The organism is Pseudomonas sp. D4-21 (genome assembly GCF_051132125.1).
GTDB lineage: Bacteria > Pseudomonadota > Gammaproteobacteria > Pseudomonadales > Pseudomonadaceae > Aquipseudomonas.
Window position 1 is genome coordinate 2,563,385 of record NZ_CP071664.1, and the last position, 57,671, is coordinate 2,621,055.

A 57,671-nucleotide genomic window follows, 5' to 3' on the forward strand; every position below is an offset into this window, starting at 1 on the left:
CCAGGGGACGGATCCGTTGCGCGCCAGCTTGGCTCGTCAATTGCCGGATTACATGCTGCCCAGCGGAATCTTTGCGTTGAAGGCCATGCCTCTGAACAGCAACGGCAAGCTCGATCGTAAGCACCTGCTCGAACGGGCCCGGCAGCGATTGCAGAATACGCGGGTGAAGCCGGAGGGGGAGCTGGAGACGGTGGTCCTTGCGATCTGGTGTGACGTGCTGGGGGTCGATGACCTCGGCGTAACGGACAATTTCTTCAACGTTGGCGGGCATTCGCTGGCGGCGATCAAAGTGGTGTCGCTGATCCGTGAACGGTTGGGCCTCAACCTGCCGACCAATCTGTTGTTCGAGCGGCATACGGTGCGTGATCTGGTGCAGGACCTGGATGATATCGGCAGCGGCCCCTTTAAGATCTTGAGCGACGCCGATCCGCACGCACCGGCCTTGCTGGCGGTGCATGGTGCGCAAGGGCACCTGCAGGCTTACCAGCCGCTGGTGGAAAACCTGCGCGGCGAAGTGGCCGTCTTTGGCCTGGCCGCCCTTGAAAATGACTGGGCCCACGGTGATATGGATGCGCTGTTGCAGCAATACGTGGCGAGTATCCCGGTCCAGCTCAAACAGCGACCGATGGTGTTGTTGGGCTGGAGCCTGGCCGCGCGCCTGGCCTTGTTGCTGGTGCCGCATCTGCAAGCCAGCGGCTTCAGCGTCGAAGGCCTGGTGTTGCTCGATCACGATGCTCAGCGCAGCCTGGCCGGCGAGGGCGACGAAGCGGGCCAGTTGATTGCCGATTTCGCGTTTTATTGCCGCAGCCACGGCCAGCCGATCGGCGAGTCGCTACGGGAACGGTTGACGGGCCTGTTGGCCGGCCTCGACTATGCCGAGGGTGTCGCCCGGCTGCTCGACGATGAACAGGTGCGCGGGCACCTGCAATGGAAAGCGGCGGATGGTGAACTGCTGGCGCTGATGGCGCGATATCGCGCCATCAAGACCCGTTTGTACGAGCAGGCCTTGCCAACCGTTGACGTGCCAGTCTGGTTGTGGCGCGGCAATGCCCACGGCGACTTGCGCGCACAATGGCAAGTCCACGCGCGCCAACCGGTTAGCCAGTGGACGCTGGACGTGGGGCATCATGAGATGCTCGGCGAGCCGCGACTGGTCGAAAACCTGCTGCCTTTACTGTTGCAAACCTCTGCCAAGGTGGTGTCGGTCCCATGATGTTATTGAGAGAATTGCTGCACAACGCGCGATGGCGCATTTTCCTAGCGGTGCTGAGCAGTGCCCTGAGCGCGGCCACCAGTATCGGCCTGATCGGCTACATCAACCGCTGCCTGGAACAAGGTCTCAATGACCTCGGCCAGGGCTTGCTGCTGTTCGGTGGCCTGCTGGTGCTGTTGTTCATCAGCGGGGTCACCGCGCAATGGCTGCTGGTGCAGATCGGCCATCGGCTGGTGTACCAGCTGCGCTTGCGGCTGGTGGGCAAGGTGCTGGGCACCGCGCTGGAACGCATCGAACGGTTGGGCAGCCCACGCATCTACAACGCCCTGACCAAGGACGTGACCACCGTCGCCACGGCCTTCAAGCAATTGCCGATTTCCTTGTACAACGGCTTGCTGCTGTTGGCGGGGCTGGCCTATATGGCGTGGTTGAGCCTGCCGTTCTTCGGCCTGACGCTGGCAGTAATCGCCGCTGGCGTCGGCCTCGACGTGCTGCTCGGGCGCAAGGTCAAGACCTTGATGCAGGCGGTCCGGCAGCAGGACGACCAACTCACCGAGCAGTTCGAAGCCGCCATCCAGGGGCGTTGCGAACTGGGCCTGAGCCGGGAGCGTCGGCATTTGCTCTATCAACGCAAGCTCGAACCCATCGCCCGGGCGTCGCTGGACGCATCGGTACGCGCTGACACTTTGTGGGCCGTCAACCTGAACTGGACGACGTTGCTGGTGTTCGTGCTGATCGGCACGCTGTTTTTCCTCGGCCAGGGGCTGGGATTGCTGAGCCAGCAGGTGGTGGTGGGCTACGTCTTGGCGATCATGTTCCTGCGCACGCCGATCTCGATGATCCTCGACGCTATTCCCGCTGTCATTCGTGGTCATGTCGCTTTACAGGCCATTGATGCCCTGGCACTGGGCGAGACGGTAGAGTTCAAGGCGTCCGCGCAAGCAGCGCAGCCGTTTCGTGATCTGCGTCTGTCGAACGTGCATTACCGGTATGCCGGCAAGAACGAGGAATTTGCCTTTGAATTGGGACCGATCGACCTGACGATCCGGCGCGGCGAGTTGATCTTCATTGTGGGGGGCAACGGCAGTGGCAAGTCGACCCTGGCCAAGCTGCTGACCGGGCTCTATGTGCCCGCTTGCGGGGAAGTTTCACTCAACGGCGTGGTGCTCGATGCCAGCACCAGCGAATGGCATCGCGAGCACTTCGCCGCGATCTTTGCCGACTTCTATCTGTTCGCCGATGTGTTGGGCGAGGCGGGCGACCATGAAGGGCTGGAGGCTCGGGTGGATCATTATCTCGACCGCCTGGGGCTGGCCCACAAAGTCGAATTCGCCGCCGGACGCCTGTCCACCACCGCGTTGTCCCAAGGCCAGCGCAAACGCCTGGCGTTGCTGCTGATGATGATGGAAGGCCGTGAAGTGTTCCTGCTGGACGAATGGGCGGCCGACCAGGATCCGGTGTTCCGCCATGTGTTTTACAACGAGTTGCTGCCCGAACTGAAGGCGGCCGGCAAGACAGTGATCGCGATTACCCATGACGACCGTTATTTCGACGTCGCGGACCGGGTCTATCGTCTCGACTACGGCCACCTCGTCGATTACGACCGGGCGACGGAGAATCCCTTTCAATTGGCAAAATGATCGGCGCGATCAGACGCTTCAATGCTGCCGCTTGCATTCATCGAGGGGGCAACTGCTGCAATAGCCGACGCTGGGAAGGCGATACCGAATGCAGCAGATTCGCCGCAGGCGCTGCGGCTCTTCCTCGCCGATATCGTGGTAACGCACGGGGGCGAACAGCGGGTTGCGCCGACCATCGGGGCGCAGGCGGGCAGTGAGGATTTGCCGGGCGGGCAGGGTGCTCTCGGGATTGGCCAGCGGATGCAGGTCGATCCGCGTGGTGACGAATTCGAAGGTGTTGCCGGCATTGCTCCAGAACAAGCGGGGCGATGCGCGGCTGACACTGGCCAGCGTGTCGATGACCGGTTCCAGGTGTTGTTCGACCAGCGTATGGAACCGTTCAAAGGCTGTGCATTCGGGCAGTGGTTGCCCGGCGTCGCGAACATGTAAGGCCTGTGGCCTGGCGTCGTCGCCGAGTTTCAACCCAACATCGTTCAGAGCGACTGGCAGGTCCCGTTGCAGCAACAGGTTGGCGCCCATCACCGGCGCGAGGAAGGTACTGAAATACCACTTGGACCACAGCGACACCAGGGCCAGGCGTTCATCGGTCTTGTAGCGCGCCAGCAGCTCGTCGACGAACTGACTGAACGTCTCGCGCTGGAAGAACAGTTCCACCGACAGAACGGTAGGCGAGTGGCTGCGCAGTTGCAGTTTTTCTTCGAAGGCCGCGAGCGGCCCGGTGAACAGCGGAGCAAGGCTGGGAATCATTGACTCATCCGTGACCGCGAATTGAGAGACGTTATCGTCCAGAAGGGGCGAAGTATAAACAGCGCACCACCGTCTTGCGACTTCTCGTGGGTGTTGAAGCAGGCAAGCCATGTAAGATTTATAAAATATTAATGAGAATCGATACTATTAGTATTGTATCGTAGCGATCTTTCCCGTCATGCCAGTCAAGGAGCAAGCAATGAGTTTGGATAGCCCGGATACGCGGTTTCTGGTTGTCGTCAACGAAGAGGAGCAGTACTCGATCTGGCCGGACTACCGCAGTGTGCCCGATGGCTGGCGCACCGTAGACATGCAGGGCAGCAAGGAAGAGTGCCTGGCCTACATCGAGAAAGTCTGGACCGACATGCGCCCACTGAGCCTGCGCCAGGCAATGCAGGCATAAGGACAGGGCTGATCGCCCACGACAGCGTTCTCATCTCAGGGAGTCAAAATGGAAAGTGTCCAGCCCCGCTCATCATCCAGCGCCACCTTCACGCTGGAGCAGTTCCGCCAACAGGCGCCTCGCGAACTGAATACCAATCCGTACCTGCAACGCCAGGCGGCCCGGGAATCGAATGCGCGTTCATACCCGCGACGCATCCCGCTGGCCCTGCAAGAGGCTCACGGCCTTTATGTTCGCGACACGCAGGGGCAATTGTTCATGGACTGTCTCGCCGGCGCGGGAACCTTGGCGCTGGGCCATAACCACCCGGTGGCCATTGCGGCGATGCGCCAGACGCTCGATTCCGGCTTGCCCTTGCACACCCTGGACCTGACGACGCCGGTCAAGGATCGCTTTGTCGAGGACCTTTTCAATGCCATGCCGGAAAACTTCGCGCGTCACGCGCGCATACAGTTTTGCGGGCCGACGGGTGCAGATGGCATCGAGGCGGCCCTGAAACTGGCGAGAATCGCCACCGGGCGTAAGCCGATCCTGACGTTCTCCGGCGGCTATCATGGCATGACCCTGGGGACATTGAGCCTGATGGGCAACCTGGGGCCGAAACAGGCGCTGGGCTCGCTGATGGCCGACGTGCAATTCCTGCCGTACCCTTACGACTACCGTTGTCCGTTCGGCATCGGTGGTGAAGCTGGCATCGATGCCGGGCTGCACTTCATCGAACAACTGCTGAGCGACCCGGAATCGGGCGTGTTGCCGCCGGCGGCAGTGGTCGTGGAGGTGGTGCAGGGCGAGGGCGGGGTGATCCCGGCACCGGTACGCTGGCTCCAGGGCTTGCGCCAATTGACTCGCAAGTACGGCGTGGCCCTGATCATCGACGAAGTGCAGACCGGCCTGGGTCGTACCGGCAAGCTGTTCGCTTTCCAGCATGCCGATATCGAGCCAGACATTCTGGTGCTGTCCAAAGCCATCGGTGGCGGCCTGCCACTGGCGGTGATGGTCTATCGCGAAGAGCTGGACACCTGGAAGCCCGGTTCCCATGCCGGCACGTTCCGTGGCAACCAGATGGCGATGGCTGCAGGTGCCGCGACATTGCGCCATATCATCAGCGAAAACCTGCCAGAACATGCCGATGCCATGGGGCAGCGCCTGATGGAGCAACTGCGCCAGTTGCAGGGCGACTACCCTTGCCTGGGCCAGGTGCGCGGTCGGGGGTTGATGGTGGGCGTGGAAGTCGTCAGCGACACCCCGAGCGACAGCCGTGTTCCTCCGGCGGACACCGCATTGGCCCAGGCCATCCAGCGCCAATGCCTGCGCCTGGGTGTCATCCTGGAACTGGGCGGGCGTCACGGCGCCGTGGTGCGATTCCTGCCGCCGCTGATCATCCAGGCCGACGAGATTGATGTGCTGGTCGAACTGTTCCGTGTTGCATTGAACAACGCCCTCGCCGAGACCAAGGGCCGAGCGTTGCACATCGCTTGATCCAGCGCTGTTCACTCGTGGCGAGGGAGCTTGCTCCCGCTGGGTCGGTCCGACGCTTCGGGCGCAGCGGCCCCAAAATCTTGCGGCTGCTACGCAACCGAGCGGGAGCAAGCTCCCTCGCCACGGAGCCATCATTTTTCTCAGGTGATACTGCTACTTGTAACGCTGCTCGAACACCGCCAGTTGTTCAGGCTTGATCAACTGGAAGGGCACCCAGACTTCTGTCTCGACCGGCTCGCCCTTGATCATCTTGATGGCTGCCTGCACCGCGCTGGTCGCCTGGGCCTTAGGGTCCTGGAATACCGAGGCGACTAGCATCCCGCGCTTGATCGCCGCCAGGCCGTCCGGCAAGCCGTCAATTCCGACAATCGCAACCTCGCCCTTGGCCTTGCCGGATTGTTGCAAGGCCATGGCCGCACCGATGGCCATCTCGTCATTGTTGGCGACGATGGCATCGAACCGGCTGCCGGCGAGCAACCAGTTGCTGGTCAGGTCCATGCTCTTGTTGCGTTGCCACTCGGCACTCTGCTGCTCGACGATCTTGATGCCGGGAAAGTCCTTGAGCACTTGCTTGACCCCTTCGGTGCGGTCGTGGGTAGCGTTTTGCGCGAGGTCACCCATGATGATCGCCAGGTTGCCTTTGCCGCCGAGCTTTTCGGCGAGGTAACGCATCTGCAATTGGCCAGCCTCGATGTCATTGGACGCCACCGTGACCACCCCTTTGGGCAGCGTACGCTCGTCCGGGTGCCGATTGACGTAGACCAGTGGCGTCTTCGCCTCGACTGCGGCACGGGTGATATTGGCGGTGGCGGAGGTGTCGACCGGCAGGACGATGACCGCGTCCACTTTCTGGTTGATGAAGCCCTGGACCTGGTTGAGCTGGCGAACCACATCGCCCTGGGCGTCCTCGAACTGGATCTGGACGTTGTCCTTCTTGGCGGCCTCGTCCAGGCCGTTACGCACATAGGTCATGAAGTTATCGTCGACCCTGGCGATGCTGACGCCGATGCGATAGTCGGCGGCGGCCCATTGGCTGAAGAGCAGGAGCAGCGTGGCGAACAGCAGTGTGCAACGACGCATGATGGTTTTCCTTTTGTTGTTATGGAGTGAACGTCATCAATAAATGTTCTGCACGGGCCTTACCCATCCAGCGTGAAGGCCCGCCTGAATCGCTCAAGCGCCCGCTCGCTGTCTCCGCTGGCCCAACCTTCGAGGCCGACTACACCGCTGTATCCCATGCCGGACAACGCCCTGGCAATCGCCGGATAATTGATTTCGCCAGTGCCGGGCTCCATGCGGCCAGGCACATCGGCGACTTGGATTTCACCGATGGCGCCGCCGGCGCGCTGGATCAGTTCGGTCAGGTTTCCTTCGCCGATCTGCGCGTGATAGAGGTCCAGGTTCATTTTCAGATGCGGGCTGCCTACGGCTTCGATCAGCGCCAGGGTGTCGTCGGCGCGAGCGAAAGGCGTGCCCGGATGGTCGACTTCGGTGTTCAGGTTTTCCAGCAGGAACACACGGCCGGCGTCTTCCCCCAGGCGGGCGATTTTTTCCAGGGTCTTGCAGGCGCTCAACCACATGCGGCCGGTGGCCTGGGCCACGGGTTTGACCGGCAGACCCTGGTCCCCCAGGCCGGTGCCGTGCAGGTTCAGGCTCGGGCAATTCAATTGCGCGGCGACACCCAAGGACTCCTGGGCACTGTCCAGCAGTTGCCGGATGTCCTCGGGGTCGGTGAGGTTGCCCGTGATGTAGCCGGTCATCGAGGTAAAGTCAGCGCCCGTCGCGGCGAGGGCAGGGATGTCCTTGGTCGTCCAGTTCCATATCTCGACGCTGAAGCCCAGCGCATGGATGCGTTTGACGCGTTCGATAAAGGGCAGGTCGAGGAACACCATCTCCGCGCTGACCGCCAGCTTGAACGGTACGAGACTCATGACTGCGCTCCTTGGACACGCACCGCTTTGCCTTGCTGGAAAGACTCGATACAGGCACGGGCAATCGCCAGCGCGGCCCGGGCGTCCTCACCGCTGGCTAGGGGCTTTTCACCGCTGCGTACGCAATTGACGAAGTGATTGAGCTCGGTCACGTAGGCGTCACGCAGCAAGTCGGTGTCCATGCGCTGGGTATCGGCCTGGACGCCACTTGCCAGGTAGCGCAGCAAGTCGCTGTCGTTGACGCTGCCCATGGTCAGCATGCCGGCGCTGCCGAACACTTCGCCGCGGACGTCATAGCCGTAGACCGCCTGGAAGTTGGCCTCGGCCGTGGCGATGGCGCCGTTGTCGAATCGGATCGTGACCACCGCCGTGTCGAGGAACCCTTTGTGTTTGAAGTCCGGCGCGATCAACGCGTCGGCCATGACGAACACCTCGACCGCTTCGGCACCCGGATTGAGGTAGCGCAGGGTGTCGAAGTCGTGGATCAGCGTCTCCAGGAAAATGACCCATTGCGGCGAGGCGGCGGGATTGTTCAGCGCCGGGTCGCGGGTCAGCGAACGCAGAAGCTGTGGCGTGCCGATTCGGCCGGCGACCACGTCCAGGTGCGCGGTGCGGAAGCTCTTGGCGAAGCGCCGGTTGAAGCCGACTTGCAGCGTCACCCTCGCATCGGCAGCGGCGGCAATGGCCCGATCGGCTTCCTCCAGCGTGACGGCCATGGGTTTTTCGCAGAAAACGCTTTTGCCCGCCTGCGCCGCGCTGATCACCAGTTCGGCGTGGCTGCGAGCTGGCGCGGCGATCAGCACCGCGTCGATATCCGGGTCATTCAGCAACTGTTGTGGATCGGTATGAACCTTCCCTACGCCCAGTTCTGCGGCTAGGCGCTCGGCCTGGCCGGGGGTAGGATCGGCAATGGCGGCAAGGTATGCGCCGGGGATGTGGCGAGCGGCGGTCAGGCCGTGAAAGCTGCCCATGCGACCCGCACCGATAAGACCCAGGCGGACGGTTTTTGACGTACCCATGAAAGACTCCCTTTTATTGTTGTTCGCGACTCGTCGTCGGTGCATTGCCGGGAGCAAGGGCTGTGCCAATTGTTAACAGACTGAAAGTAAAGGGTTTTATTGGTGCTTTGTGGTTGCATGTGTCCATTTAGAAGACATGCCTATACTGACATGTCAAAAGCATGTACATAGAGACCGCCATGAACACACAGCCGATGACGTTGAGCGTTGAAGACCGTGATTACCTGACTGCCCTGGGGCCTGCGTCATTGAATGGCGGATCAAGCCCGGCGCTGGATGAAGCCTGGCGAGCCTGCTTGAGCGGCGTCACCGAGCGCCCTGAAGGTGTCCGGCAGGTTATCTGGAGTTCCTGGCAGCGTAGCGTCGATGCCGGCCTCGACTCGGCAGACGGCGAGTACCGTTTTGTCTCGCCTGCCGAGCTGACCGCCACACTGGCGGCGAATCGACTGTTGATCGCCGCGGCGGCGCAGGTCATGCGCGGCCTGCTTGCCTACAATCCCAACGGGCATATCAACCTCACGGATGCCCAGGGCACCACCTTGTACTTCTGTGGCTTGGACCTCACACCCATCGGCAGTCGCTTGCTTGAATCGGTACAGGGCACCAATTGCACCGGTCTGGCGCTGGTTGAAGACCGCTTGGTATACGTGCTGTCTGGCGAGAATTTCGGCGCCGGCCTGCGCCAGCGGCAGATGCATTGTGCCGCCGCGCCCATCCGCGATGCCCATGGCCGGACCCTGGCCATGTTGACCCTAACGGCCGAGCCCGGCTGGTTTCACTTCCACACCTTGGGCACCGTCCAGGCTGCAGCCGAAGCTGTTTCCAGGCAAATGGCGCTGCAAGCGTTGCTGGAAGAACAACAAACGGTTTTGGAAGTGCTCAACGAGGGCTTGGTCGTATTGGACGAAAAAAACGATATCAAGGCCCTCAACCATTACGCCCGGCAATTGTTTCGTGTCGACCCTGCCTGGCTGGGCAAGCCGTTCCAGAGCCTGGGCCAGACCGAACTGAGCGATGAAATCCTGCGCAGGGCCGGGGAAGGAGTACGGGACCTGGATTGTACGTTTGAGCTACACGATCGCAGCCACCTGGCCTGCCTGGTGTCGGTCTGTCCCCTGGCGCAGGGCGGTCGCATTGTTTCATTGCGCGAGAACCGGCGCATCCGCGAGATTACCCGGCGCATCATGGGTACCCAGGCCAGCTATACCTTCGAAACCATCCAGGGCCATTCACGCGCCATCCAGGACGCATTGCACCTGGCTCGAATCGCGAGCCGCAGCGATTCGACTACGCTGATTCTCGGGGAGAGCGGCACCGGCAAGGAACTGTTTGCCCAGGCCATCCACAATGGCAGCGAGCGTTGCGGCGGACCTTTCGTTGCGGTCAATTGCGGGGCCATTCCTCGCGACCTGGTCCAGAGTGAACTGTTCGGCCATGTCGAAGGCGCGTTCACCGGATCGGTGCGTGGCGGTTCGGCGGGCAAGTTCGAATTGGCTGACGGCGGGACGATCTTTCTCGACGAAATCGGCGACATGTCATTCGATGCTCAAGTCAGCTTGCTGCGTGTCCTGCAGGAAGGCGAAGTCACTCGGGTGGGGGCGAAAAAATCGTTGCGGGTGAACGTGCGCATCATCGCTGCGACCCATCGCAACCTGAGCCAGGCCGTGGCCGAAGGGGCTTTTCGCGAAGATCTTTATTACCGCCTCAACGTGCTGGGCCTGACGGTGCCGCCCTTGCGCATGCGCCGCGAAGACGTGCCGATGCTGGCACGGCATTTTCTTGCGCGTTGCGCCCGGTCGCTGCGAAAACCCATGCGCGACCTGTCCCCGGAGGCGCTGGAGCTCTTGGGCGCCTACCACTGGCCGGGCAACGTCCGTGAGCTGGAAAACGTCATTGAGCGCGCGACCAACCTGGCTGGTACCGAGCTGATCCAAGCGAGTGATCTTGCGTTGGAGATCAGGCAGGGAGGACAGCCAGCGGCCCGGCATTTTGCCCCCGAGCCGCGGGCAGCCGTGGATCTAGGTACCCATGAAATGAATGCGATCATCGCGGCCCTCAGGGACACGCGGGGCAATATCCGCCTGGCCGCCCGGCAGTTGAACGTTTCCCGTGGCGGTTTGTACAACAAGATGAACCGATTCGGGCTCAAGGTGGAAGCGTTCCGTTCGGGATTGGCCTGAGCCAATACCCTGACGCCGCTTCAGCGACGACTTCGTTCCCGACCCAGCGCCACCAGGCACCCACCAATCAACAATGCGGCGCCCGCCACCAGCAGGGGCGCGGATCGCCGCGTCGGCTTGCGCCAACCGCCATCGACACGTCGCTGGCCGCTGGGCGGGGAGAACAGGTTTCCGGAGGATGAAGCCATTGCCGGGCTGCGATCCAGGCCCCGGCGTGTCAGCCAGCCGGAAAGTTGCGCAAACCCGGGCACAAGAAAATGCGCCATCCTTGCCAGTGTCGCGGCGCTGCCCACGGTGGTGGTGGGCTTGGGGTTGAGTGCGCAACTGACCATCGCCTCGGCGACGCGATGGGGGTCGTAGACCGGTGGTGGTGGCTTCAGCGCGTGGCCGGTGAAGTTGGCGCCATCGCGAAAACCCGGCGTATCGATGACCGCGGGATAGATGTCGCAGACGTGGATGTCCCGGTATTCCCCCAACTCACCGCGCAAGGCTTCGGACAACCCGCGCAGTCCGTACTTGCTGGCGGAATAGGCGGCGGCGTAAGGCTGGGCGACCCAACTGCCTAACGACAGGGTATTGATCAGGATGCCGCGTTGTTGCTTCTTGAAATACGGCCAGGCCACGTAGGCGCCGCGCAGGTAGCCAAGTAAATCGGTTTGCAGGACCTGCTCATGCACATCGAGCGGCGTCTGCTCGAAGCTGCCTACCGCACCCACGCCGGCATTGTTGATCCAGATGTCAATGCGACCGTCACCGAACGTTGCGGCTTCGGCGGCAAGCGCCTGCATTTGCTCACTGCTGGTGACGTCTGTGCACACCGCCAACGCGTCGGCTCCCTGGGCCTGGCATTGGGCAACGACCTCATCGAGCGCCGCACGGTCGCGTGCCGCCAGGACCAGGCGTGCGCGCTGCCTGGCAAACGCCTGGGCGGTGGCGCGGCCGATCCCGCTCGAAGCGCCGGTGATGACCACCAGTTTCTCCGACAAGGGATACGACGTCGTCTTACGGCTCGGGGCGGTTTCGCCTGTCGACTGATGGATCTCGGGCTGCATGGGCGAAAGCTTCAGGCGCACCCCGTCCGCCATGATCAGCGTCAGGTCCTGGACGGTGCCGGCGACCCTGTCCGGGTACACCGGCTCGCCCTCGGGGTCGAGTTGGTCATAGACAAACTTTTCGCCCTCCAGCCAGCCCACCGCGGTGTTCAGTTCTGGGCCCAGGTAATACTTTCCATCAAGGAAAAAGCCGGGGAAATGTGGCGCTCGCTCGACGCTTTCGACGGCATAGCGTTCGCCCGTCCTCATTCCGGTTGCCGGGGAAATCATGATCAACACCTCCGCTCTGTTGGTTCTGCGATAGAGAGCGAGGGTGAAACGGGGGTTCCATTGAAATGAGGAAAGGAAGTTCGAGTGAACCGAGGCTCATTTTCTTCAGTCATTGCTGTAGGAAGTGATCACATCAAGGAGCCTCAGATGCGTTCTGTTTATCTCGCCAGCCTGTCCTTCACCGCGTTGTTGTGCGCAGCATGCTCAAGCCAATCGCCTGCGACATGGAGCTACGAGGACGCGCGAAGGCGCACCCCCGTGCCGCCCGACCAGGCCTATCCCGAATTGTTTGAGGCGGTGCAAGGCAAACAGTTGTTCACTGACCAAAAACACTTCGTCGATGCGCTGCCCAAGCGCGACCCCTCGCAGATTCGCGCCGATTACCTGGCCCGCCGCGACAGTGCCGATTTCGATCTCAACGGGTTCGTGAAGGACAACTTCGTCGAGTCAGGCCAGGCTGAGAGCCCTACCCCAAAACCCGGCGCGCCGATCAAGGAACACATCGACAATCTCTGGCCGGTGCTCAGCCGAACCTACACCGAGGTTCCGCAATACAGCAGTCTATTGCCGTTGCCGCAGCCCTATGTCGTGCCAGGCGGGCGTTTCCGAGAAATGTATTACTGGGATTCGTATTTCACCATGCTGGGGTTGGAGCAAAGCGGTGACCAGACGCAGGTTCGCCAGATGGCCGACAACTTTGCCTACATGATCGACACCTACGGCCACATTCCCAACGGCAATCGCACCTACTACCTGAGCCGATCGCAGCCGCCATTCTTTGCCTATATGGTGGAATTGCAGGCGCATATCGAGGGCGAGCAGGCCTACGGGCGTTACCTTGGGCAACTGCAAAAAGAATATGCCTACTGGATGGAAGGGGCGCAGACCCTCAAGCCGGGTGAGGCTGGGCGACACGTCGTCAAGCTTGCCGATGGCAGCGTGCTCAACCGCTATTGGGACGCCAGCCCCACGCCTCGTCAGGAGTCGTGGCTGCAGGACGTCAAGACCGCTGAACAGGCAGCCGACAGGCCCAAGCAAGAAGTCTGGCGCGACTTGCGCGCAGGCGCTGAAAGCGGCTGGGATTTCAGTTCCCGCTGGCTGGGAGACGGTAAAAACCTGGCGACCATTCGCACGACCTCCATCGCACCCGTGGACCTGAACAGCCTGATGTATCACTTGGAGCGCACCATCGCCAAGGCCTGTGAAACGGTGCGGAACACGCCGTGTACCCAAGCCTATGGGCAACGGGCCGAGCAACGCCAGCGCGCCATCGAGACGTACCTGTGGAACGCCGAAGGCGGCTATTACGTGGACTACGATTGGCAGCAGAACCGGCAGCGCCCGGCACTCACTGCCGCGACGCTGTTCCCGCTCTATACCGGCCTGGCTTCCAGCGAACGCGCCAACCGCACTGCCGACGCCGTGCGCAAGGGCTTGCTGCGTCCCGGCGGCATCGCCACCACCCAGGTCAATAACGGCCAGCAGTGGGATGAACCCAATGGCTGGGCGCCCCTGCAATGGGTGGCGGTCGAGGGGTTGGAGCGCTACGGCCAAACCGACCTGGCCAGGGAGGTTGGCAGCCGTTTTCTGCAACAGGTCCAGGATCTCTACCGCAAGGAAGACAAACTGGTCGAGAAGTACGACTTGTCCGGCCAAGGCGACGGTGGGGGCGGGGGCGAGTATGAATTGCAGGATGGCTTTGGCTGGACGAACGGCGTGACGCTTAAATTGCTGGGCAAATACGGCGGTTGAGCCGGGCCGCTTCAGTGCTATTCTTCGCGAAATTGCGAAGAATAGCGCTGCGGTAGAGCCGATGAACACAACCCGTGATCAATTCCCCTTGCCGGAGGACCTGAAGGTCTTTCTGACTGTCGTCCGAAAGAATGGCTTTGCCAGCGCGGCCGAGGCATTGGGCTATTCACCGGCCTATATCAGCAAGCGCATCTCGGTATTGGAGTCGACGCTCGCTACCCGACTGCTGCATCGCACGACCCGGCGCATCGCATTGACCGACGACGGCGAGCGCGTGCGGGTGTGGGCCGAAAAGCTGCTGGGGGATTTCGATGAGTTCGTCGGTGAGATCGCCCGGGCTCGCCATCAGCCCACCGGCTCGTTGCATATCTGCAGCAGCTTTGGTTTCGGCCGCAACCATGTCGCGCCGGCAATCGGCAAGCTGTCGCAGACGTATCCTGGCCTCGACATCCGGCTGGATGTGTTCGACCGCGTCGTCGATATCGTTGGCGAGGGGTTCGACCTTGAGATCCGCGTCGGTGATGACCTGCCAGGGCAGCACCTGGGCCGCAAGCTGGTGAGCAATCGACGCGTGCTCTGCGCAGCCCCCGGGTATCTGGAACGACGGGGCACACCGCGTTCGCTCGATGACCTCAAGGACCATGATTGCCTGGTGCTCAAGGAGCGCGACAACGCCTTCGGCATCTGGACCTTGAGCAAGGATGGGGTGCAGGAGACTGTGCGCATCGGCGGCCCGTTGTCATCCAACAGCGGCGAGATTGTCCTGGAGTGGGCGTTGAGCGGCGGCGGGATCCTGCTGCGCTCGATGTGGGACGCCGGGCCCCTGCTTGAACAGGGGCGGTTGGTTCAGGTGCTGCCGGCGTATTCGCAAAGCGCCAACGTCTGGGCGGTGTACCCGACCCGGCTCAGTCAGTCGGCGAAGCTGCGGGTTTGCGTTGAATTTCTTGAGACATGTTTTCGGGACTTGTCGGCTGGGTAGAAGAGCAGCACCGCTTTCGCGAGCCGGCTCGCTCCCACAGTCTTCCTCAGTGGTTGGACGTTACGCTACAGCCAGGGATTTTCCGCGAGGTGCCGGCTTTCGAAGCGGCGTATCTGGTCTGCACGTTGAAGGGTCGTGCCAATGGCATCCAGGCCGAGCAGCAAGGATTGCTTGCGCAGCTCGTCGATCTCGAAAGAAATTACCTCACCGTCCGCCAATCTGATCTGTTGCGCCGGCAGGTTAACGCTGATGCTGGCGGTTTCGGCGCGGCTGATCGTCTGCGCGAGTCTCTTGAGTTGCGCTTCGGGCAATTGAATGACCAACACCCCGTTACGCTGGCAATTGTCATAGAAGATCCCGGCGAAGCTGCTGCCGATCAACGCCCGGATGCCCACTTGCTTCAAACCCCACACCGCATGTTCGCGGCTTGAGCCACATCCGAAGTTCTCCCCCACCACCAGGAACGTTGCGCCGCGCCAGCCCGGTTTGTTGAGCACGAATTCAGGATTGGGATCGCCGTTACCCAGCCACTTCAAGTCGAAGAACAGGCCACGGTCCAGCCCGTTGCGGTCGATGCCCTTGAGGAACTGCTTGGGCATGATCACGTCGGTGTCGATGTTGGCGGCCAGCAGCGGGGCGGCGGTGCCAGTTACAGTATTGAAGGGTTGCATGCTTCAGGCCTCCGGCAGCAGTGAACGAACATCGGTCAAATGACCAGCAATCGCGGCGGCGGCCACCATGGCCGGGCTCATCAAGTGGGTGCGCGCGCCGGCGCCCTGGCGTCCTTCGAAGTTGCGATTGGTACTGGAGGCGCAGCGATCCCCAGGGGTGAGCACGTCATCGTTCATCGCCAGGCACATCGAACAGCCGGATTGGCGCCATTCGAAACCGGCTTCGCGAAATATTGCCGCCAGGCCTTCTTCTTCGGCCTGTTCGCGCACCATGGTCGAGCCGGGCACGATCATCGCGCGCACATGGGCGGCAACGTGCTTGCCCTGTACGACACGCGCCGCATCGCGCAAGTCTTCAATCCGCGCGTTGGTGCACGAGCCGATGAAAGCATGGTTGATGACCACGTCGGCGAGCGGCATGCCTGGCGTCAGACCCATGTAGTTGAGGGCACGCTGCAGGCCTTGGCGCAGGATCAGGTCGGGTTCTGTCGCAGGGTCGGGTACCTGGCTTCCGATCGGTGCAGCCTGGTCAGGGCTGGTGCCCCAGGTGACCATGGGTTCCAACGCGTCGACATCGAGCGTCACTTCCCGGTCGAACACCGCGCCTTCATCGCTGTGCAGGGCTCGCCATTTGGTCACGGCCCGTTTCCACAGCTCGCCCCTGGGAGCGCGGGGCTTGCTTTGCAGATAGGCAAAAACCTTGTCATCCGGCGCCATGAACGCGCCCCGGGCGCCGGCTTCCACGGCCATGTTGCAGATGGTCATGCGGGCTTCGACGCTAAGGGCGGTGATTGCCGGGCCGGTGAATTCGATCGCATAACCGGTGGCGCCCGAGGCGCCGATCCTTTCGATCAGCGCCATGATGATGTCCTTGGCGGTGACACCTGCCCCAAGCGTGCCGTTGACCGTGACGCGCAGGGTTTTCAGGCGCTTGTAGACCAGCGTTTGCGTAGCCAGCAGGTGTTCGATTTCAGACGTGCCGATGCCAAAACCAAAGGCCCCCAACGCGCCGTATGTCGTGGTGTGGCTGTCGCCCGCGGCCACCACCATACCCGGCAGGATGAAGCCTTGCTCGGGGGCGACGACGTGCTCGATGCCCTGACGTTTGTCCAGCACGTCGAACAGTTCGATGCCAAAGTCCCGGCAGTTTTCTGCGAAGTACGAGACCTGCCGGGCGCCGCCGGCATCCGGCATGGCTGCGATGCGCTGGGGCGCCGTCGGGTTGACGTGATCGACCACCGCCAGCGTCGCGCTCGGCCGCCAGACGCTGCGGCCGTTTTCACGAAGGCCGCTGAAGGCTTGCGGGCTGGTGTATTCGTTGGCGACCTGGCGGTCGATGTACAACAGCACATGGCCCTGATCGTCCAACGGGCAAACGGTATGGCTGTCGATGTGCTTTTGATAGAGCGTTCGGGGGCTGTTCATGCAGGCGCTTCTTCATTTTTGGCGGGGCTGCCCACAGCATATTGACTGCCGGCGTCGCATCAAGAGCCCCGCGGTGAAGGCGTTGCACACGGATTGTGATCAATCATGACGAGGAGTGGGGCGGCCATCCATGGTTGCCCCGAATCGGTATGGGTCAGCGTCGGGCGGTGCGGGTGCTGACATCCACCCACACGGCCAGGACCAGGATGCTGCCCTTGACGATCATCTGCCAATAGCTGTCGACGTCGAGCATGGACATGCCGTTGTCCAGGCTGGTGATGACCAGCGCGCCCAGCAGCGCGCCGTAGACCGTGCCCGAGCCACCGCGCATGGATGTGCCGCCGATAAAGCAGGCGGCGATAGCGTCCAGTTCGCCCATGTTGCCCGCCGAGGGCGAGCCGGCGGCAAGGCGCGCGGTGTTGACCATGCCGGCGAGGGCGCACATCACGCCCATGATGCCGAAGATCCAGAGCTTCACTGCCTGTACATTGATGCCGGACAGGCGCGTGGCCTCCATGTTGCTGCCCACCGAGTAGACGCGCCTGCCGAATACGGTTTGGCTGGTCACGTAGCTGAACACCCCCAGCAGAACCAACAGGAGCAGCACCGGAACCGGGATCCCGTCGTAGCTGTTGAGCGTATAGACGAACCCGGCCAGCACGGCGCCGATCAACACCACCCGCGCCACGTCCCGCGTCAGGGAATGGGCCGCGAGGCCATGCAGCGCGCGGTTGCGGCGCTGTTTCCAGGTCAGGAAAAGCGTCAGCGCGAACAACAACACGCCCAGGCCCGTGCCGACTGCGTGGGGCAGGTAACCCTGGCCGACGTAAACCAGCTCCGGCGATACCGGCGCGATGGTGGTGCCGCCAGTGATGCCCAGCAGGATTCCGCGAAACGCCAGCATGCCACCCAGGCCGACGATGAAGGAGGGGATGCGCAGGTAGGCGGTCATGTAGCCGTTGGCCAGGCCGATCATCAGCCCACACAGGGCGACCAGGCTCAGGTTCGCCAGCAGCGGGATGTGATAGACCACATCGAGTATCGCCGCCAGACCTCCCAATAAACCGAGCAACGAGCCCACCGACAAATCGATCTCGCCACTGATGATCACCAGCACCATGCCGCAAGCCAGGATGCCGGTGATGGACATCTGCCGCAGCAGGTTGGAGAGGTTGCGCGGAGTCAGGAACCCGCCCTCGGTCTGCCAGCTGAAGAACAACCAGATGACCGCCACGGCAATCACCAGGGCGAGCATTTTGTAGCGGGTGAACACTTGTTTGACTTGGTTCATCTACGCGGACTTCCGATCATTGTTGTTATTGCTTTCGGGATGGCTGAGCGCGGCGGCAAGCACCTGTTCCTGGGTCAATTGCTGGTTGATGAAATCGCCGCGCAGTTGCCCCTCGCCGATCACCAGCACGCGGTCCGACACACCCAGCACTTCGGCCAGTTCCGAGGACACCATGATGATCGACACGCCTTCGGCCGCCAGCGCGCCCATCAGCTTGTAGATCTCGTACTTGGCGCCGACGTCCACGCCCCGGGTGGGTTCGTCGAGAATCAATACCCGAGGCTTGGTCAGGAGCATCTTCGCCAGCACAGCTTTCTGCTGGTTGCCACCGGAAAGGCTGGTGATCGGCAGGAACGGGCTCGCGGTCTTGAGGTGCATGCGCGAGATTTCCCGGTCGATGCTGCCCAGCTCGGCCTCGGCGTCGATGCGGGTCATCTTCGAGAAGTTTTCCAGGACCGCCAGGGTGATGTTCTGGCCGACGCCCAGGTCCGGGATGATGCCCTGGCGCTTGCGATCTTCAGGGACCATGCACAGGCCGGCCCGGATCGACTTGAGGGGCGTGCTGCTGTCAATGCGCTGGCCGTCCAGCCAGACTTCGCCTTCGTGACGACCGGGGTAAGCGCCGAACAACGCCGACACCAGCTCCGTGCGACCCGCACCCACCAACCCGGCGATGCCAAGGATTTCGCCGCGCTTGAGCACGAACGAAATGTCGTCGACGCGTTTGCGCCTGGGGTTGTCGACGTCGTAGCAGGTCACATGGCGTGCCTCGAAAATCACCTCGCCGATAGCGTGGGGTTCGGTGGGGTAGAGGTTACTCATCTCCCGCCCGACCATTTGCGTGATGATCTTGGGAATATCCATGTCGGCCATGGCAGTGGTGGCGATGTGTTTGCCATCGCGTATCACCGCGATGGTGTCGCACACGGCGGCCACTTCATCGAGCTTGTGGGAGATGTAGACGCACGCCACGCCCTTGGCCTTGAGGTCGCGGATGATGTCCAGCAGCACTTCGATTTCCGAGCGGGTCAGGGCCGAGGAAGGCTCGTCGAGGATCAGCAGGCGGGCCTGTTTGTTCAGGGCCTTGGCGATCTCGACCAATTGCTGGTAACCACCGCCGTACTGCGAAACCGGCAGCGAGACGTTCATGTCCGGCACCTTGAGTTCACGCATCAGGGCTTCGGCGCGGTGGATCATCGCCGGGTAATTCATGCGTCCGCCGGGCAAGGTCAGCTCGTGGCCCATGAAGATGTTTTCGGCCACCGACAGGTCGGGCACCAGGGTCAGTTCCTGGTGAATGATGACGATGCCGGCAGCTTCGGTTTCGCTGATCGATTGCGCCTTCAGCGGCTGGCCGTCCCAGAGGATCTCACCCTCCCAGGTGCCGTAGGGATAGACCGCCGATAGGACTTTCATCAAGGTGGATTTGCCGGCGCCGTTCTCGCCGCACAGGCCGACGCATTCACCCGGCCTGACCTTGATGTCGATGCCGTTCAGGGCCTTGACACCGCCGAAGGTCTTGACGATGCCGTTCATTTGCAGCAGGTATTCAGACATGGCGAGGGCTCGTAAGAAAGGGGCTCACACAACATAAAACCTGTGGGAGCGAGTCTGCTCGCGAAAGCGGTAGGTCAGCTTGCATCTGCATTCACTGTGCCGCCGCCATCGCGAGCAGGCTCGCTCCCACAAGGATTTCTGCTATCCAAAGAGCTGCGCCCGGGTCATTGCCCCGCGATCTGCGCCTTGGTGTAGAACCCGTCCTTTTCCAGCAGGTCGATGTTGTCCTTGGTCAGCGCGGTAGGCGTGAGCAGGATGGTGTCGACTTTCTTGTTGCCATTGTCGTACTGCGAGCTGTAGGTGGGTTTTTCGTTGCGCGCCAGTTGTACCGAAAGCTTGGCGGCTTCGGAGGCGATCAGCTTTAAGGGCTTGTAGACCGTCATGGTCTGGGTGCCGTCGATCACTCGCTTGACCGCCGCCAGGTCGGCGTCCTGGCCGGAGATCGGCACCTTGCCAGCCAGCTTTTGCGCGGCCAGGGCCTGGATGGCGCCGCCGGCGGTGGCGTCGTTGGAGGCGACGATGCCGTCGATTTTGTTGTTGTTCCGGGTCAGGGCGTTTTCGACGATGCTCAGGGCTTCGGTGGGGTTCCATTCCTTCACCCATTGCTGGCCGACAATCTTGATGTCGCCCTTGTCGATGGCCGGTTGCAGCACCTTCATCTGGCCTTCACGCAGGATTTTGGCGTTGTTGTCGGTAGGCGCGCCGCCGAGTAGGAAGTAGTTGCCCTTGGGCGCTGCCTTCAACACGCCGCCGGCCTGCATCTCGCCGACCTTTTCGTTATCGAAGGAAATGTAAGCGTCGATATCGGCGTTGAGGATCAGCCGGTCATAGGACACCACCTTGATCCCGGCCTTCTTGGCTTCGGCGACGGCGTTGGTCAGCACAGTGGCGTTGAACGGCACGATCACGATGACGTCGACGCCACGGGAAATCAGGTTTTCGATCTGGGAAATTTGCTTCTGCTCGTTGGCATCGGCGGACTGGACATAAACCTTGGCGTCGAGTTTTTCTGCCGCCGCGACGAAGTAGTCTCTATCGCGGGACCAGCGTTCCAGACGCAGGTCATCGATGGAGAAACCGATCTTGGGGTGGGTGGCGTCGGCCATGGCCGGGAGCGATAGCAGGGCGAGGGCGCCGGCGAGCAGGGTACGTTTGAATGTTTTCATGGTGGTGCGTCCTTTTATTGTTTTTTGAAAGACACTGCCTGACGAGAACGTGATGCCGGTAGAACTGTAGAGCGTTGCGCGGCGTTGCGGGCACAGATTTGTCGCGCGAATGTAACAGCCTCCCCGCGCCCGCAAAGTCGCCTGCCGTCAGGAGTAGATGAACCGGTTGACGACGTTTTCGAGCATTTCCTGCCGACCGCTGACCGCCTGCGGATTCAGCTCGTTGGTGAATGCATGCTCGGCCAGGGATTCGAGGCTGTAGTCCCCCGCGAGCAGCGCCTTGCCGAACGGCTGCTGCCAGCCGGCGTAGCGCTGGTCCTTGAATTTCTGCAACTGATCGTCCTGCACCATGGCGGCTGCGCGTTCCAACGAAAGGGCGAGCACGTCCATGGCCGCGACATGGCCGTGGAACAAGTCGACGTCGTCCAAGCTCTGGCGGCGTACCTTGGAATCGAAGTTGAAACCGCCGTTGCCGAAGCCTCCGGCCTTCAGGATCTCGTAGGTGGCCAGGGTCATTTCTTCGACACTGTTGGGGAACTGATCGGTGTCCCAGCCGTTCTGCGGATCGCCCCGGTTGGCGTCGATGCTGCCGAAGATCCCCAGGGAGACCGCCGTGGCGATTTCATGATGGAAACTGTGCCCGGCCAGGGTCGCATGGTTGGCCTCGATGTTGACCTTGATCTCTTTTTCCAGGCCGAACTGCTGCAGAAAGCCGAACACCGTGGCGCTGTCGTAATCGTACTGGTGCTTGGTCGGCTCCTGGGGCTTGGGCTCGATCAGCAGGTCGCCCTTGAAGCCGATCTTGTATTTATGCTCGACCACCATGCGCATGAACCGGCCCAGTTGCTCGCGTTCGCGGGACAGGTCAGTATTGAGCAGGGTTTCGTAACCTTCGCGGCCTCCCCACAACACGTAGTTGGTGCCCTTGAGGCGCTGGGTGGCATTCATGGCGCTGAACACCTGGGCGGCGGCGCAGGCGAAGACCTGCGGGTCAGGGTTGCTGGCGGCGCCGGCGGCAAAACGCGGGTTGCTGAAGCAGTTGGCGGTGCCCCAGAGCAGCTTGATGCCGGTCTGTTCCTGGTGACGCTCGAGGTGATCGACCATTTGCGCGAAGTGGTTGCGGTATTCCTTCAACGATTGGCCTTCCGGCGCGACATCGGTGTCGTGGAAGCAGTAGTAGTCGATGCCCAGCTTGGAGAAAAACTCGAACGCCGCCTCGGCCTTGCCGATGGCCACTTCCATCGGGTCCCCTGCGTGCTGCCATGGGCGTTTGAAGGTTCCCGCACCGAACACATCGGACCCCGGCCAGACAAAGGTGTGCCAATAGCAGACCGCCATGCGCAGGTGCTCGCGCATGGGTTTGCCGAGGATCAGTTTGTCGGCATCGTAGTGCCGGAAAGCGAGCGGCGAGTCGCTGCCCGGGCCCTCATAGCGGATCGGCTGAACATCGGGGAAGTACGACATGGACGGTTTCCTTTTTATTCTTGGCGGTGACCTGATACTAACGCCGCCCCTGGCGCCGCTGATTATGAAAATCATCAAAGGACAGTTCGATTTTGAGTATTGAGATTCGCCGTCCGCGCGCCTAGTCTCTGTCCACCGGCCTAGGGTTCTTACAATGAAAATCGTCCCGCCCGTCCACCGCATCGCCCTTTTGTTCAACGGCAGCAAGATCTACGACCGAGGCATCATCAGCGGCATCGGTAACTACCTGAGCAGTACCCGCGCGTCCTGGGATCTGTTTCTCGAGGAAGATTTCCTATGCAGGTTGAAAGGGATCGAGCGTTGGCAGGGCGACGGGATCATCGCCGACTTCGACGACCCGCTGATCGGCGAGGCGCTGGCCGGGATCAAGATGCCCGTGGTGGCGGTGGGCGGCTCGTACCAGGACGAGCGCGCCTATCCCAAGGGCATTCCCTATGTCGCCACGGATAACCATGGGCTGATCAAATTGGCTTACGAACATCTGATCGAAGCCGGACTGACGCGATTCGCCTGTTTCAGCCTGCCGGAGTCCCAAGCCAATCGCTGGGCCCAGGAACGGGAGAAAGCCTTTCGCCGGTTGATGCTGCGCGATGGTCTGCACGCCGAGGTCTATCGCGGCATGGGCACCAGCGCGCCGCTCTGGGACAGCGCCGTCGAACAGCAGATCGCCTGGCTGCAAAGCCTGCCCAAACCCATCGGCATCATCGCCGTCAGCGATGCGCGAGCCCGCCAGCTGTTGCAGGCTTGCCTGACCGCCGGCATTGCTGTTCCGGAGCAGGTGGCGTTAATCGGCATCGACAACGATCCACTGACCCGCAGCCTGACTCGGGTGCCGCTGAGCTCCGTGGTGCAGGGCACCGAAACGATGGGTCGGACCGCCGCGCGGCTGCTCCACCAGATGCTGCATGGCATGCCGTCCACAGGCACGCAGGTGCTGATCCCGCCGGATGCGATCAATGTGCAGACATCCAGTTTGCACCAGCCGCTGGGCAATCCTTATGTGATGCAAGCGCTGTTGTTCATCCGCCAGTACGCATGCCAGGGCATCAAGACCGCGCAAGTGGCGGCGTATGTCGGTGTCTCGCGCTCATCCCTGGAAGCGCATTTTCGCAAGGAGCGAGGTTGCAGCGTTCATGACGAAATCCTGCGCTTCAAATTGGCCGCGGCGGCCAACGGCTTGGAAAACACCGACTCGGCGATCGCCGACATCGCCCGCAATTGCGGCTTCAAGTCGGCGCAATACCTGCACACGGTGTTTCGTCGCGAGTTCGGTTGTACGCCTCGGGAGTATCAGCAGGGCGCGAGCGTGGTGAGCGAGTAGGCCGGGCTCCTGTGGTGAGGCGTTAATCGACGGTCAGCTGCGTCGGGGGAGGTCCGTCGGTTTCATCTTGGCCGAGCGCTTATGCGAGGTCCTTCTGGGGCTTTCAACTATTGCCATCAGTAATAGTGACCATTACGAAATGCAAGTTCTGCTTTGTCGGCAATCATTGGAAAATCAGCGCCATCGAACACGCAGCCCACCACTGCAGGACTTCAATCATGCGCCCTTTATCTTTCCTTGCCCTGGCGTTTCCCCCCTTGTTGCTAGCAGGTTGCGCTTCGGCTCCGAACGATCCGACCCTGACCTTGCAGACCAGCAAGACACCGGCCGAATACGCCGAATGCGTCGTACCGAAGCTGCAGGGCAGCGCCCTGAACCCGACGGTCTCGCAGACCCAGCGCAGCTACCGCATCGTCGTGCCGAGCAAAATTGCGGCGGACAACGTGCTCGAAGCCTACAAGGCTGGCAACGGTGGGAAGGTGTTCATTTACGACCGGCATCTGCTGGCCTCCAATCTCTTGCCTTCGAATTTTGAACGCGCCGCCCAGGAATGCATCTGACCGGCCCGTAGACGTTTTACCCGTGCTCCTTTGGTTGGCCGCAACCAACCAATTCCCTTTGCCCCGCACCGTATTCGGTCGCGGGGCTTTTTTTGTTTGGAGAGCCTTGCGTACGTGGGTGTGAGAGGATGCCGTACGCGACGTCGCCGCCTACAAAGGATCGAAATGAACCTGCCCCCTGCCCATGCCGTGCCATTCATCCTGATGCTCTCAGCCTTGTGCGTCCCGGTGCACGCCGCGACGTGGCAGATCTGCGATATGCAATTGCGGGTCACTGAAGTGGTCAAGCAGCCGTTCCCTGGTCTCCGGGCTCAGGTTCTGAAAACCAGCCCGGCCTCGCCCAAGGTGGAATGCCCAGAAGTCGGCGCAGTGATCAGCTTCATCCCGGAAACCGCTGACTATCAGTCAACGCTTGCGCGGCGAAAATGGCCCGCAAAAGGCCAGGCGATTCGGATCAGATACCGTTACCTGGACGGCATCTGCAAGGGCGACGGCAACGAGCATCCTTGTCGGATCGAGCATTATCCGTTCGTGGCCCAATGATCAGCCTCGGCCGGCGTTCGCCTCGGCTTCGATCGCGGCCATGACGCTGGGTCGCGTCTCGATCCGAGCCATATACGACGCCAGCGCCGGCCAAAGGGCTTGCGCGCTGACTGGCTGATGTCCGATGAGGTTTTTCCGGTGTGCAGTCCGAAATTGCTGGCGGGGCCCAATGCCCTGAAGGCACCCGGCGATCTGACCCATCACACCCTGTTGCAGGTCAGTGGTATGACGCGGGACGATTGGAGCCTCTGGCTGGGGGCCGCCGGGCAACCGAGCGCCCTGGCCGAAGGCTCACGGTTGACCTTCGACCTGGCGATGATGGCCGTGCAGGCAGCCATCGACGGCTTGGGTATTTGCATCGGCCGCTCGACCTACGTCGACGACGATCTGAAGGCAGGTCGACTGGTCGCGCCATTTGCCCTGAGGTTGAAGTCCGATCTCGGTTTCTATCTGGTGACACCCGTCGAGACAGCCCACTCGAAAAAGGTCGAGGCGTTCAGGGCCTGGTTGATCGATTCGACCAGGGAGGCAAACACACCGGGTATGCGGTCGTTGGATTAAGCGTCCAGGTCACTGCGGTGGGCGTTGCGGCAACGCCGAGTGGCCGAAGGTATTGCCCATGCGAATCCGCGTGGCCGACTGGTTGTACAGACCCAGCCTGTTCGGCGCTCGCTGCTCTATCGGCACGTTCAACGCTTCCTGGTTCTTGCGCGCTGCCGGCGTACCCTTCGGGTTGGCCATCTGTTCGCTCAGGCATTCGTAGGACAGCGCCTTGTACCCGTTCACCTCGACATTGATGCATCCCTCATTCGCCGGCTCGGCGGCTTGGGCCCACAAGGGAAGGGCAGCAAGCAGCAGCGCGAATACACGACAGTCCATGGCGGAGCTCCTTTCTAACGGTAGAAGCCTGAATCTACCTCGTATTGGAGCGAGGTATGACGATGTTTTTTTTGCAGCGCTCGTCACACAAACGACATGTACACGTCTCATGATGCGCCAACGCAGGGCGTCGACACGCCGTTCGGGCCGGAAGATGTCTATGTCAAGAGAAGCGCTGAGCAGGTGCTGCCTCGCGCCCACGGTACTGTTCTTGTTGCTCCATGCATTGATGCCGCAACGCGACGCGTGGTCTGCCACGCCTGCGCCTGTCGAGGTGGACGATCGGCTGGCGCGTTTTGTCGAGTTTGCGATACCCGCCCAGGAAATGACCGTTGCCCTGGAGCTGTACAGCAGGGCCAGCGGGATGGCGATCCTGGTGGACCGTCAACTGGCACATGGGCGACGGTCGACCGCGGTGCACGGACGCTTGAATGCCCGCCAGGCGTTGGAGCAACTGCTGGCCGGTAGCGGCTTGGCGGCGCTCTACACCGGCGCAGACGCTTTCACCGTGAAAGAGGCAAAGCTGACCCTCCGCGCCGATGCGTCTTCGCGCAACGGTGGTCCTACAGTGCGCGAGGACAATTTTGCCCGTGCATTGCAGGTCGCGTTGGAGCAGGCGCTTTGCCGGTCAATGGTGACTCGCCCGGGCCATTATCGAGCAGCGTTACAGCTGTGGGTGGGGGCATCGGGCGAGGTGCGGCGCAGTCGCTTGCTGGCCTCCACCGGTGACGCCCGGCGCGATGCGGCGATTATCGAGGGGCTGGGCACATTGGACATCGGCCGGGTTCCGCCGTCCTCGTTGCCGCAGCCGGTGACGGTGCTGGTGGTGCCAGGCGCCGCTTCGGCAGGCACGGAATGCAACCCATGGGAAGGAGCGGTAGAGCCATGAAGGAAAAGGAGCAGAGCACCATGCTCAAGGTGTTCCTGGCTTCCTATGATGTGTTTCGCGCACGCTTGCGTCGGCGTCTGGGCTCCGATGACCTGGCCAACGACGTACTGCACGAAACCTATCTTCGGGTAGACCGCATGGAACAGCCGGTGGACGTGCAGAAGCCTGGCGCCTACCTGTTCCGCATGGCCCTGAACATCGCGGCTGACCGTCGTGCGCAGGATGCACGCTTGCTCACCGGCACTGAAATCGAGGAACTGATGCAAACCGCCGACGAACATCAGGACCCGGCGGTGATCGTCGGTGGCCAGATTGAAATTCGCGCGCTGATGCAGGCGCTGACCGAGCTTGCGCCCCGGCGCCGGCAAATATTGATGGCGTCGCGCATAGAGCAAACACCGCATCAGGAGATCGCCCAGCGATTCGGCATCTCCACCCGGATGGTTGAGAAGGAACTCAAGGCTGCGCTGCAATACTGTGCCGATCGCCTGGAAAGAAAAGTGATTCAGCGGTTCGGTCCCGGCGCGGGAAAACAGTCTTAGGTGATAAGGCGCTTGTCGCGCATACCTTCTTGAGTCATTTCACGTTTGAAAAACATGTCTATAAGCGCATCTGAATCGGCCACTGCCACGGCTAACCAGCTCCGGGAAGAAGCGTTCCATTGGCTGGTGCGCTTGACTTCAGGGCACGCCACCCACGCCGACGCCGAGGCTTTTCGGCGCTGGAGTGCGCAAAGTTCCGAGCACGCCCGGGCCTTTTTCCTGGCCCGCCAGTTGTGGCAGGCCATGGCGCCCGCCGAGCAAAAGCTCCAGCAGGAGCAGGCGGCAAAGGTCGTCAACCACCCGCGGCGTTTCGGGCGCCGAGCGTTTCTCGGCGGCGCGATTGCCGCGTCGGTTGCGGTGCTGGTCGCGCGCCCGTCGCTGCTGGACGGCTGGCCCGTGGGCGCGGATTTTCATACAGGTGTCGGCGAGCAACGCCGCGTCGACCTGACCCAGGGCGTGGTGCTTGAGCTCAATACCCAGACGCGCATCAGCCAGCGCAGCGAGGCCCCTGGTGACGCCGCCATCGAAGTACTGAGCGGTGAACTGGAAATCCAGGCCAGCACGGCGTTGCGTGTGCTTGCCGGCAATGGCGAGTTGTTCGCCGATGGGGCGCGGTTCAATGTGCGGGCCACCGAGGGTAGCGTGTGCGTAACGTGCCTGGAGGGCCGCTTGCAACTGAAGCATCAGGGGCGGCGCGTGAGCTTGGAGCAGGGCCGACAATTGACCTATACCGCGCAGCGACAAGGCCAACCCACCCCCTTCGATACCCAGCAAGTCATGGCTTGGCGTCAACAGTTGCTGGTGTTCAACGATGCCCCCTTGGCGAGCGTGATCGATGAGATCAACCGCTACCGTCCCGGCATGATCGTACTGATGAACGCTGAGCTCGGGCGGCGCAAGGTTCAGGCGCGCTTCAGCCTGGCGCAACTGGCGAATGTCGCCGTACTGATTCGCGATGCCTACGGCGCGACCATTACCGAGCTACCGGGCGGTGTCGTGCTGGTCAGCTAGGCGTTTTCATTCCAGTGGGCTGCTATTGAAGCGGTGCCAGCACCTGGCGGTAGCGCTCGGTGCCGTATGCCGTGCGGCGGCTGAAGCTGATTTCCACACCCGCCGGATTTTCCTCCTTGCTGCCAGTCAGATGGCTCCAGCCCCGGTCGGTGCGCCATACCCGCACATCAACGCGCTCAAGCTCACTCAACACCGCGACACGCTCCTTGGGCGCCGGTAGGGGATAGCGTGACCGCGCGACGCCCGAGGCACGGAAAAGCGTGCCGCTTTCAATCCACCACCTCACCCGTTGCATCTTGCCGTCCTGGTCCGCCGCGGCACGTATCAATTCCAACTGCAAAGGGTCGCTGTCGCTGCTGCGAATACTGATCGCAGCGGGCACCGGGGGGCGGCTGGCCGAGGGTTCGTCGGGTGGAGGCGGTTCGGCCAGTTCAGTGGTGGCGCGCAGGGCGAAGTCACGCTGCAGTTGGTTGAGTGCGCGCATCAGTTGCGCGTGCTGTTCGGCGCTGTCCTGCAAGTGGGCGTCGGCGCGGGTCACACCGTCGAGCCCGCGCCAGGCGATCAGGCTGACAATTGTCATCAGCAGGATGGCGACCATCACTTCAATCAGCGTGAAGCCGTTTTGCCGGACCATCAATGCACCTCGATGCGGCCAGCCGCGGTGCGCCTCACCGATACGCTGGTCTGGTCGCTGGACAGAATGACGTGCAGGGGCGCGGCAATCCATTCGGCATCGAGCACCAGTGTTTTGCCTGGGTGGATGCGCACCTGCACCGGTCCCGCGCTCCAGTGCCTGGGGCGCAGTTGCGGGTCGTTGATGAACTCCCGGTCCTGCACGCCGACAGCGTCCAGCCGCACGAAACGGTAGCCCTGGCTGTCCGCGACCCAGGCGATGCGACGACCGTCGCTGCGCGCTTCGGCCTGGGCGGTTTCCAGCAGCAAGGCCAGGCGCTTGGCATCTTCGCGCAGGCCACTGGCAGCGTCGGCGTGGATATTCAAGCTGATGGCGGCGCTGGCGATGCCGATGATCACCAGCACGACCATCAATTCGATCAGCGTGAAGCCGCGTTGTCGGTGTCGCCATTCATTCATGGTCTCTACGCCTTTCGCTGGGGTGAATTTGCAATAAAACCGTGAGAAAGCGCTGGTAGCCTGAAGCACTGGACGTCACGGAGGATTCGCTCATGCGCCATTTCCATCGCCTTGATCCGGCCACGCTGGTCCAGGCTGTCGCCGTGTTGGCCAGCGTGGCGGGGCTTGTCACCTGGGGCTTCTTGCTCAACGATTCGGCGCCCGTGCAAGCCCAGGCCAATAGCGAACCCTTGCCGCCCTTGGCAGCCACTGGCCAAGCCGCGGCGCAATGGTTCGCCAGTTCCCCGCACAACCTGGAGATCAAGCTCAGCGGCCTACTGGCCGGACCCCATGGCGCGGTGGCGATTCTCAGCATCGAGGACTCGCCGCCGCGGGCTTTTCGTGCGGGTGAGCCATTGGGCGAAGGCGTGCGCCTGAGAGGAATCGAGGCTGATGCCGTGGTCATCGAGCGGGCCGGCGTTGAGTCTCGCCTGTCGATGGCTCGTTTGCCGGTGCCGGTGGCGCTGCCGTCGTTGCGCTGATTCATGGCGGGGTGACAGGGCGGCTGAGCAGCGTTTCCAGGCGCGCCAGCGGCGGTCCGTCATGTTCACGTTCATGCACCAGCACTTTCACTCTCAGCAGGTCGCCACTGCGGGTTACCTGCTGCTCGCAGCTGAGTTTCAAGCGTCCTTGATCACAGCGTTGCATGGCGCTGCCCTTATCTGTGGTCCCGCGCAGACGCACTTCTGCCAGGCTGTTCTGGGCCGCCAACAGCGCCATCGAGCGATCCCGCAACAGCGCGTTGCTCTGGCTCATTTGTGCACTGGCGCGAACGGCCGCTGACATCGCCACCGCCACGATCAGCAGCGCCACCAATACTTCGATCAGGGTAAAGCCGCGTTGCCGGGGTACCTGTCGGGTCATGGCAATGAGCATCGTCGGGGAAATGTGCTTCAGCCTAATGGCCGCGTTTGACGGATTGCTGACCAAAGCTCCTGAGGATTTTTTATACCAGTGACATATGCCGCTGGAACAATCCGCAGCGAATGGAAACCTCAACCAGCGCCAGAATGCGGCGCCAGCCAAGGAGTGTCGAGATGGGTGTCGCATCGTCTGGCCGTCCCCCACATGGCCCTCGCCGGCAGCGAGGTTTTACCCTGATCGAGATCATGGTCGTGGTGGTCATTCTCGGCATTCTTGCCGCCATGGTCGTGCCGAAGGTGCTTGACCGCCCCGACCAGGCCAGGGCCACGGCGGCCCGCCAGGATGTTGCGGGCCTGATGCAGGCACTCAAGCTGTTCCGTCTCGACCAGGGTCGCTACCCGACCATGAATGAAGGGCTAAAGGCCCTGGCGGAAAAACCCGCCAACGCCACCAGCGGCAATTGGCGCGCGTATCTGGAACGGCTGCCCAAGGACCCTTGGGGCCGCGCCTACAACTACCTCAACCCGGGCACCAACGGTGAGGTCGATGTGTTTTCCCTCGGCGCCGATGGGCAGCCCGACGGCGAAGGTGTCAACGCTGATATCGGCTCCTGGCAGCTCTAGTCGTGAATCGCTCAGCACAGCGTGGCATGGCGGTGATCAGCGCCTTGCTGGTGGCGACCGTGGTCGCGGTGATCGCCGCCGGCATGATCGCCCGACAGGTCCAGGTGACTCGCGGCGTGGAAAGCGAAAGCCAGCGGGTGCGGGGCGCCTGGCTGTCCAATGGCGTATTGGAATGGACCCGCCAGGCGCTCTGGCAGCAACGCCTGCGCGAGCCCATGACGCGTTTGGACCAGGCGTGGGCGCAGCCCTTGCGTGGGGTGCGCCTGGGCACTGAAAGCGGGGTGTTCGACGGCCATATCAGCGATGAGCAAAGCAAGTTCAACCTGCGCAACCTGATCCTCGACGGCCAACTCGACACACTGGAAGTCGCCGTATTCGAACGCCTGTGCGCCGAGCTGGGCGTGCCCGTGGCCCAGGGCAACCGTATCGTCCAACGCGTGGTAGAGGCCTACCCCAAGCGCCTGCGTCCACCGCCGCCAGTCTCCAGCGCGGCACCCGGGTTCGATAGCGGTCGCCTGACATCGCCGGACGCCGAAAGCCAGCCGCTGCCCGCCACCCGGCCGATGTTGCGCGGTCTCGATGACCTGGCCGGCCTGCCCGGGATCGACCTCGCTGCCCTTGAGCGCCTGCGCCCCTATGTCACGGTGCTGCCGGCGCTCACTTGGGTGAACGGCAATACCACCACGGCCCAGGTCTTGGCCGCACGAGTGCCCGGTATGAGCGTGGCCCAGGCACAGGCGGTGATTGCCGAGCGTGACCGTGGCCAGTGGTTCATCAACAGCGGGGATTTCCTCAACCGCTTGCGCGTGCCGCAGATGAGCACCGAGCAGCTGCGCCTGGGCATTACCAGCGAGTGGTTTCTATTGCGGGGACGGGCCACGGTCGAACAACGCCGCTTCGGTGTCGAAGCGTTGTTTTATCGCAGCGAGCAGCGCAGGCCCCAGGTGGTCTGGTCGCGGGTGGGCGCATGAGCACCTTGCTGCGCATAGCGCTGGCGCCGTTGGCACAGTTGACCGCCGACAGCCCGTTGGACTTCGCCTGGCTCGATCGCAAGGGTGCGCTGGTCGAGCAGGGGCGGCGACCCCTGCGGGAACTGAGCGGCGCGGCCCAAGGCAAAGCCCTGGAACTCTGCTTGCATCCTCAAGACACGTTGCTCGCCTGCGTCGAGTTGCCGCCACTGCCACCGGCGCGCCTTGGCGATGCCGTGCGCTGTGCGACAGACAACCTCCTGCTGGGCAGCGACGATACCTTGCACCTGGTGCACGGGCCTCGTGATGCGGGCGGCCAGGTTCAACTGGCCTGGTTCGAGCGCGCGGCGCTGTCGGGTCTTTCGCAACTGTTGCAGGGGCTCAGGTTGCAACCGCGTGGCGTGTACGCGGCGCCTTGTTTTCTGCCGCTGGCTGAGCCGGGCACGTGCACGGCGGCAAGCGTGGAAGGTCATTTGCTGGTCCGTGAGGATCGCCAACGCGCATGGGTGCATCCGATGATGCAAGAAGGCGCCGAACAGTTGCGCGAAAGGACGGTGCGTTGGATCGGCGAGGGTGCGCAATCCGTCGATCCATGGCCGGACGAGCAACGCTGGATCGGTCCCGTCCCGGCGTGGAATTTACTGAGCGGGATCGAACAAAGCGTCCGGGGCAATCAGCGCTGGGGCCGCGCGGTCGGCTGTTGCGCGATGGCGGCGTTGATCTGGACTCTGGGCCTCAACCTGTACGCGATGCGGTTGGCCGGCGAGGGCCAGGCAATCAAGGGGCAGATGAGCAGCCGGGTCCAGCAGGCTTTTCCTGAACTGCCGGTGATTCTCAATCCCTTGCAGCAGGCTCGCCAGCAACGCGATGCCCGGCGCAATGGCGCGCTGGCGGAGGGTCCGGTCAGCTTCGCTGCCCTGGTGCAGCAGGCGGCTGGGCAGTTGCCGTTCATGGCGGGCGCGGTCGACAGACTCGACTTCGATGGCAGCGAATTGCACCTGACCCCCCGCACGCCTGCCCGCAAGCCACCCGCCGATAGCAACTGGCAAACCAGCCTGGCGCAAGCGGGCATCGTGGCCGATCTCGCCAATGGGCGATGGACGCTGAAGCGTTTGCCAGCGCACGCCGCGGCAGCGCCCGTTGTGGGAGGCGCGGATGAATAGCCTTGCCCGTTACCGCGCCCGCTGGCAGGCGCAGCGAGCCAGCGCTCAGCAGTTCTGGCAACGCAGCAGTGCCCGGGATAAACGCATCCTGCGGGTCGCCGCGCTGGTGTTGCCCGTGGTGCTGCTGTGGTACGGCCTGATCCAGCCGCCACTGCAACGCATCGACCATTGGCAAGCCGAACTGCCGCGCCTGCGCTCCCAGGCGGCGGCCCTGGAGGGAGTGCTGGCCGAGGTTCAGGATGCCGGCGTGGTGTCCGGCGCGGTCACGCCACAGCTTGTGAAAGCGCGTTTGGATGACATCGGTCTGGCCGGCGCCTACGACCTGGAGCACCGCGTCGAGGCCGGCGCCGTGACCTGGCGGCTGACCCTCGACGACGCGCCCGCCGATGCCTTGTTGAACTGGTTACTGGACGACGCACCCAGGCTCGGCCTGCAGGTGCGCGACGCTCATTTGCAACGGGCAACCTCGCAAAGCACTGAGACGGCCGCGCGGATTTCCGGGGTCGTTGGCATGGAACAGGCGCCCGGCGCTAAGGAATCCTCATGAAGCGGTTTGGTCTGTATGCGTCAACAATTCCCTTGGCGCTGTTGCTCAGTGCCTGTAGTCAATTGGGCAGCGAGCAGGCGCAGCCCATTCCCGCTCAAAGTGAGCTGGGCCAGCCGCTGGCACAGACCGGCAGCGGTGACGCGTTGGCGGAGCGCCAGCGCGTGCAGGCACAGGCAGAGCAGCGACGCCAGGTCACGCGCAAGGCCCCATCGCGCTCAAGCCTTCGGCCGCCCGCCGACAATGCCGGCCCGACCGGCAACGGACTGGGCAACCAACCGGTGCAGCTGAATTTCGTCGAGGCGGATATACCCGCGGTGGTGCGTGCGCTGTCACGCGCCACCGGTCGCCAGTTCCTGGTGGACCCACGTGTCAAAGGCCAACTGACCCTGGTGTCCGAAGGCGAAGTGCCGGCCCGCACGGCCTATGACATGCTGCTCGCGGCCCTGCGCATGCAGGGTTTTGCCGTGGTCGAAGTGCAAGGCGTCAGCCAGGTGGTACCGGAAGCCGACGCCAAGTTGTTGGGCGGACCGGTGGGGGACGCCGATCGTGCGGCAGGCAACGGCATGATCACCCGGACCTTTCGCTTGCAATACGAAAACGCCGTCAACCTGATTCCGGCACTGCGACCCATCATATCGGCCAACAATCCCATCAATGCCTACCCCGGCAATAACACGGTGGTGGTCACCGACTATGCGGAAAACCTTGATCGGGTGGCGCAGATCATCGCCAACGTCGACATACCCGGCGCCATCGACACGGATGTAGTCCCCGTGCAGAACGGCATTGCCGTCGACATCGCGACGATGGTGTCGGAGTTGCTCGACGTGCAGGGCGCCGATGCGACGCAAAAGGTGTCGGTGATTGGCGACCCTCGATCCAACAGCATCATCCTGCGCACCGGCAGCCCCGAACGCACCGAGCTGGCCAGGCAACTGATCTACAAGCTCGACAATGCCCAGAATAACCCGAGCAATCTCCACGTGGTGTACCTGCGCAACGCCCAGGCCAATAAGCTGGCGCAAGCTTTGCGCGGCTTGCTCACGGGTGAAGGGGAAATGGCCGGTGCGTCCACCGACAGCGCACGGAGCCTGTTGAACGGCGGTGGCCTGGGTGGCCCGGCGGGCAGCAGTACGACCAGCAGCAGTCATTCGTCGAGTACTACCGGCAGCAGTTCGCAAGCCAACAATGGGCAGAATGCAGGCCTGCAAATGTCGAGCGGCCAGGGCAGCCATCAGGCAGGCGAAGGCGCAGTGGCGTTTTCCGCCAACGGCGTCACCGTGCAGGCCGATACCACCACCAACACGTTGCTGATTTCCGCGCCCGACCCGCTGTATCGAAACCTGCGTGAAGTCATCGATCTGCTCGACCAGCGCCGCGCTCAGGTGGTGATCGAAAGCCTGATCGTCGAGGTCAGCGAAGACGATGCGAGTGCGTTCGGCATTCAGTGGCAAGCCGGCAACCTGGCGGGCAACGGCTGGATCGGTGGCGCCAACCTGGGCGGTGCCGGCATCAATACCTCGGCCAAGAACAGCATTGATGCGTTGCCCGGTGGCTTGAGCATTGGCAAGGTCTCGGGCACGGTGAATATTCCCGGCATCGGCCAGGTGCTGGATCTGAAAGTGTTGGCCCGCGCCCTGAAAAGCAAGGGCGGAACCAATGTGTTGTCCACGCCCAACCTGCTGACGCTGGACAACGAAGCGGCGAGCATTTTCGTGGGCCAGACCATCCCCTTCGTCACCGGCAACTACGTGACCAACGGCGGCGGCAACAGCAACAACCCGTTCCAGACAATCGAGCGGGAGGAAGTGGGGCTGCGCCTGAATGTACGCCCGCAGATTTCCGAGGGTGGCACGGTCAAACTGGACATCTACCAGGAAGTCAGCAGCGTGGACCCGCGCGCCTCCAGCGACGCCGGCACGGTGACCAACAAGCGCGCCATCGACACCAGCATCCTGCTCGACGACGGACAGATCATGGTGTTGGGCGGCCTGCTGCAAGACGGTTTTACCGAAAGCACCGACGCGATTCCGGGGCTGGGCAGCATCCCGGGCATTGGCGCGCTGTTTCGCAGCGACAGTCGTTCGCGGACCAAGACCAACCTGATGGTCTTCCTGCGCCCCTACATCATTCGCGACAGTAACGTCGGCCGCAGCATTACCCTCAATCGCTACGATTTTATCCGTCGTGCCCAAGGCAATCTGCAGCCAGCGCACAAATGGCCGCTCACGGATATGCAGGCGCCGCAGTTGCCGCCGGCCGCCCAGGCGATGCCGCTCAATCCGTCACCCCGTCAGCCGATACCGCTCAATCAGCCACCCCGAGCGATGCGCGCCGTGCCGCTGGAACCAGGTGGGCAGCCATGAGCCCCTCCCTGCAAACCGGTGCGGGCGCGTTGCCCTATGCGTGGGCCAAGGCGCAGCGGCTCCTCCTCAAGGCCGGTGAGGAGGGCAACGTGTTGCTGGTCAGTGCCGCGACGCCGGGCTGGGCCATCAACGAGGTACGCCGGCGTTATGGTCCCACTGCGTTGCAACGGATACGCGACGAAGAGCTCGAAGCGCTGTTGACCAGCGCTTATGCCGACACCGGCAGCGCCGCGGCGATCGTTGGCGCGGCGGAAAACGAAGTCGACCTTGATCGCCTGATGCAGGACATCCCGGAGATCACCGACTTGCTGGACAGTGAGGGTGGCGCGCCAGTCATCCGCATGATCAACGCACTGCTGACCCAGGCCGCGCGGGATGAGGCCAGCGATATTCATATCGAACCGTTTGAAAGCCATTCCGTGGTGCGTTATCGCGTCGACGGAGCCCTGCGCGATGTGGTCGCGCCGCGCAAGGCCCTGCACGCGGCGCTGGTGTCGCGGATCAAGATCATGGCGCAGTTGGACATCGCCGAAAAGCGCTTGCCCCAGGACGGCCGCATCGCCCTGCGTGTTGCCGGACGGCCTATTGATGTGCGGGTGTCCACCGTGCCCACCGGCCACGGCGAGCGGGTGGTGATGCGCCTGCTGGACAAACAGGCCGGGCGCCTGCAATTGGAAACCCTGGGCATGGCGCCCGCGGTGCTGAGCCAACTGGATCAATTGATCCGCCAACCCCACGGCATCGTGCTGGTCACCGGCCCCACCGGCAGCGGCAAGACCACCACGCTTTATGCCGCCTTGGCCCGTCTGGATGCCAGCACCAGCAATATCCTCACCGTTGAGGACCCTGTGGAATATGACCTGCCGGGCATCAGCCAGATCCAGGTCAATACCCGGATCGACATGAGCTTCGGCCTGGCCTTGCGCGCGATCCTGCGCCAGGATCCGGACGTCATCATGATCGGTGAAATCCGCGACCAGGAGACTGCGCAGATCGCGGTCCAGGCTTCGCTGACCGGACACCTGGTGCTGGCGACCCTGCATACCAACGACGCGGTGTCGGCGGTGACGCGGCTGACCGACATCGGGGTCGAGCCGTTCCTGTTGGCGTCGTCATTGCTCGGCGTCCTGGCGCAACGCCTGGTGCGTCGCCTGTGTCCGGAGTGCAAGCAACCTGACGAAGCCGCGCCGGGCCAATGGCGTCCCCATGGCTGCCCGCGCTGCAACCACACCGGCTACAGCGGGCGTACCGGCATCCACGAACTCTTCGTGGTAGACGACGAGGTGCGGCGCTTGATCCATCAGGGCGAAGGCGAGCAGGCGTTGCGCACCTGTGCGCGACAGGCCGGCATGTTAAGCATGCGCGAGGACGGCGAACGGTGGGTGAGCAGTGGCTCCACCGCCCGCGAGGAAATCCTGCGCGTGACCCGGGACGCTTGATGAACCGCTACCGTTTCGAGGCCGCCGATGCCTCGGGGAACATCGAGCAAGGCGTGCTGGAGGCCGACAGCCAGCGCGGTGCGATGGCTGAACTGCGTGGCCGTGGGCTGACGCCGTTGCGCATCGACGAGCAGTTGCAAGTCGGCAGCTCTGGTGCCTCGGGCCTGTTCAGCCCGAAATTGTCGGACAGCGACCTGGCCTGGGCTACCCGTCAATTGGCGAGCCTGTTGGGCGCCAGTCTGCCCCTGGAAGCGGCCCTGTCGGCCACCGTCGACCAGGCCGAGAAACGCCACATCGCCGACACCCTCGGCGCGGTGCGCGGCGATGTGCGCAACGGCATGCGCCTGGCCGATGCGCTGGCCGCGCGACCACGGGATTTTCCCGAGATCTACCGGGCGATGATCGCAGCGGGGGAGGAGTCTGGCGATCTCGCCCAGGTGATGGAGCGCCTGGCCGACTACATCGAAGAGCGCAACAACCTGCGGGGCAAGATCCTCACGGCCTTCATCTACCCAGCGGTGGTGGGCGTGGTGTCCATCGTCATCGTCATTTTCCTGCTGGGTTTCGTGGTGCCGCAGGTGGTCAGCGCGTTTTCCCAGGCGCGCCAGGACCTGCCAACCCTGACCCGAGTGATGCTGCAGGCCAGCGATTTCCTGCGCGCCTGGGGCTGGGCCTGTTTCGCCGGGCTGGCCGGTTGCTGGTGGGGGTGGCGCCGCTATTTGCGTAACGCCGAGGCACGCCTGGCCTGGCATAGCCGGGTGTTGCGGCTTCCGCTGATCGGCCGCTTCGTGCTTGGGGTGAACACGGCGCGTTTCGCCTCGACCTTGGCGATTCTCGGCAGCGCCGGCGTGCCGCTGTTGCGCGCCCTGGACGCCGCTGGGCAGACGCTGGCCAACGATCGCCTGGCTCATTGCGTTGCTGATGCGACGCTGCGGGTACGCGAAGGCGTGGGCCTGGCCAATGCGCTGCGAGTCGGCAAGGTGTTCCCGCCGATCCTGATCCACCTGATCGCCAGTGGCGAAAAAACCGGTAATTTGCCGCCCATGCTCGAACGCGCCGCGCAAACCCTGTCCCGCGACATCGAACGGCGGGCCATGGGCATGACGGCGCTCCTGGAGCCGCTGATGATTGTGATCATGGGAGGCGTCGTGCTGACCATCGTCATGGCTGTGTTGCTGCCGATCATCGAGATCAATCAGCTGGTGCAATGATCCCAACCATCCCACACCAGAGCGCCACTCGGGTTCATCGGTCCGACATGTACGGCGCGCCAAGCTACGGCGCACGGGGCAGGGCATACAATGGGAATTTCGCTCATGCTGCGAAAGCTGGGCGAAATGTCAGTAAGGTGTCGGTAACTCCCGAGAATATTCAGGAAAAACAACACCGAACACCCGAGATTTTTTCCTTTCTCTGTCACCGGAAGTTGAGAGCTTCTACGCCGTGGCCACCCCTTTAAAAGAGCGCTGGAAACCTGCTCGGGGCAGCGGTCGCGATGAGAAGCACAAGCGAACTACCAACGTCCAGACACGATGAAAGGAGATTCTTCATGTTCAAGCGCAACGTTCTTGCTGTTTCCATGGCCGTCGCCGGCCTTTGCTCCGCCCAGGCCATGGCCGCTGTCGTCGGTGGCGGTGCCACTCTGCCGCAGAACCTGTACGGCGTGCCTCCAACCGGTGGCGTCGCTGCTCCCGTCGGCATCCTCAACGGCCCTGCGCCACAACCGGCCTTCGCCAACTACGTGGGTGTGGGCAGCGGCGGCGGCAAGACTGCTTTCCTGACCAACAACTCGGACGTGCTGGTCTGGAACCTCGACGGCAACTCGGCAACTGCCCTGGAAAAGGTCTACGTTCCGGCCGTGACCGTTGACTACGCCGGCAGCGATTCGATCCTGTCCAGCGCTGAACTGACCACCTATCGCGCCGCTCACCAGTCGCCAGCCGTGCCGACCGGCAACGCCGCCAACTGGGGTCCGATCATTCAGATCCCTGCCGAAGCCACTTCGGTCACCGTTCCATACAAACTCACGTTGGCCAACGGCACCGCCGTCAACAACCTGAACCTGACCAGCGCCCAGCTGTGCGACATTTTCTCTGGCACTGTCACCACCTGGAACCAGGTCAACAGCACCTACCCCAGCACCCCGATCAAGGTCTACTACCGTGCTGGCAGCAGCGGCACCAGTGAGATCTTCACCCGTCACCTGAACAGCCAGTGCCCGACCAAGTTCACCACCAACGGCACCTTCACCACGGCTGTCGGCACCGTTCCGGCGAACTCCACTGCCGTGACCGGCAGCACCGCGATGGCCAGCACCGTGCTTTCCACCGAAGGCGCCATCGGCTACGTCGGTCCGGAAGACGTCAACGCCAGCAGCAACGCCGTGGTCGCTCGCGTCAACGGCAACCTGCCCACCGTCGGCAACGTGACTACCGCCCTGAGCACCATCGCTCCGCCAGCCGCTGCTGATCGTGGCCTGCCGGAAAACTGGGCCAAGGTCCTGCCTAACCCGGCGACGGGCTACAGCATCGTTGGCTACACCTTCCTGGTGTTCAACCAGTGCTACAAAGACAGCACCGATACCGCGGCTGTACGTGACTTCATCGGTCGCCACTACACCCTGTCCGATGCCAACAACAACGACGATGAAATCATCGCCGCCAAGCTGATCCCGATCACCGACACCTGGAAAACTGCCATTCGCAGCACCTTCTGGACCGCCAGCAACTCGCTGTCGGTGGGTAACGCCACCGCCTGCAACGGCATTGGTCGTCCGCAATAAGCCCTGATCAGGGTTCGCTCCATGAACCGGCAACAGCTTCGCGCTGTTGCCGGTTTTTCGTTTCAGGCAACCGCCCGGCAGATGAACATTGCGTGACAAAAGTTCGGTCGCGACGGCTTCAACCTGCCTTGGAATTAGTCATTTGTGCGCCTCGTCCCAGAGGTCGCTATCGAATTCGCCCTGCGTAAAAAGGATCCGTAGTGATGCGTTGCCGCCCCCAGAAAGCCACTCGCCGTAATGCTGATTCCGCCGCTGTGCCGTGCCTCAAGCCCTTGGCCCAAGCCATCGCCTTGCTGTTGCTAGCCAACCCCGCCTACGCAGCGACCAGTTTCAGTTCGGCCTGGTTCGCGGCCAAGGGCGCGGCTCCGGCGGCGGGCCCGGCCAGCCCCAGCGCGCCTCGCCCTGGAACGCCTCCACCGCTGGCGCAGCAGCAACGGGTGCAGCAGCAGTTGGGCCGTTCGCTGGCGAACATGAACAGCACGGTGGCGGCCATTGCGGCCAGCCAAGCTGCCCAGGCGGCAGGACGTGCGGCTACCTTTGGCGCACCGCAAACCATCCATAACGGTTTGGGTGGCAATGGCCTGAACGCGGTGATTGGTCCGGACGGCAAGCCGCTGTTCGTCAACGCCAATGGCCCGGTACAGACCGATGCCAATGGCAAGGTCGTGGTGACCGTCAAGCAGACCGCCGACAAGGCCATCCTCAACTGGGACACGTTCAATATCGGCCGTGACACCACCCTGGCGTTTCAACAGGACGCCAGTTGGGCGGCGTTGAACAAGGTCAACAACAGCACCGCGCCGAGCCAGATCCAGGGCCAGATCAAGGCCGACGGCACGGTGATGATTCTCAACAGCAACGGCGTGGTGTTCAGCGGCAGCAGCCAGGTCAACGTGCGTAACCTGGTGGCGGCCGCCACGGATTTCAGCGACGAACAGTTCAAGACCGGTGGCCTCTACAACGCCAACGCGGCGAGCTTTACCAACGCCCAGGGCGGGATCCGGGTGGAGAAGGGCGCGCAGATTTCCACGGCCGCCCCGAGCAAATCGACCGCCGGTGGCGGCTATGTGTTGTTGCTGGGCAAAAACGTCGACAACGCGGGCACCATCAGTACCCCGCGTGGACAGACCGTGCTGGCGGCGGGCGGCAGCTTTACCATCAAGAAGGGCTTCGCCAGCGATGGTAACTCGACGTCGACCACGCGCGGCAATGAAGTCATCGCCCACCAGGATGGCGGCACGGGCGCCGGCCGGGTGAGCAACACAGGATTATTGATGGCGGCCAGCGGTGATGTGACGCTGACCGGCAATCAAGTGCGGCAGAACGGCGTAGCCGTGGCCAGCACTTCGGCGGACACCCGTGGCACGCTGCACCTCACGGCGCGAGGCAGCGATGCCAGCGTGGCCCTGGGCGAGGGCAGCACCACGGCGATTCTAGTGGATGCCAGCGCGAAGGCTCTGGACAGCCAACGCGACAGTGCCTTGAAACCGATCGTCAGCCAGGACGGCAAAGTCATTCCAGCGGACACCTATCGCCGCGACCTGTCCCTGGTGCAGATCGACAGCGCCGGCAGCGTCGATTTCCAGAAGGGATCGATCACCCTCGCCACGGGCGGTCAGGTGGCGGTGAACGCCGGCACCCGCAGCCTGGTGCGCGACGGTGCGGTGATCGACGTCTCCGGCGCCACCGGCGTCAAGGTGGCGATGGAAGCCAACAGCATCAAGGTCAACATCCAGGGAAACGAGCAGCGCGATGCCGCCGGCAACCGGGATGAAGGTGCGTTGAACAACAATGATGTTTGGGTGGATGCCCGAGAGTTGGTATTCGTACCCGCCGGCACCAACGGCTACGCCACTGATCGCTGGTACACCGCCGGTGGTCTGCTGGAAGTCAGCGGCTACCTCGGTACTCAGGGCCACAGCGCCGCCGAATGGATGGCCCAGGGCGGCACCGTGAGTTTTACCGGTAATGATGTGGTGACCCAGGCCGGCTCGCAGGTCAATCTGTCCGGCGGCACGCTGGATGTGCAGAGCGGCACCGTCAAGCAGACCTGGCTCAAGGGCGCCGATGGCCGCTTGTATGAACTCAACAGTGCGCCTGGGGACATGCTCTACACCGGGATCTACAAGGGATACGAAGACCACACCCAGCGCTGGGGACAAACGAAGTATTACTACAATCCCTTGATTGCTCCACGTTCGCGCCAGGAGGCCGGCTACACGGTCGGCCGCGACGCCGGCACCCTGGTGATCGGGACTAAAAACGCGGTGCTCGAAGGCACGCTCGCCAGCGATACCTTCCAGGGTGACCGTCAGACCCGCGCCGCCCAGGCCGGCCTGGATGGCTACCAGCAATCGCAGAAAGCGGTGGCCCGTGGCGGGCAGTTGGTGGTCGGCTCGTACGTGCCGTTCTACGTGAAGGAAAGCGGCACTGTGGAATATGCCCTTGGCGCCACGGCCAATACCTTGAAGAACGTGATCTTCGGCCAAGACGCGGCGGGCGTTGCCGGTAGCGTCGGTCTGGACGGTGCCTTGCCGACGGATCGCCAGGGCACGTTGTACCTGGACAGTAACCAGCTCAACGGCTTCAAGCTCGGTGCCGTCAAGGTCGCTGCGAGCGAAGGCATCACAGTCAACGGTGCGTTGCAGGTGGCTCCGGCCGGTTCCATCAGCCTGTTTGGCCCGAAGGTGGCCGTGAATGCCAATCTTACTGCCCACGCTGGTGCCATTCAGGTAGGCAGGGATTTCGTCCAGGTCGACGGCACGATGCCAGTTGCCGGCGCGTCCTCGGTCAGGGTGGCTGACCGGGTGCGTCTGGATGCCAGCGGGCTGTGGAGCAATCTACAACTGGACCCTGGCGATATCAGCGCCTTGCCTTACCAGAACGGCGGCAGCATCGCCCTGAAAGCCGGCGGCGCCATCGTGCTGGGTGCCGGCAGCGTGCTGGACGTTTCTTCCGGAGCGGCACTGCTCAACTCAGGCAAGTTCCAGGGCGGCAAGGGCGGCGATGTCACCTTGAGCACTCTCACGGGCGAATTGAGCCTGGGCGGCGAATTGCGGGGCCAGGGTGTAAAGGGCGGCGGCACCCTTCAAATGCAGGCCGGTAAAGTGCTGATCAGTGACACCGCGACGTCGGCGGCGGAAGGTACCTTGCTGCTCCATGGCGACTTCTTCAAAAAAGGCTTTTCCGCCTACGACATCATCGGCAACGACGGCCTTGAGGTTGCCGAGGGCACCCAGGTTGACGTCACCGTGCCGGTTTATCGCCAAGGTGCTGGCGCGCCTGGGGTCGCCACCGGTGGTGCATCGGGCAGCGCGCTGGAAACCTGGACGCCGCCGCTGTACCTCGAAGACGCCAGCAAGGGCGTGCTGACCCAGCGCCAGGGTGCCAGCCTGTCCTTGCAAGCCGGCAGCCAGCAAACCGGCGCGGCGAATGTCGCCACGGCTGACCTGCTGGTGGGCAAGTCGGCGGTGTTGAATGTCGACCCCGGACAAGCGATCCGCTTGACGGGCATTGGCCAAATCACCGTGGACGGCACCTTGAATGCCTGGGGCGGCTCGATCACTGTCGGCTCCGCGCCTGGGCCGCAAGCGGCGGTCATACCGCCCGGTGACAACTTCAAGTCGATCTGGATCGGCGAGAACGCGGTCCTGGACGTAGCCGCTCGCGCCGCCACCGCCACGGGTACCAGGGGGACCCAATACGGGTTCGTGCGTAACGGCGGAAGTATCGTCATCGGTGGTGAAATCGACCATGCGACGGGCGACGGCGGCGGTATCGGAAAATTCATCGTGGTGCGCGAAGGCGCGTTGCTCGATGCTTCGGGTGCCCAGGCGGTGCTGGATGACGCGGGGCAACGCCGAGTGGTTGCCAGCCACGGCGGCGACATCAGTTTTGGCTCGACCAGTGGGCTTTACCTGGACGGTCAGTTCAAGGCTGCCGCCGGCGGTGCCGGAGCGGCGGGCGGGAGCTTGTCGGTCGGGCTCGGGGCGACGGTTTATTTGAACAGCTCGGATTTGCCGGACAACCAGCGCAAGACTCGCGAACTGATTATCGAGCAGCACCATTCCGCGACGGGTATCACGGCCGGGAGCGCGCCAGAGCAGGGCGCCTCCCTGCTGGAGCACGGCTATGCACGGCTTGCGGTGGATCAGGTCGAGGCCGGCGGCTTTGATACGTTGTCCCTTTTCAGTACCGGTCTGCTGACCTTCGATGGCAATGTCAACCTGACGATGGCCAATGCGCTTCAGCTCTACGCGGGTGCGTACGGCATGGCGGAGACAGCGGCGGCGGACTCGGTGGTCAAACTGCGCGGTAACTATGTGCGCTTGGCCGGCGCGCAAGATAATACGACCGCCGGGGCTGACAACAGCAGCACCGGCATAGGGCTGGCGCCTTCGGCACGACCTGCCGCAGGGCAGTTGTTGGTGTCAGCGACCGGGTTGCTTGAGGTTCGCGACGCGGTGAGGATCGGTGGCAGCGGAACGCTGACGATGGCCCAGGGCGAAGTTCGAAACGTCGATCGTCGTGGTTTTGCGGATTTGCAATTGAACAGCCAGGGTGACATTCGGATGGCGAGCAGCCAGGCCGATCATAAAATGTTACTTCGAACGCCCGGCGTCCTGGGCCTCACCGCCGCGCAGATCTATCCCGGCACCGGCGTGCAAGGGACGCTGACCGCCAAGCGCATGGACATAGGCCGCAACGGCTCGGCGATTCCCTCGGTGCCTTATTCCGCGTTCGGCGAGTTGCGGCTTGAAGCGGATGTCATCAACCAGGGCGGCATTCTGCGAGCGCCATTGGGCAACCTGATCATCGGCCAGACGGCGCTGGAAACGGAGGGGCGACCTGGCAGTGACGTGAACCTGCTGTCAGGCAGCCTGACCTCCGTCAGCGGCGCGGGGCTCGTCATGCCCTATGGCGGAACAGCGGATGGCAAGTCCTACGTGTTCGATGGCGTGACGCTCGACAAGAGCCTGCTGCGGCCCGCCCTCAATGGCGTGCCGGGAAAGATAGATCTGGTGGGCGAGACCATCGACGTCGCGGCGGGAGCCGTGGTGGACGTGTCCGGTGGGGGTGAATTGACCGGCGCCGGGTTCATCTCGGGGCGTGGCGGCTCCACTGACGCGCGCTTCAACCCCTTGGTGCAGTTCGGTTCGGACGGTTTCCTGTTACCGGCACTGAGCAGCAACCCGGTCTACGCCATCGTTCCTGGCGTACAGACCGGCTATGCGCCCGTGGGCGGTGAAGCCGGCGCCGTCGCCCCCTTGGCCGGCCAACAGATTACCCTCGGTGCCGGCGTCCCCGGCTTGCCGGCCGGCACCTATACCTTGCTGCCCTCGACCTACGCGCTGCTGCCGGGTGCGTTTCGCATCGAGGTCAACGGCCTGGCCGGGCAGGGCGGGGTGGTGCCGACCCAGGCCATGCGTAACGGCTCCTGGGCAACGGCCGGTACCCTCGGCATTGCCGGCACCGGCGTACGCGACAGTCTGGCGAGCCAGGTGATCGTCACCGCGGCCGATACGCTGCGCCGCTATTCGCAGTACAACGAGACCAGCTTCAGTCAGTTCGCCCTGGCGGACGCGGCGCGCCTGGGCGTGCCCGCCGTCCTGCTGCCCCGGGATGCCAAGGCGTTCAACGTCACGTTCGAGCGCAACCAGAGTGACCAACCGAGCTTCAGTTTTGCCGGCAAACTGCTGAGCAAAGCAGCCAAAGAGGGTCGCGGCAGCACCACCTCACTCACGTTGGTCAGGGCCGGGGACCTGGAAATCATCAAGGCTGGACAGGTAGCCAACGCCGGATTGAACGGTGTAACCCTGACCGACGATGCGGTGAATGCCATCGGCGCCAGCAGCCTGTTCATCGGCGGTTATGCCTTGGCCCGCTATGGCCAGGGCGGTAACTTCCTTGAGTTCGGAGATGGTAATGGCTCCGTCGCCAGGACCCAAAATATCACCTTGCGCAGCGGCGCGACCTTGCGGGCACCTGAAGTGTTCCTGGTGACGTCCAGCCCGAATGGCGGCATCACCGTGGAGCAGGGCGCGTCGATCAATACGCTGGGCATGGGCGCCGTGGCCCGTGACTCGCGTGATGGCTATCTCTACAACCCCGGCCGCAACAGCGTGCTCGCCGTCTCCAATGGCTACGTGAACATGCTGGCGCCTGCGGCGCCCAACCCGATGACGCCGGACAGCGCACCTGGCATTATCCGCATCGGTGTATGCGATGGTGTTTGCAGCGGTACAACCCGTTTGTACTCCGAAGGCACCATCGCTTCGGCCACGGACAATCGCTTCGAGCTGACGGATGCCGTACGCTTCGGTACCCGTAACCTGACCCTGGCGGTTGGCGGCATCAACGTTGGCAGCGCCGAGACCCTGGCCGACCTGGCGTCACGCAATCTGTTGCCCAGCGGGCTGACACTCAACCAGCAGGTGCTCGACCGCCTGTTGCAGGGCGATACCAGCGCTGGCGCGCCGGCGCTCGAAACCCTGGTGCTGGGCGCGCGCGATTCACTGAATTTCTATGGCAACGCCAGCCTCGATACCTTTGACGCTGTGACCGGCAAGTCGCGGCTCAAGGAATTGGTGCTTGGCACTCCAGCGATCTATGGCAAAGGCAATGCCAATGAAACGGCGCTGATTCGCACCGGTAACCTGATCTGGAATGGGGTGCAAAACGAGGCTGGCAGCATCGTGGCCGGCGGCGCGGGCACCGGCACGGGCAACCTGCAGATCGATGCCCAACGCATCGAGTTTGGTTATGCCCCAGCCACCGAGTCCAAGGCGGCCAAGGCCTATGACCGGCTTGCACTGGGATTTGCCAACGTCAATCTCAACGCCAGCGAACGCATCACCGCCAACCATAAGGGTGGCCTGCTGGTTTACCAGCGTCAGGGTGAATACATCACAGGCAAGGGGTTCCAGTACAGCGGCGGCAACCTGAACATCCTCACGCCGTTGATGACCGGCGAGGCCGGGTCGGTCAACCGGATCACCGCAGGCGGCAATATCCGTGTCAGCGCTCCGTCGGGCAGTCGCTTGCCGGTGGCCAGCGCCGATAGCTTGGGCGCCGAGCTGGCGTTGAACGGCAAGAACGTGCGGGTCGAAGGCAACGTGGTACTGCCCAGCGGCAAGCTGACCCTCAGCGCCGAGGATGAATTGACCCTCACCGATGCCGCGCGCCTCGACCTGGCCGGACGCAAAATCACCTTCAACGATGTCAGCAAGTACAGCTGGGGTGGTGACCTGATCCTCGAAAGCCGCAACGGCAATATCCGCCAGGCCGCCGGCTCGGTGATCGATCTCTCCGCCGTGAACAACCAGGCCGGGACCCTCAAGGCCACCGCATTGGCGGCGGCCGCTGGCAAGGTCGACCTGGCGGGCAGCGTGCTGGGCAGCAGCAGCGGCTACTACGATGCGGGCGGCACCGCGGTGCCCTACAAGGCCGGCAGCGTGGACATCCGCGCCCAACGCCTGGGCGATGGCAGCCTGAGCGATGACTTCGCCGCCCTCAACCAACGCCTGAACCAGGGCCAGGTCTTCGGCGGCCGCAGCTTCCAGCTCAAGCAGGGTGACCTGGTGATCGGCGATGGCCTCAAGGCCGGCGTGATCAGCGTGTCAGTGGACAGCGGCAAACTCACCGTCAACGGCACCGTGGACGCCAGTGGCGAGCGCGTGGGGTCCATTCGCCTGGCGGGCAAGCAAGGCTTGACCGTGGGCGGCGACGCGGTGCTCGACGCCCACGGCCGCGTGCTGCGGGTGGACAGTTACGGCCAGATCATCGATTCGCCGAACCGCGCCATGGTTGAGCTCAGTTCCGGAGATGGCCTGCTGACGCTGGCCGGTGGCGCGCGCATCGATTTGCGCCATGGCACCGCCACCACGGTCGGCCACGACGGCAAGGCCCGTGGCACCCTGGAGCTGAATGCGCCACGCCTGGGCGGGGCCACGGCCGGCGACATCGCCATCGACGCCAGCGGCAACCTGAACATCCAGGGCGCCAAGCTGATCGCGCTCAATGGCGTGCAACGCTACGACGATGCCGCCTACGGCACCGACCCGGCGGCCAGTGGCCGGCCGTACCAAGTCATCAATCAGGACTACCTCAACGGTATCCATGACGACAACCGCGACTTTATCGACAATGCCTTGAACAACAATGGCTTACGCGATGGCAAGCTGGCGGGCCTCAACAATGCCGCCTATCGCAACGCTTTCCACCTGCGCCCCGGCGTCGAAATCGTCAGTGCCACCGCCGACGGTGACCTGGTGGTGCAGGGCGACCTGGACCTGTCCGGCTATCGCTACGCCAGCCTCAATCCGCTGACACCCCAAACGTCTGTATACGGTTCCGGCGAAGTCGGCAGCCTGGTACTGCGTGCCGGGGGCGACCTGACCGTGCTTGGCAGCATCAACGATGGTTTCGCGCCGCCGCCAGAAACACCGGACGACGATGGTTGGGTGTTGACCCCCGGCAAGCAAATGTTCAACGGCGATGTGATCGTGCCGCGAGCGGGCATTGAATTGCAGGACGGCACCACGTTCCTGTCCGGCGCGACCCTCAACTACGACCTGCCACTGCAAGCCATTACCCTGGCCGCGGGAACCCGCCTGCCCGTGGACGGCGAGTTGGCCGAAGCGATTTCATTGCCTGCCGGCACTGTTTTGGCGGCAGATATCCGTTATAGCGATGGCCGTGTGGCCTATGCCGCCGGTACACGCCTGACGGCCGATCTGACCGTGGCTCAAGGAATGGTCCTTGGAGGTGGTTCGGTGTTGATCGGCGATACCGCCTTGACCGGATTGGTCTGGCCAAAAGGTGTGGCCCTGCCCAGCCGTCCGGCAAGTTCGGTGACAGTTCATAGCCCAAGCACCGTGGTTCAGGCGGGCGCGCTGCTCTTGCCTTTGGGCGCGCTGATACCCGCGGGTACCGACGTGAAGCTGGCCGCAGGCGTGGAAAAAATCAATCTGCGCGGCGGCGATGGCAAGGGCCGTAACTGGGCGATAGCCCCGATGTTGGCCGAGGGCTCGCAGTCCTGGTCGTTGCGTGCCGTGGCGGGCGCCGATTTGCAGGCCGCTGATACCCGCCTGGCCAATCCTTATGCCGAGCATGGACGCTTCACGGTGGCCGACACTCACTATGGAATGCTGGCCAAGGCGGGTGGCTTGGTGTTGACCGATCAAGCCTCGCTCGACTATTACGGTGACTTGAGCTACTCCGGGCGGCCTGTCGCCGAGTTGGCTGACCTCTACGGCATAAGCGTCGACGAGTTCTGCGGGCAGGGGGCAGGGCTCTGTGTCGCTGCGGGGCGGACGCTGACCGAGCAAGCCTCGCTCGACTATTTCGGTGACCTGACTTATGTCGGGCGACCGGTGGCGGAACTGGCGGACCTGTATGGCATGTCCGAGGACGAATTCTGTTCGCAAGCGCCCGGGTTATGCATCGGTGGGAGCGTTTACACCTACGTGGTGGGCACCAGCAGCTTCAGTGTTCTTCGTACCGGTACCGGCGATCTGGACTTGATCAGCGCGGGTGATTTCAGCATGCAGTCGCTGTTTGGCATTTATACCGCGGGCACCTCGTCCTTGAGCCTGGCTGACTCGGCGGGCTACAACCTTGCGCGAGGCGTCTCGCTGAATAAAACCGGCCTGCCGACTGACTCGATTCTGGGGAACGGTGACAGCCCTTATGAACGCTTGGTGGATGGCGGCGCAGACAGCCGATATCGCGCATGGTATCCAGACCATGGCGGTAATCTGCTGCTGTCGGTGGGCGGCGATTTGGCCGGTGACATAGTCGGCAGAAAACAAAGTACTCTCGTGACCGAAGACGCACCGCAGATAGAGAGCTCGGGGGTTGGGAATTGGTTGTGGCGCCAGGGCGATGGTGACGGTACGCCTACCGCCTGGTGGATTAACTTCGGCACTTATGTGCCCCATGGCACCGATCCGGTATTGAACGGTTTTACCGGTATCGGCACCTTGGGTGGCGGCAACGTGGATGTGCGAGTCGCAGGCGACGCGGGTATGTTGGCCCCCCGTGGAGAGCGAGGTGAGCAGAGCGCCAGTCGCAGTCAGGGGATCGTCTTGGCGGTCGGCTCGACCGGGCGCATGGTGGACGGTCAATTGAAGTTCACGGGTGGCGGTGACCTGTCGCTGACAATCGGCGGCGCGCTCAACCCTTCACTGGAGGCTAGGGCGTTTCTAGACTTAGCCGGCCAGCCGGTTGATTCGCGCCATGACATGAATGGCAGCCTGACGAACTTGCGGGGTTCGCTGAGGGCCAGTGCCGGTTCGTTCGGCGGCATGGAATTGATCAACGGTCCGGACAAGGTTTCGCAGGACCCCCGAGAGATCCGTGCCTACAACCCATACGATGCAACGATGGCCAGCGCGACCGGTGGACTGCTGCTGGTACCCGGCGATGCCACCGCCAGTCTGGATGCCCGTGGCGATCTCGTACTTGGCGGCGCAGTGGACCCGGGCCGTGCGCCGACACGAGTCGCCCAGTCGGTGGACCTGGGCGGCGGGACCAGAGGCCCCGGATATTCCTGGTTCAGCCTGTGGACCGACCATACCGCTATCGATCTGTTTGCCGCCGGAGGGAACCTTACGCCTTCGACCCAAGGCGCAGAGCTTTCGATTGGCGTCAATACCGCCACGCCTCGTAGCGGCATGGACTATTCGCAAACCGACGGGCGTTTCGTCTATCCGTCGATTTTGCGGGTAGCCGCGCCCTCAGGCAGTCTGTATTACGGGCCCTCATCACGCGGGGTAGGGGGTTTTGTGACCCCCTATTCCTTGATCCTGGCGCCTGGAAACCAGGCGCAGCTGGAATTTCTCGCTGGGGATTCGATTTATGCGGGAGGCTACGCAATATCACCCACCCGTGCTCCGGCAAGCAGCCTGACGACCCCAGACAATCCTGCGTTCTATTACAAGGACGAGTCGGGCGGGCTGCATGGCGATCTGGAAGGGGCGAGTGCGACCCCCTCGGTAAGGAGTATCGGAATGGGCTTGTTCGCGTTTGGCGGTACAGGGTCTGGCGGAGATTATCGAGGCGCGGACCAGCCGGTACGCTTCTACGCCGTCAGGGGCGATATCGTTGGGTTGCGCACGGGTGAGTTGATTGCCATTAGTGCCGGTCGCTGGGCCGGCGAGACCTGGTACGAGGCCGCCAGCCCCGCATGGATCATGGCGGGGCGGGATATCGTTAACAGTGGTGACATTGCGGGCACTTCACTGACGCAGTTTGAAAGCTCGCCCATCAGCACCGGCAACCTGTTCGTCCACGACGACCCCACCGACATCTCCATTGTCTCCGCCGGCCGGGACATTCTCTACAGCACTTTCAATGTCGCCGGCCCCGGCACGCTGGAGATCAGCGCCGGGCGCAATATCCTGATGGAAGACCAGGCCGCGGTGACCAGCCTCGGTCCGGTGAAGTCCGGTGACAACCGCCCAGGCGCAAGCATCGTGATGCAAGCCGGCGTGGGCGCGACGGGGCCGGATTACCTGGGCTTCGTGCGGCAATACCTGGACCCGGCCAACCTGGCGGACGCCGCTGTCGGCCTGGCCCAACAGCCGGGCAAGGTGGCGAAAACCTATGAGGTCGAGTTGGCGGCCTGGCTGGCGTCGCGGTATGGCTTCAGCGGTGAGGCCGATCAGGCGCAGGCTTATTTCGCCGCGTTGCCGGCCGAGCAGCAGCGGGTGTTCGCCCGCGAGGTGTACTTTGCCGAGCTGCGTGCCGGTGGTCGCGAGTACAACAACGCCAGCAGTCCTCGTTCCGGTAGCTACTTGCGTGGTCGCAACGCCATCGCCGCGCTGTTTCCGACCCACGACGTGGCTGGCAACCCGCTGGCTTACCAGGGCGATATCACGATGTTCGGCGGCGCTGGGGTGCACACCAACTTTGGTGGCGATATCCAGATGCTGACGCCAGGCGGGCAGCAGATTTTTGGTATCGAAGGCGAAGCGCCGCCGTCCAGTGCCGGGGTCATCACTCAAGGTGTCGGCGACATCCAGTTGTTCAGCAACGGCAGCGTGTTGCTGGGACAAAGCCGGATCATGACCACCTTTGGCGGCGACATCCTCGCCTGGTCGGCGACGGGTGATATCAACGCCGGTCGCGGTTCGAAAACTACCCTGGTGTACACACCGCCCAAGCGCGTCTACGACAACTGGGGCAACGTCACCCTGTCGTCGTCGGTGCCGAGCACTGGCGCCGGTATCGCCACGCTCAACCCCATCGCCGAGGTCGCGCCGGGCGATATCGACCTGCTCGCGCCGCTCGGCACCATCGACGCGGGAGAGGCGGGCATCCGGGTCTCGGGCAACATCAACATTGCCGCGTTGCATGTAGTGAACGCCGCCAACATCCAGGTGCAAGGCAAGTCCAACGGCGTGCCGGTCAGCGCGGTGGTCAACACTGGCGCACTGACCAACGCCAGCTCCGCCGCAGCGTCGGCGAGCGATGCCGCCGAAGGCGTCGCGCGCGAGCAACAGGCCGCGTCGCGCAACCGTATGCCATCGGTGTTCAGCGTGCAGGTCCTGGGCTTCGGCAACGAACGTCTGGCGCCGTCCCAGGAAGGCGCCAGCCGGGCACCGGACCCTGAACCGAACAACAGCGTGCGGGTATTGGGCGCCGGACGGTTGGACGACCAGGCGCGTAATCAGTTGACCCCGGAGGAACAGCGCAACCTGACGCTCTAAGAAACATCAAAAAAACCCCGGGCGACAGGCAACTGTCGCCCTTTTTTGTGGGCGCTCGGTCGCTGTCGGTAACCGTTCATGAAGATTCGATGACAAAAGTTCGGTAGTGGCAGGTGGCCGGGGTCAAGGTTGTGTGAAACGGCAACGGCGCAGGAACGCCGTGGACGAAAAGGCCTTATGCAGGGAAGCCGGACAACTTTTTTCTGGCGCTATTTCGCGCTGGATGCCAGGTGTGACAGGGGCATTGGGGTCTATGGAAAGTTACTCGAAAGTGGGCATGCAGGAGCTGGACCAGCGCCTGTCGAAAATTGTTGAAGCCGCGCGCAAAAAACCGGTCTCGGTGTACCGCTACGGCGCGCCTTGGGTGTGGATTGTGTCCCAGGACGATTGGCAGAGTGCCTTGAAGGAACTGTCCAGCTACGTGCCGCCAGGTCATTCCCTGGTGATGTTGCGCCCGCAAATCGAGGAGCTGCTGGAGGCCGCGTCCGAGCCCTTGCAGCAATGGGCCCGGGAACACCACATCCAGGTGCCGGTACCGGCCTTGATGCTCGCGTTGCTTTTGCAACTGCTGTACTCGCTGCCCAGTGAAAAACAGTTGTACGAGCAGCTCAATTACAACCTGTTGTTCCGCTGGTTTGTGGGCCTTGAGCTGAACCAGCGGGTCTGGGCGTTCTCGGTCTTTGTGCGCGATATCGGCGAGCTGCTGGACAGCCCGCACGCGGCGAAATTGCTCGAGCGCATCGTCAGTGAAGTGTTCTGCGGCGACCTGATGCACATGCCGGAGTTTTCGCTGAACTTCGCCTTGTTGCACACCTGGCTTTCCAGGCACGCAGGCCATTCCAAACGCAAATAAACCGTCAGGCAACAACACGATGCAAAGCGGCGCGTCATGCGGCGCGCGGCTTTGTAGCAGGCGCTGCGCGCGTGGCGCAATTGAATCGAGGGGGATGTGTGGATCATTGGGACTTCAACATCGGCCGGTGCAGGCCATACCTGCCCATGGCGCTCGCGCTGATGCTCGTCGCCGAGGCGCCAACGCTGTGGGCCGAGGAAGCCGATACAGCGGCCGAGGCCGGAACGCCTGCGCGCCTGGTGGACGTGAATGAGTACGTGGTGCGCGGCAACACCGTGCTCGATGCCCGGGAAATCGAAGAGGCGGTGTATGCGTTCCTGGGGCCGCAACGCAAGCTCACCGATATCGAAGGCGCACGCGATGCCCTGCAACAGCGCTACCAGGCCAAGGGTTACCAGTCGGTGTTCGTCGAACTGCCGGAGCAGCAGGTCGAAGGCGGCGTGGTGTACCTGCAGGTCAGCGAAACCAGGATCGGCCGGGTACGCGTGGTCGGCACCGAGCACTACTCTCCCGTCAATGTGCGCGAAGAAGTACCGGCGCTGACAGAAGGCAAGGTGGCCGATTTCGCGGCGGTGCAAACCCAGCTGGCGGTTGCCAACCGTAACCCCGGACGCCAAGTGGTGCCGGTCGTGCGCGAAGGGCAGCGCCCGGGAACGATGGATGTCGACCTGCAAGTCGAGGATAAAAATCCCTGGCAGGCGAGCGTCGGCTTGAACAACGACTACAGCGCCGACACCGAAAAGCTGCGTTCGGTGGTCACGCTCGGCCACAACAACCTCTGGCAACGCGGCCATACGGCTTCGCTGACCTATTTCACCGCCCCCGAGGACCGGGACAACGCGCAGGTCTGGTCGGGTTCCTATAACGCTCCCTTGAGTGAGCGCTGGAACCTGCAGTTCGCTGGCTATCAATCCGACAGCAACGTCGCAACCATCGGCGGCAGCAATGTGCTGGGCAAGGGCCATTCCTACGGCGTGTCGTTGATCTACAACGTGCCTGCGCAAGGCGTCTGGGCGAACTCGCTGTCGGTGGGCGTGGATTTCAAGGATTTCGATGAAGCCCTGCAGTTCGGCGGTTCGAGCGATGAAGTGCCGATCAAGTACGCGCCCATCACCCTTGCCTACAACGGCTTTCGCTACACCGAAACCTCACAGTTCGGCCTGGGCCTGAGCATCGTTGCCGGCACCCGCAGCTTCTTCGGTTATGGCAGCGACGCCGATGAATTTCGGGCCAAGCGCTACGAGGCCAATCCCAGCTTCGCCGTGTTCAAGGGCGACAGCACCTTCACCCGGAATTTTTCCGGGGACTGGCAAGCGGCAAGCAAGCTGAGCTTCCAATTGGCCTCCGGGCCGCTGGTCTCCAACGAACAGTTTTCCGCCGGTGGCGCCACCAGTGTGCGCGGTTATCTCGCTGCGGAACGCACTGGCGATGATGGCGTGCTGTTTTCCCAGGAACTGCGCACACCGTCGTTGAGCAAGCACCTGGGCAAAGGCATCGGCAGCTACGTCGACAACTGGCGTTTATACATCTTTGCCGAAGGCGCGCAGTTGGCCCTGCAAGACGCGCTGCCCGACCAGGAGGCCGACTACAGCCTGGCGAGTATCGGCTTCGGCACCCGCGCCACGTTGCGCGAATGGCTGTCGGGCAGCCTCGACTGGGGCCTGCCGCTCAAGGACGGCCCGAACACCCGCAAACACGATTCACGCGTGCACTTCAATGTGCAGGCGACCTTTTGACCGGTAGGCACAGACCTTGGAGCACTCCGTTATGCATCGCTTGATTTTCATTCTTCTCGCTTGCCTGGGCCTCGTGCTGCCGGCAACGGCCAGCGCTTGGTGGCAGGACGATTGGCACTACCGCAAACAGATCAGCATCGACACCACGCCCCAGGGCGCGGCGATCAGCCAGGCGGTGGGGCGCACCTCGCTGCTGGTGCGTTTGCACACCGGCAATTTCACCTTTGACGGTGTCAACGAAAACGGCTCGGACATTCGCTTTGTCGCCGCCGACGACCACACCGTGCTCAACCACCAGATTGAGAGCTTCGATCCGCTGATGGGCATGGCCTTGATCTGGGTGGACGTGCCCATGGTGGAGGGGGGCAAGCGCTCGGACATCTGGATGTACTACGGTAACCCGAAAGCACCGGCCACCAGCAATCCCCAGTTGGCGTTCGATGCCGATTACAGCCTGGTCTATCACTTCGATGGTGCCGTTGGCGCACCACCGCGTGATGCCAGCGCCTTTGCCAACCACGCGCAGAACGCCCCGGCAAACATCATTGACGGTGTCATCGGGCGCTCGGCACAGCTCAACGGTCAGCCGCTGTTGCTGCCGGCCAGTCCATCCCTGGGCGTGAGCGCGGGTGGTGCGTTGACCTTCAGCACCTGGTTGCGAATGGAGCAGGGCGCAGGCGAGCAACTGCTGCTGGCCCGTCGTGATGCCGGCAATGCGCTGCTGGTGGGCGTGAACCAAGGCGTGCCCTTTGTGGAAGTGAACGGCCAGCGCGCCGTGGCCAACCAGGCCGTGGCACTGGGGCAATGGCAACACTTGGCGTTGACGGCTGACGCCAGCGGGTTGCGTTTGTATGTGAATGGAAAGCCGGCGGCGAGCCTGGCGCAACCGTTGCCGGCCTTGCAGGGTGCGATTGCCATCGGCGCCGACTCACCGGCCGCCGTCGATGCCGGCGTGGTGGCTCCGGCCGCTACGTATCAAGCCTTCACCGGCGCCCTCGATGAACTGCGCTTGTCCCGCGTCGCCCGTTCGCCTGAGCAGATCCTGGCCGATGCCACCGCCCAGGGCGCCGAGTCGCGCCTGGTGGCCTATGGGGTGGACGAAGAACAGTCTGGATTTGGTTTCGGCAGCCTGGGTTTCCTGCTCAATGCGGTGCCGCTGGACGCCTGGGTGATCATCGCCGTCCTGGTGCTGATGATGCTGCAGTCGTGGGTGATCATGGTGCGCAAGAGCCGCAATGTCAGCCGAGTCAGCCATGCCAACGAAGTCTTCCGCAGTCATTTCGCCAAGGTCGGGACACGGCTGGAACTGCTTGCAGATGACCGCGACCTGGCGCAGCGCCTGGGCGATTCGTCGCTGTGGCGCCTCTATGGGGTGGCGGTCGCCGAGATCCGCACGCGCCGCGACCAGGGCGCCGACACCTCGTCGATCTCCGCCGCCACCATCGAAGCCATCCGCTGTTCCATGGACGGTGTACGGACCCGAGAAAACCAACAGCTCAGTTCCAAGTTGTCGACGTTGTCCAACGCCATCGCCGGCGGCCCTTACATCGGCCTGCTGGGGACGGTGCTGGGGATCATGGTGGTGTTCCTCGGCACCGCCATGGCCGGTGATGTGAACATCAACGCCATCGCCCCCGGCATGGCGGCTGCGTTGCTGGCCACCGCCATGGGGTTGTTCGTCGCGATTCCGGCGCTATTTGGCTACAACCGCCTGACCACGCGAAACAAGGAAGTCAGCGCCGACATGCGGGTATTCGTCGACGAGTTCATCACCCGCCTGGCCGAAGTCCACGGCGAAAGCCAGTCCAGTGAAGCGGCGCATCGACGGGGCAACCACGTCGCCAGCCCGTCGTTGACGGTGTAAGGGAGCGACCATGGCCAACCTCAATAGCGCCTCGGACGACGACGAAGATGCCGCCGTCGATACCATCAACATCACGCCACTGGTGGATGTGCTCATGGTGGTGCTGGTGATGTTTATTCTCACCGCCACCGCCCAGGTCTCCGGGATCCAGATCAACCTGCCGAAGGCCAGCTCGACCATTTCGCTTTCGCAGCCCAAGACCAAGGCGATTTCCATCAATGATGGCGGCCAGGTGTTCCTCGATGCTTACCCGGTCACCCTTAACGAACTGGAAGATCGCTTGCGCATCGAGAAAGCCCAGAGCCCGGATTTTCCGATCATCGTGCGCGGTGACTCGGCCGTGCAGTACCAGAAAGTCGTTGAAGTGCTGGACCTGTTGCGCCGCCTGGAGTTGTCCCAGGTGGGCCTGGTCACCGGCAAACCGAGCCAGGGCTGAGTCATGACGTCTTTTCCTGAACAGCCGCAAAACGAACGCCTGGAACGACAGCGGGACGGCACCGGCAGGGTGCGCCGCGTATTGCAGTGGACCGTCGGTTTGCTGGTGGGCGCGGGCCTGGCCTGGCTGCTGTGGTCATGGGCCAACGACATGAGCGGCATCCGTCGCGAGGCGCCGAAGA

43 protein-coding genes and 1 pseudogene (2 of these 44 running past the window's edge) are annotated in these 57,671 nt (G+C 63.0%); 29 read left to right on the forward strand and 15 right to left on the reverse strand.

The genetic code is table 11. From position 1 onward, the window contains the following. Positions 1 to 1,213 carry the end of a non-ribosomal peptide synthetase gene (locus J3Q04_RS11565; RefSeq protein WP_434606042.1) on the forward strand. It extends 2,570 nt beyond the left edge of the window, so only the last 1,213 of its 3,783 coding nucleotides appear in the window; its start codon lies off the left edge, out of view; the stop codon is at positions 1,211 to 1,213. Further along, complete coding sequence (locus J3Q04_RS11570; protein ID WP_434606039.1) at positions 1,210 to 2,853, forward strand: cyclic peptide export ABC transporter; 1,644 nt, start codon at positions 1,210 to 1,212, stop codon at positions 2,851 to 2,853. Before J3Q04_RS11565 ends, J3Q04_RS11570 begins: the two co-directional genes overlap by 4 nt. An 18-nt stretch (positions 2,854 to 2,871) precedes the next feature. Here J3Q04_RS11570 and fhuF read toward each other — a convergent pair whose 3' ends face one another. Further along, positions 2,872 to 3,600: a siderophore-iron reductase FhuF gene (gene fhuF, locus J3Q04_RS11575; RefSeq protein WP_434606037.1), complete on the reverse strand. Its 729-nt coding sequence runs from the start codon at positions 3,598 to 3,600 to the stop codon at positions 2,872 to 2,874. 199 nt (positions 3,601 to 3,799) lie between these two features. On the opposite strand from fhuF, the gene J3Q04_RS11580 reads away from it, so the two are divergent. Both J3Q04_RS11580 and J3Q04_RS11585 read left to right on the forward strand, forming a co-directional pair. Then, complete coding sequence (locus J3Q04_RS11580; protein WP_420763725.1) at positions 3,800 to 4,003, forward strand: MbtH family protein; 204 nt, start codon at positions 3,800 to 3,802, stop codon at positions 4,001 to 4,003. 48 nt (positions 4,004 to 4,051) lie between these two features. Then, positions 4,052 to 5,482, forward strand: coding sequence for a diaminobutyrate--2-oxoglutarate transaminase (locus tag J3Q04_RS11585; protein WP_420763726.1), 1,431 nt, complete (start codon positions 4,052 to 4,054; stop codon positions 5,480 to 5,482). A gap of 153 nt (positions 5,483 to 5,635) precedes the next feature. On the opposite strand, the gene J3Q04_RS11590 is transcribed toward J3Q04_RS11585, so the two are convergent. The 3 genes from J3Q04_RS11590 to J3Q04_RS11600 are packed head-to-tail and all read right to left on the reverse strand — an operon-like array spanning position 5,636 to position 8,432. Beyond that, entirely contained in the window at positions 5,636 to 6,562 is a 927-nt protein-coding gene (locus tag J3Q04_RS11590; RefSeq protein ID WP_420763727.1) for a sugar ABC transporter substrate-binding protein, read from the reverse strand. A 59-nt stretch (positions 6,563 to 6,621) separates the two neighbouring features. After that, positions 6,622 to 7,413, reverse strand: a complete 792-nt coding sequence (locus tag J3Q04_RS11595; RefSeq protein ID WP_420763728.1) for a TIM barrel protein — start codon at positions 7,411 to 7,413, stop codon at positions 6,622 to 6,624. Then, positions 7,410 to 8,432 (reverse strand): Gfo/Idh/MocA family oxidoreductase, encoded by a 1,023-nt coding sequence (locus tag J3Q04_RS11600; RefSeq protein ID WP_434606034.1) that lies wholly within the window; start codon positions 8,430 to 8,432, stop codon positions 7,410 to 7,412. Before J3Q04_RS11600 ends, J3Q04_RS11595 begins: the two co-directional genes overlap by 4 nt. A 179-nt stretch (positions 8,433 to 8,611) precedes the next feature. Between J3Q04_RS11600 and J3Q04_RS11605 the strand changes: the two genes are divergently transcribed. Beyond that, positions 8,612 to 10,612 carry a sigma-54 interaction domain-containing protein gene (locus J3Q04_RS11605; protein ID WP_434606032.1) on the forward strand — a complete coding sequence of 667 codons (2,001 nt, stop codon included), beginning with the start codon at positions 8,612 to 8,614 and terminating at the stop codon, positions 10,610 to 10,612. Between the two features lie 20 nt (positions 10,613 to 10,632). Here J3Q04_RS11605 and J3Q04_RS11610 read toward each other — a convergent pair whose 3' ends face one another. After that, the gene (locus J3Q04_RS11610; RefSeq protein WP_434606030.1) at positions 10,633 to 11,934 is read right to left on the reverse strand and encodes an SDR family oxidoreductase; all 1,302 of its coding nucleotides are present in this window, start codon (positions 11,932 to 11,934) and stop codon (positions 10,633 to 10,635) included. Positions 11,935 to 12,081: 147 nt separating this feature from the next. On the opposite strand from J3Q04_RS11610, the gene treA reads away from it, so the two are divergent. Next, entirely contained in the window at positions 12,082 to 13,686 is a 1,605-nt protein-coding gene (gene treA, locus J3Q04_RS11615) for an alpha,alpha-trehalase TreA (protein WP_434606028.1), read from the forward strand. 61 nt (positions 13,687 to 13,747) lie between these two features. Beyond that, entirely contained in the window at positions 13,748 to 14,665 is a 918-nt protein-coding gene (locus J3Q04_RS11620) for a LysR substrate-binding domain-containing protein (RefSeq protein WP_434606026.1), read from the forward strand. 65 nt (positions 14,666 to 14,730) lie between these two features. Here the strand turns inward: J3Q04_RS11620 and leuD are convergent, their stop codons facing one another. The 6 genes from leuD to xylA form a co-directional block, all read right to left on the reverse strand. Beyond that, on the reverse strand, positions 14,731 to 15,336 hold the full coding sequence (leuD, locus tag J3Q04_RS11625; protein WP_434606024.1) for a 3-isopropylmalate dehydratase small subunit: 606 nt from the start codon (positions 15,334 to 15,336) through the stop codon (positions 14,731 to 14,733). A gap of 3 nt (positions 15,337 to 15,339) precedes the next feature. Beyond that, positions 15,340 to 16,761 carry a 3-isopropylmalate dehydratase large subunit gene (gene leuC, locus J3Q04_RS11630; protein ID WP_434606022.1) on the reverse strand — a complete coding sequence of 474 codons (1,422 nt, stop codon included), beginning with the start codon at positions 16,759 to 16,761 and terminating at the stop codon, positions 15,340 to 15,342. A gap of 154 nt (positions 16,762 to 16,915) precedes the next feature. Further along, positions 16,916 to 18,052: a sugar ABC transporter permease gene (locus J3Q04_RS11635; RefSeq protein WP_420763736.1), complete on the reverse strand. Its 1,137-nt coding sequence runs from the start codon at positions 18,050 to 18,052 to the stop codon at positions 16,916 to 16,918. After that, on the reverse strand, positions 18,053 to 19,609 hold the full coding sequence (gene xylG, locus J3Q04_RS11640; RefSeq protein ID WP_420763737.1) for a D-xylose ABC transporter ATP-binding protein: 1,557 nt from the start codon (positions 19,607 to 19,609) through the stop codon (positions 18,053 to 18,055). It lies immediately after the preceding gene. 164 nt (positions 19,610 to 19,773) lie between these two features. Beyond that, the gene (xylF, locus tag J3Q04_RS11645) at positions 19,774 to 20,775 is read right to left on the reverse strand and encodes a D-xylose ABC transporter substrate-binding protein (protein WP_305494967.1); all 1,002 of its coding nucleotides are present in this window, start codon (positions 20,773 to 20,775) and stop codon (positions 19,774 to 19,776) included. 147 nt (positions 20,776 to 20,922) lie between these two features. Further along, on the reverse strand, positions 20,923 to 22,239 hold the full coding sequence (xylA, locus tag J3Q04_RS11650; protein ID WP_434606020.1) for a xylose isomerase: 1,317 nt from the start codon (positions 22,237 to 22,239) through the stop codon (positions 20,923 to 20,925). A 154-nt stretch (positions 22,240 to 22,393) separates the two neighbouring features. Here xylA and J3Q04_RS11655 point away from each other — a divergent pair, with 154 nt between their 5' ends. The 4 genes and pseudogenes from J3Q04_RS11655 to J3Q04_RS11670 all read left to right on the forward strand — a co-directional run. Further along, positions 22,394 to 23,581 (forward strand): XylR family transcriptional regulator, encoded by a 1,188-nt coding sequence (locus tag J3Q04_RS11655; protein WP_420763739.1) that lies wholly within the window; start codon positions 22,394 to 22,396, stop codon positions 23,579 to 23,581. Between the two features lie 218 nt (positions 23,582 to 23,799). Beyond that, the gene (locus J3Q04_RS11660) at positions 23,800 to 24,141 is read left to right on the forward strand and encodes a hypothetical protein (protein ID WP_434606017.1); all 342 of its coding nucleotides are present in this window, start codon (positions 23,800 to 23,802) and stop codon (positions 24,139 to 24,141) included. Between the two features lie 165 nt (positions 24,142 to 24,306). Then, complete coding sequence (locus tag J3Q04_RS11665) at positions 24,307 to 24,684, forward strand: hypothetical protein (protein WP_434559141.1); 378 nt, start codon at positions 24,307 to 24,309, stop codon at positions 24,682 to 24,684. A gap of 93 nt (positions 24,685 to 24,777) precedes the next feature. Next, a pseudogene (locus tag J3Q04_RS11670) lies at positions 24,778 to 25,245 on the forward strand (LysR substrate-binding domain-containing protein); the annotation flags it as partial. Between the two features lie 9 nt (positions 25,246 to 25,254). Here J3Q04_RS11670 and J3Q04_RS11675 read toward each other — a convergent pair. Next, a complete protein-coding gene (locus J3Q04_RS11675; protein WP_434559139.1) occupies positions 25,255 to 25,563 on the reverse strand; it encodes a hypothetical protein in 309 nt (102 codons plus the stop codon). 160 nt (positions 25,564 to 25,723) lie between these two features. Here J3Q04_RS11675 and J3Q04_RS11680 point away from each other — a divergent pair, with 160 nt between their 5' ends. The 3 genes from J3Q04_RS11680 to J3Q04_RS11690 are packed head-to-tail and all read left to right on the forward strand — an operon-like array spanning position 25,724 to position 28,005. Continuing rightward, entirely contained in the window at positions 25,724 to 26,452 is a 729-nt protein-coding gene (locus tag J3Q04_RS11680) for an STN domain-containing protein (RefSeq protein WP_434606015.1), read from the forward strand. Continuing rightward, positions 26,449 to 26,994 (forward strand): RNA polymerase sigma factor, encoded by a 546-nt coding sequence (locus J3Q04_RS11685; protein WP_434606013.1) that lies wholly within the window; start codon positions 26,449 to 26,451, stop codon positions 26,992 to 26,994. The genes J3Q04_RS11680 and J3Q04_RS11685 overlap by 4 nt, the downstream gene beginning before the upstream one ends. A gap of 54 nt (positions 26,995 to 27,048) precedes the next feature. Next, positions 27,049 to 28,005, forward strand: coding sequence for a FecR family protein (locus tag J3Q04_RS11690; protein ID WP_434606011.1), 957 nt, complete (start codon positions 27,049 to 27,051; stop codon positions 28,003 to 28,005). A gap of 22 nt (positions 28,006 to 28,027) precedes the next feature. Here the strand turns inward: J3Q04_RS11690 and J3Q04_RS11695 are convergent, their stop codons facing one another. Then, positions 28,028 to 28,639, reverse strand: a complete 612-nt coding sequence (locus J3Q04_RS11695) for a prepilin-type N-terminal cleavage/methylation domain-containing protein (RefSeq protein WP_434606009.1) — start codon at positions 28,637 to 28,639, stop codon at positions 28,028 to 28,030. Continuing rightward, the gene (gene gspH / locus J3Q04_RS11700) at positions 28,639 to 29,097 is read right to left on the reverse strand and encodes a type II secretion system minor pseudopilin GspH (protein WP_434606007.1); all 459 of its coding nucleotides are present in this window, start codon (positions 29,095 to 29,097) and stop codon (positions 28,639 to 28,641) included. Before gspH ends, J3Q04_RS11695 begins: the two co-directional genes overlap by 1 nt. Before the next feature lie 92 nt (positions 29,098 to 29,189). On the opposite strand from gspH, the gene J3Q04_RS11705 reads away from it, so the two are divergent. Beyond that, the gene (locus J3Q04_RS11705) at positions 29,190 to 29,618 is read left to right on the forward strand and encodes a type II secretion system protein N (protein ID WP_420763748.1); all 429 of its coding nucleotides are present in this window, start codon (positions 29,190 to 29,192) and stop codon (positions 29,616 to 29,618) included. Position 29,619: 1 nt separating this feature from the next. Here the strand turns inward: J3Q04_RS11705 and gspI are convergent, their stop codons facing one another. Next, entirely contained in the window at positions 29,620 to 30,000 is a 381-nt protein-coding gene (gspI, locus tag J3Q04_RS11710; RefSeq protein WP_420763749.1) for a type II secretion system minor pseudopilin GspI, read from the reverse strand. Positions 30,001 to 30,173: 173 nt separating this feature from the next. On the opposite strand from gspI, the gene gspG reads away from it, so the two are divergent. The 14 genes from gspG to J3Q04_RS11780 form a co-directional block, all read left to right on the forward strand. Continuing rightward, the gene (gene gspG, locus J3Q04_RS11715; protein WP_434606005.1) at positions 30,174 to 30,623 is read left to right on the forward strand and encodes a type II secretion system major pseudopilin GspG; all 450 of its coding nucleotides are present in this window, start codon (positions 30,174 to 30,176) and stop codon (positions 30,621 to 30,623) included. Continuing rightward, on the forward strand, positions 30,611 to 31,594 hold the full coding sequence (gene gspK / locus J3Q04_RS11720) for a type II secretion system minor pseudopilin GspK (protein ID WP_434611588.1): 984 nt from the start codon (positions 30,611 to 30,613) through the stop codon (positions 31,592 to 31,594). The genes gspG and gspK overlap by 13 nt, the downstream gene beginning before the upstream one ends. Next, the gene (gspL, locus tag J3Q04_RS11725) at positions 31,591 to 32,754 is read left to right on the forward strand and encodes a type II secretion system protein GspL (protein ID WP_434606003.1); all 1,164 of its coding nucleotides are present in this window, start codon (positions 31,591 to 31,593) and stop codon (positions 32,752 to 32,754) included. The genes gspK and gspL overlap by 4 nt, the downstream gene beginning before the upstream one ends. After that, on the forward strand, positions 32,747 to 33,301 hold the full coding sequence (gene gspM, locus J3Q04_RS11730; protein ID WP_434606001.1) for a type II secretion system protein GspM: 555 nt from the start codon (positions 32,747 to 32,749) through the stop codon (positions 33,299 to 33,301). The genes gspL and gspM overlap by 8 nt, the downstream gene beginning before the upstream one ends. Beyond that, on the forward strand, positions 33,298 to 35,667 hold the full coding sequence (gene gspD / locus J3Q04_RS11735; protein ID WP_434605999.1) for a type II secretion system secretin GspD: 2,370 nt from the start codon (positions 33,298 to 33,300) through the stop codon (positions 35,665 to 35,667). Before gspM ends, gspD begins: the two co-directional genes overlap by 4 nt. Then, the gene (gene gspE, locus J3Q04_RS11740; protein ID WP_434605997.1) at positions 35,664 to 37,106 is read left to right on the forward strand and encodes a type II secretion system ATPase GspE; all 1,443 of its coding nucleotides are present in this window, start codon (positions 35,664 to 35,666) and stop codon (positions 37,104 to 37,106) included. Before gspD ends, gspE begins: the two co-directional genes overlap by 4 nt. After that, the gene (gene gspF, locus J3Q04_RS11745) at positions 37,106 to 38,317 is read left to right on the forward strand and encodes a type II secretion system inner membrane protein GspF (RefSeq protein ID WP_434605995.1); all 1,212 of its coding nucleotides are present in this window, start codon (positions 37,106 to 37,108) and stop codon (positions 38,315 to 38,317) included. The genes gspE and gspF overlap by 1 nt, the downstream gene beginning before the upstream one ends. Before the next feature lie 338 nt (positions 38,318 to 38,655). Continuing rightward, positions 38,656 to 39,888, forward strand: coding sequence for a substrate-binding domain-containing protein (locus tag J3Q04_RS11750; protein WP_420763755.1), 1,233 nt, complete (start codon positions 38,656 to 38,658; stop codon positions 39,886 to 39,888). Between the two features lie 203 nt (positions 39,889 to 40,091). Beyond that, on the forward strand, positions 40,092 to 52,601 hold the full coding sequence (locus J3Q04_RS11755; RefSeq protein ID WP_434605992.1) for a filamentous haemagglutinin family protein: 12,510 nt from the start codon (positions 40,092 to 40,094) through the stop codon (positions 52,599 to 52,601). A 253-nt stretch (positions 52,602 to 52,854) separates the two neighbouring features. Next, complete coding sequence (locus J3Q04_RS11760) at positions 52,855 to 53,454, forward strand: transposase (protein ID WP_420763758.1); 600 nt, start codon at positions 52,855 to 52,857, stop codon at positions 53,452 to 53,454. A 146-nt stretch (positions 53,455 to 53,600) separates the two neighbouring features. Then, positions 53,601 to 55,190: a ShlB/FhaC/HecB family hemolysin secretion/activation protein gene (locus J3Q04_RS11765; RefSeq protein WP_434605990.1), complete on the forward strand. Its 1,590-nt coding sequence runs from the start codon at positions 53,601 to 53,603 to the stop codon at positions 55,188 to 55,190. 31 nt (positions 55,191 to 55,221) lie between these two features. Then, the gene (locus J3Q04_RS11770; RefSeq protein ID WP_434559117.1) at positions 55,222 to 57,054 is read left to right on the forward strand and encodes a DUF2341 domain-containing protein; all 1,833 of its coding nucleotides are present in this window, start codon (positions 55,222 to 55,224) and stop codon (positions 57,052 to 57,054) included. A gap of 10 nt (positions 57,055 to 57,064) precedes the next feature. Continuing rightward, positions 57,065 to 57,490 carry an ExbD/TolR family protein gene (locus J3Q04_RS11775; protein ID WP_434559115.1) on the forward strand — a complete coding sequence of 142 codons (426 nt, stop codon included), beginning with the start codon at positions 57,065 to 57,067 and terminating at the stop codon, positions 57,488 to 57,490. A 3-nt stretch (positions 57,491 to 57,493) separates the two neighbouring features. Continuing rightward, positions 57,494 to 57,671, forward strand: partial view of an energy transducer TonB family protein gene (locus tag J3Q04_RS11780; RefSeq protein WP_434605987.1) — the 5' end (the start) only. 545 nt of this gene lie beyond the right edge of the window; 178 of the gene's 723 nt are visible here — the first part of the coding sequence; it begins with the start codon at positions 57,494 to 57,496; its stop codon lies beyond the right edge, outside the window.

Excerpts from the sequence above, each read along its gene's own strand:
- J3Q04_RS11590 (WP_420763727.1), bottom strand. The coding sequence starts at position 6,562 with ATGCGTCGTTGCACACTGCTGTTCGCCACGCTGCTCCTGCTCTTCAGC.
- J3Q04_RS11675 (WP_434559139.1), bottom strand. The coding sequence starts at position 25,563 with ATGGACTGTCGTGTATTCGCGCTGCTGCTTGCTGCCCTTCCCTTGTGG.
- gspI (WP_420763749.1), bottom strand. The coding sequence starts at position 30,000 with ATGACCCGACAGGTACCCCGGCAACGCGGCTTTACCCTGATCGAAGTA.
- J3Q04_RS11595 (WP_420763728.1), bottom strand. The coding sequence starts at position 7,413 with ATGAGTCTCGTACCGTTCAAGCTGGCGGTCAGCGCGGAGATGGTGTTC.
- gspM (WP_434606001.1), top strand. The coding sequence starts at position 32,747 with ATGAATAGCCTTGCCCGTTACCGCGCCCGCTGGCAGGCGCAGCGAGCC.
- fhuF (WP_434606037.1), bottom strand. The coding sequence starts at position 3,600 with ATGATTCCCAGCCTTGCTCCGCTGTTCACCGGGCCGCTCGCGGCCTTC.
- J3Q04_RS11655 (WP_420763739.1), top strand. The coding sequence starts at position 22,394 with ATGAAAATCGTCCCGCCCGTCCACCGCATCGCCCTTTTGTTCAACGGC.
- J3Q04_RS11765 (WP_434605990.1), top strand. The coding sequence starts at position 53,601 with ATGGCGCTCGCGCTGATGCTCGTCGCCGAGGCGCCAACGCTGTGGGCC.
- xylF (WP_305494967.1), bottom strand. The coding sequence starts at position 20,775 with ATGAAAACATTCAAACGTACCCTGCTCGCCGGCGCCCTCGCCCTGCTA.
- J3Q04_RS11605 (WP_434606032.1), top strand. The coding sequence starts at position 8,612 with ATGAACACACAGCCGATGACGTTGAGCGTTGAAGACCGTGATTACCTG.
- xylA (WP_434606020.1), bottom strand. The coding sequence starts at position 22,239 with ATGTCGTACTTCCCCGATGTTCAGCCGATCCGCTATGAGGGCCCGGGC.
- J3Q04_RS11705 (WP_420763748.1), top strand. The coding sequence starts at position 29,190 with ATGCGCCATTTCCATCGCCTTGATCCGGCCACGCTGGTCCAGGCTGTC.
- J3Q04_RS11680 (WP_434606015.1), top strand. The coding sequence starts at position 25,724 with ATGTCAAGAGAAGCGCTGAGCAGGTGCTGCCTCGCGCCCACGGTACTG.
- J3Q04_RS11620 (WP_434606026.1), top strand. The coding sequence starts at position 13,748 with ATGAACACAACCCGTGATCAATTCCCCTTGCCGGAGGACCTGAAGGTC.
- J3Q04_RS11600 (WP_434606034.1), bottom strand. The coding sequence starts at position 8,432 with ATGGGTACGTCAAAAACCGTCCGCCTGGGTCTTATCGGTGCGGGTCGC.
- gspE (WP_434605997.1), top strand. The coding sequence starts at position 35,664 with ATGAGCCCCTCCCTGCAAACCGGTGCGGGCGCGTTGCCCTATGCGTGG.
- J3Q04_RS11610 (WP_434606030.1), bottom strand. The coding sequence starts at position 11,934 with ATGATTTCCCCGGCAACCGGAATGAGGACGGGCGAACGCTATGCCGTC.
- leuD (WP_434606024.1), bottom strand. The coding sequence starts at position 15,336 with ATGCAACCCTTCAATACTGTAACTGGCACCGCCGCCCCGCTGCTGGCC.
- J3Q04_RS11755 (WP_434605992.1), top strand. The coding sequence starts at position 40,092 with ATGCGTTGCCGCCCCCAGAAAGCCACTCGCCGTAATGCTGATTCCGCC.
- J3Q04_RS11665 (WP_434559141.1), top strand. The coding sequence starts at position 24,307 with ATGAACCTGCCCCCTGCCCATGCCGTGCCATTCATCCTGATGCTCTCA.
- J3Q04_RS11760 (WP_420763758.1), top strand. The coding sequence starts at position 52,855 with ATGGAAAGTTACTCGAAAGTGGGCATGCAGGAGCTGGACCAGCGCCTG.
- gspL (WP_434606003.1), top strand. The coding sequence starts at position 31,591 with ATGAGCACCTTGCTGCGCATAGCGCTGGCGCCGTTGGCACAGTTGACC.
- J3Q04_RS11580 (WP_420763725.1), top strand. The coding sequence starts at position 3,800 with ATGAGTTTGGATAGCCCGGATACGCGGTTTCTGGTTGTCGTCAACGAA.
- J3Q04_RS11770 (WP_434559117.1), top strand. The coding sequence starts at position 55,222 with ATGCATCGCTTGATTTTCATTCTTCTCGCTTGCCTGGGCCTCGTGCTG.
- J3Q04_RS11635 (WP_420763736.1), bottom strand. The coding sequence starts at position 18,052 with ATGAACCAAGTCAAACAAGTGTTCACCCGCTACAAAATGCTCGCCCTG.
- J3Q04_RS11750 (WP_420763755.1), top strand. The coding sequence starts at position 38,656 with ATGTTCAAGCGCAACGTTCTTGCTGTTTCCATGGCCGTCGCCGGCCTT.
- J3Q04_RS11660 (WP_434606017.1), top strand. The coding sequence starts at position 23,800 with ATGCGCCCTTTATCTTTCCTTGCCCTGGCGTTTCCCCCCTTGTTGCTA.
- J3Q04_RS11775 (WP_434559115.1), top strand. The coding sequence starts at position 57,065 with ATGGCCAACCTCAATAGCGCCTCGGACGACGACGAAGATGCCGCCGTC.
- J3Q04_RS11695 (WP_434606009.1), bottom strand. The coding sequence starts at position 28,639 with ATGGTCCGGCAAAACGGCTTCACGCTGATTGAAGTGATGGTCGCCATC.
- gspF (WP_434605995.1), top strand. The coding sequence starts at position 37,106 with ATGAACCGCTACCGTTTCGAGGCCGCCGATGCCTCGGGGAACATCGAG.
- J3Q04_RS11570 (WP_434606039.1), top strand. The coding sequence starts at position 1,210 with ATGATGTTATTGAGAGAATTGCTGCACAACGCGCGATGGCGCATTTTC.
- J3Q04_RS11690 (WP_434606011.1), top strand. The coding sequence starts at position 27,049 with ATGTCTATAAGCGCATCTGAATCGGCCACTGCCACGGCTAACCAGCTC.
- xylG (WP_420763737.1), bottom strand. The coding sequence starts at position 19,609 with ATGTCTGAATACCTGCTGCAAATGAACGGCATCGTCAAGACCTTCGGC.
- treA (WP_434606028.1), top strand. The coding sequence starts at position 12,082 with ATGCGTTCTGTTTATCTCGCCAGCCTGTCCTTCACCGCGTTGTTGTGC.
- gspD (WP_434605999.1), top strand. The coding sequence starts at position 33,298 with ATGAAGCGGTTTGGTCTGTATGCGTCAACAATTCCCTTGGCGCTGTTG.
- J3Q04_RS11685 (WP_434606013.1), top strand. The coding sequence starts at position 26,449 with ATGAAGGAAAAGGAGCAGAGCACCATGCTCAAGGTGTTCCTGGCTTCC.
- gspG (WP_434606005.1), top strand. The coding sequence starts at position 30,174 with ATGGGTGTCGCATCGTCTGGCCGTCCCCCACATGGCCCTCGCCGGCAG.
- J3Q04_RS11585 (WP_420763726.1), top strand. The coding sequence starts at position 4,052 with ATGGAAAGTGTCCAGCCCCGCTCATCATCCAGCGCCACCTTCACGCTG.
- leuC (WP_434606022.1), bottom strand. The coding sequence starts at position 16,761 with ATGAACAGCCCCCGAACGCTCTATCAAAAGCACATCGACAGCCATACC.
- gspH (WP_434606007.1), bottom strand. The coding sequence starts at position 29,097 with ATGAATGAATGGCGACACCGACAACGCGGCTTCACGCTGATCGAATTG.